Consider the following 57,671-nt stretch of genomic DNA (forward strand, 5'->3'; position numbering starts at 1 on the left):
GCTCGCGGTTCCCTGGAATACATAGGCGAAAGCACTGGAATAGGTGTCGACGGGCAACGTCTTGCGCAGGTTCGGCGGCACCCAGACGTCGAGATACATGGGTTCTGCCGCGATCCCGTCCACCGGACCCTTCTGTCCCCAGAAACTGCCGACGATGACCTTCACCCGGGTCCCGTCGTCATCGACGATTTCGGGAATGTCCGCGCCCTGAATGTCCTGATAGCGCGGCGAGGTCATCTTTAGGGAGGATGGCAGGTTCGCCCAAAGCTGGAAACCGTGCATCCGGCCCCGCGCGCTGCCCCGTGGCATTTCCTGATGCATGATGCCGGAGCCCGCGGTCATCCACTGAACCGATCCTGCACCGAGCAGCCCGCGGTTGCCGAGGCTATCGGAATGCTCAACCTCGCCATCGAGTACATATGTGATCGTCTCGATGCCCCGATGCGGGTGCCAGGGAAATCCAGCCTTGTAATCCGCGGGATCGTCGTTGCGGAAATCATCGAGGAGCAGGAAGGGATCGCTCTCCGATGTGTCTCCGAACCCGAAGGCCCGGTGAAGCTTGACACCCGCGCCCTCGATGGCCGGGGTCGCCCTTATTTCGTTCTTCACGGCCCTGAAAGACATGACGCACCTCCTGATTTGCTTGCCACTAAAGATACGATCGACACCGGAAGGAACAATGCGCTGTTCTGCGAAAACATTGTTTCCATTTCTGCGCCTAAAATCATGCGAGATCTGATATTTGACCAAACCGGATCCGGCGCGTTTGGAATTTGGAAACCCTTTCGGAAGAGATCTGGGGCCTGGAAACGAACTCAGCCTCCGGAACTTGCCCATGTCTGCGAAACCTCAGTCGATCGACCGGACCCTGTCACAGGCGCGGAGCTTCGCGAAGCGGGGCGAGATCATGCAGGCCGAGGCACTCTATCGCGATGTTCTGGAGCGCTTCCCGCAAAACAAGCGGGCGATCACGGGTCTGCGCGACCTGACGAATGATGTGACGGAGCAGAAAAAGAACGCGCTCAAGAAGAAGGCCGTCCCCATATCCGAGAGGGTCGACCCCGCGACGGCCTCGGTCAATCGCGGGCGGCGATACCTGGCCGCCCATCGCCCCGACCGCGCAGAGGCGGCGTTTGCGGAAGCGGTGCAGGCGAACCCGAAATCGGCAGCCGCCCTGAGCGGGCTCAGCGCCTCGCTCCGACTGCTGGGCCGCACCCAGGAAGCCATCGATGCCGCGAGACGCGCGATCGAGATAAACCCCCTCCTCGGGATCGCGCATGAGAACCTCGGTAGCGCACTGGTCCAGATGGAAGACCATCCCGAAGCGCTCTTGTGCTTCGCCGAGGCCATGCGCCTCAATCCGATGTATTCGGCGACCTACGTCAACACCGCCGAGGCGCTGATGTCGCTCGGCAAATACGACGAGGCGCTGAAGAGCTTGGGGATCGCCCTCAAGATCAAGCCGGACTCTCCGCAGATCCACAGCCAGCTCGGAACGTCGCTGAACAAGATGGGTCGTCACGACGAGGCCCTGGAAAGCCTCAACGAAGCGCTTCGGCTCTCTCCGAGACAGTCGGCCGTGCACAACAATATAGGGGCCGTGCTCGGCGCCATGGGCAACCGCTCAGACGCCTGCAACAGCTTTGCGCGTGCGGTCGAATTGCAGAAGGAGCATGCCCAGGCTCACTTCAACCTGGCGAACTACAAGAAATTCAGCGAAGGCGACCCGCAGATCGCGGAAATGCGTGAGTTGCTGGACCGCCCCGGTGTCTCTTCCGAGGATGCACGCTTCTTCAATTTCGCCCTCGGGAAGGCCTACGAGGACCTCGGCGAATTTGCGGAGAGCTTCCCCTATTATCTCGAGGGAAACCGCTTGCGGAAGGAATCCTCGGGCTACGAGTTCGGCATGGACATCCGGCTGTTCAACCGGATCAAGAGCATGTTCCCCGAAGAGAATCCGCCGGCTCTCACCGACGAAGCATGGGACGGACCGCGCCCGGTCTTCGTGGTCGGAATGCCCCGGTCCGGCACCTCGCTCATGGAGCAGATCCTCGCGAGTCACAGCAGCGTCTATGGTGCGGGCGAGCTCGAGCTTCTGGCCCGTGCCGCGCGGCGGGTGTTCTTCTCCGAGGAAGGCATGACCACCGGCCGGATCACGGACGAGCAACTTCGCGAGTGTCGCGACGACTACCGGGACGGCATCGCCAAGCTCGGGATCGAGTCCCCCGTCTTCGTCGACAAGATGCCGCTCAACTTCCGCTTTGCCGGCTGGATTCTCTCTTCCATGCCGGAGGCACGGATCATTCACATGCAGCGCGACCCGGTCGCGACATGCTGGTCCGTTTTCAAACACTGCTTCGCCAGCCGCGGCAACGGTTACGCCTATGACCTCGATGACCTTGGCAGGTATTTCGGCCTCTATCGGGACCTGATGGCCTACTGGCACCGTCTCTACCCCGGCCGCATCCTCGACATGCCTTATGAGGATCTGACGGAACACCAGGAAGAACAGTCCCGCCGGGCCCTCGAGCATGCGGAATTGCCCTGGGAAGACGCTGTTCTGGAATTCCACCGCACCAAGCGCTCGGTGATGACGGCTTCTGCGAACCAGGTTCGCAAGAAGATGTACAAGGGTAGCTCGCAGGCCTGGCACAAGTATGAGCAGTGGCTCGATCCTCTCAAGGCTGCGCTCGGCGAAAACCTGACGTGATCCTTCCCCTGCGGCCTGCCTGCCGCAGCTGGCACGCAAAGCCGATTGACCATCATTTGCCCAATCCCTAAGGAACCCTCCTGCGGATGGCCGGATGGCCGCGGCGTGAAAGCGTCGAGGAAAGTCCGGACTCCAGGGAGACATGGCGGCGGGTAACGCCCGCCCGGGGCAACCCGAGGGAAAGCGCCACAGAGAACAGACCGCCCGCACCTTCGGGTCGCGGGTAAGGGTGAAACGGTGGGGTAAGAGCCCACCGCGCTGGCGGCAACGTCGGCGGCACGGCAAGCCCCGCCAGGAGCAAGGCCAAATAGGGACCGCGCCGGGGCCTCGCGCCCCAGGGTTCTCCCGCCCAGGCGGTCCGGGTTGGCTGCTAGATCCCGCCGGCAACGGTGGGGCCAGAGGAATGGTCATCGGTGTGCGAAAGCACACGACAGAATCCGGCTTACAGGCCATCCGCAGACCTCACGGCATGGGATCTCATGCCACAGTTGGCTGGCGAATCGCGAGGACGCCCATTTTTCCGGCTTTTGTCGCAAAAATGCCCGCACCGCGCCTTCCAGGGGCGAATTTTGCCTGCGAAAAACTACCTCAGATTGAATCTAGATGTTGCGCCATGAACGCCACGCAATCCCAATATGTTCTTGGAACATAGAATTTTTTGGAAAATTGAGGCAAATCTGCATCAGAGATGCGGTGCAAGACCACGATATCCCACAAAAATCCATTGAGTTGTACAAGGTGCCATGCTATCCAAAATTCCACGGACAGCGGCGTATGACGAACAAGGGTCAAAGCACCCCAAAATCAAAAATTCGGCAGGCTTCATACAGGCACGCAGCTTTCCGCAACGAGGCGAAGACCCGACGCGAACGACGATCGAGAGCAGACCATAAAAACGGCGGCGCAGTCGGGCCGTGGACCCAAAATGGGACCGAATGGCGGGTCGTGCACAGAAGATGCACGGCCCGCCATTCGCTTGAAGAGGGCATTGAGCAGGAGACTGGCCGTTGGCACGGCGCTTCAGAGGCGAATCGGTCCACAAGGTAGACCAGAAGGGTCGCGTGTCGGTCCCCGCCTCCTTTCGCCGTGTGATCGAGGAAGGCGACCCCGACTGGTCCCCCGGCAGCCAGCCCACATTCGTTCTCATCTACGGCCTCCCCGGAAAACCGCATCTTCAGGGCTACACGGTCAAGGGCGTGGCCGAGCTTGAAGCGATGGTCGACCGGATGCCCCGCTTCTCCAAGAAGCGCCGCGCGATGGAGCATATCCTGAGCACGAAATCATCCGATGCCCAGGTCGATGACAACGGCCGCATCATCCTTTCCGCGAAACTGCGCGAGATCGCCGGCCTGAACGGTGAAGCGGTCTTTGCCGGCGCAAACAAGAACTTCGAGGTCTGGTCACCCGAGGCCTATGCCGAGCATGAAGCAATGCTCATGGAGACAATCGACGATCTCGGCGGCGCGGACGCACTCGAGAACATCTTCGAGGAACTCGAAGAAGACGGAGGTGGCCTGTGATCCACACACCCGTCACTCCTCATATCCCCGTCCTGCTGGAGTCGCTGATCCAGGCGGTCTCCCCGGTTTCCGGCGTATGGCTCGATGGAACCCTCGGTGCGGGTGGCTATACCCGCGCATTGCTGGAGGCTGGAGCAGCACATGTGATCGGCGTCGATCGCGATCCGGAAGCCCTCCGTCGCGCCGACGACTGGAAACCCGGCTATGGCGACGCGATCACCGTGCGAGAAGGCCGTTTCGGGGAGCTTGATCTGATCGCCCGCGAGGCGGGATTCGAGAAACTTGACGGCGTGGTGCTCGATATCGGCGTCTCCTCCATGCAGATCGACCAGGACGACCGCGGCTTTTCCTTCCAGAAGGAAGGGCCGCTCGACATGCGCATGGAGCAGTCGGGCACCTCCGCCGCCGATCTGGTGAACACCCTGCCCGAGGCCGAACTGGCCGACATCCTCTTCCAGCTCGGCGAAGAGCGTGCGTCTCGCCGGATCGCGAAAGCGATCGTCAAGGAACGGGCCACTACCCCTTTCGAGACGACGCTCCAGCTTGCCGCGATCATCGAGAAATGCCTGCCACGGCCCAAACCAGGCCAGCCTCATCCGGCGACCCGGAGTTTTCAGGCGCTGCGCATCGCGGTGAATAACGAACTGGGCGAACTGGCAAACGGCCTCACAGCGGCCGAAAATGCGCTCGCGCCGGGAGGATGGCTGGCTGTCGTCACCTTCCACTCGCTCGAGGACCGGATCGTCAAACGCTACATTCAGGCGAGCAGCGGCTCGAACCCCCGCGGCAATCGCCATGCCCCGGAAGGCGGCCCGGTGGATGAGCCGCGCTTTGAGCGCACGACGCGCAACGCCATCGCGCCATCTGCGTCCGAAACCGCCGCCAACCCCCGCGCGCGCTCGGCCAAGCTCCGCGTCGCCCGTCGTCTCGACGCACCCGCACTGCCGGTCGAGCCAGCCGAGCTCGGCCTTCCGCCAGTCGTGTTGCACGGAATGCGCCAATGAAACTGGTTCTCTATCTCTCAGCCATCACTTTCGTCGCCGTCTGCGCCACCTGGGCCTACAGGGTGAATTACTCGACCCGTGAGGCGATGGGGCGGGTCGTCGAGCTCCGGCGAGAAATCGCCCGCGAGCACGAAGCGCTCAACGCCCTGCGCGGCGAATGGGCCTATCTCAACCGTCCGGAGCGACTGCGGGCGCTGGTCGCGCAGAACCGAGACGCGCTCGGGCTCGTACCCCTCAACCCGGAGCATTTCGGCACGGTCGCCATCGTCGCCTATCCGCCCGAACCCGACAATCTTCAGGAAACCGCTGTGGAGGCCGAAAAATGATCAGACGCCCGCTTCGCCCTCTCGCGCGCGTGCTTTCCGCCCGCGAGGCTGGCACCAATCCGGATTTCATCGAAGCGCAGGAACGCCAGCGGCGCTTCCTGGCCCGCCAAAGCCAGGAGCGGCGCAAGGCGGAGGCCCGCCTCGTCCTTCTTGGCGCCGTGTTCATTCTCGGTTTCTCCGCAGTCGCGGGGCGCATGGCCCTGGTTGCGGCCGCGATCCCGACCGAACCCGTTCACGGGTTCTCGCAGGACCCGATCACCACCCAGCGCGCCGATATCGTCGACCGCAACGGCATCGTGCTCGCGACGAACACCGCCACGGCTTCGCTCTATGCCCACCCGCACGAGATGGTTGATCCCGTTGCCGCGGCGAAGGGCCTGGCGTCGATCTTCGAGGATCTCGACGAAGACCAACTGCTGGCAAAATTCACGAGTGGCCGCAGGTTCCTCTGGATCAGGCGAACCGTCTCGCCCGAACAGCGCCAGCTCGTGCATGATCTGGGCGAACCGGGGCTGCTGTTCGGCCCCCGCGAGCAGCGCCTCTATCCCAACGGATCGGTCGCCGCCCATGTTCTGGGCAGCACCGGCTTCGGCCGCGAGGGGGTGAGTGCCGCCGAAATCGTTGGCAAGGCCGGCATTGAACGGACCTTCGACGCACGTCTTCGCGATACCGAGCGCACGAGCGAACCGCTTCGCCTGTCGCTCGACCTGCCCGTGCAGTCCGCGCTTCAGGAAGTTCTCGCCCAGGGCATGAAGGACATGAACGCCGTCGGCGCGGCGGGCATCCTGATGGAAGCCAAGACCGGTCGCATCCGCGCCATCACCAGTCTGCCGGAATTCGACGCGAACTTCCGCCCCGCGCTGCCATCGAGCGGCGATCCGGCGGACAGCCCGCTCTTCAATCGCGCAGCCCAGGGTCGCTACGAACTCGGCTCGACCTTCAAGCCGCTCACCGTGGCCCACGCCTTGGAAAACGGCGTCGTGTCGCCGCACACCATGATCGAGACCAAGGGACCGATGAAATGGGGCCGCTACACGATCCGCGATTTCCGGGACTACGGCCCCCGGCTCAGCGTCACCGACGTTCTGGTCAAATCCTCGAACATCGGCACGGCCCGCATCGCCGTCGAAATGGGCACCGAAAGCCAGAAGGCCCTTCTTGAGGAGCTCGGCTTCTTCGAACCGGTGCGTCTCGAGATCCCCGAGGCGACGCAGGCAATGCCGCTTCTGCCAACCCGCTGGTCCGACCTGACGACCATGACCATCTCCTATGGCCACGGCATTGCCATCACCCCGCTCCATCTTGCGTCCGCCTACGCGACCCTCGCCAATGGCGGCTATCGCGTCACGCCGACGCTGATCGAGGATGGCCAGATCACACCGGGCCCGCGTGTTTTCTCGGAGCGGACCTCCCGCGAGGTGCGCGAGATGATGCGCCAGGTCGTGATGCGTGGCACAGCCAAAGAGGCGGATGTGCCCGGCTACGAAATCGCGGGCAAGACCGGCACCGCCGACAAACCCTCGGCAACCGGTGGCTACGAGCGGGACAAGGTCATCTCCACCTTCGCCTCCTTCTTCCCGGCTTCCGATCCGGAATACGTGCTGATCGTGAGCCTCGACGAACCGGAAACCATCATCAACAAGACCCGTTTCCGCACCGCCGGCCTTACGGCCGCACCGGTCGCTGCAGACGTCATCGCGCGGATTGCCCCCGTATTGGGCATGCGCCCCAAGCCGGAGGGTGCGGGCCCCGAACAGGTGCTTTACACGCTTGCCGGAAACGAATAGCCGATGAGGCGTAGAGGGTCACAGTCGGGGCGCGATGACCGGAACAAAGCGGACAGATACCCTGATCGGGTTTGAGGCACTCGGCCTTCTCACCGGAACCCGCCGGGGCGGTGACTGGGCGGGCGTGCTTCCTGAGATCACCGGTCTCTCGGTGGACAGCCGGAAGACCGAGCCGGGCCACCTCTTCGTGGCCCTTCCAGGATCCAATACCCATGGCGCGGAATTCGTTTCCTATGCCCTGCGCATGGGGGCGGTTGCCGTTCTCACCGATCCGCGCGGGCTTGAACTTGCCGAGGCCGAAATCGGCCCCCTGAACATCCCGGTGATCGTCTCCGAAGATCCGCGCTACAGCTTCGCCATAGCAGCCTCGCGCTGGTTCGGCGGTCAGCCCGACGTGATCGTCGCGGTTACGGGCACCAATGGCAAGACATCGGTGGCAAGCTTCACGCGGCAGATCTGGGAAACCATGGGCGAACGGGCCGTAAACTTTGGCACTACGGGTGTCGAAGGTGCGGTTTCCGCGCCGCTGAGCCACACCACACCCGAACCGATCACACTCCACAGCCTGCTCGATGACCTGACCGACCAAGGGGTCAGCCACGCCGCGATGGAGGCATCGAGCCACGGGCTCGACCAGTGCCGCCTCGACGGAGTGCGCCTGAGTGCTGCGGGCTTTACGAACATCACCCGCGACCACCTCGACTATCACCCAGATTTCGAGAGCTATTTCGACGCAAAACTGCGCCTCTTCCGCAAGATCCTGCCGCGCAACGGCACGGCGGTCATCAACCTCGATGATCCTCAGGGCGGAATGGTCCTTTCCGCCGCGCAGGAGCGTGGTCAGAGCGTGCTTACCGTGGGCCGCACGGAGCTTGCCGACCTCCGCCTGCTCGCTCAGCGTTTCGATGCGACGGGCCAGGAGGTTCTCTACTCGTGGAAGGGCAAGAGCCAACGCGCGAGGCTCAACCTGATCGGCGGTTTCCAGGCCAGCAATGCGCTCATGGCCGCGGGTCTCGCGATCGGCTCCGGCAGCGATCCGGAGAGCGTCCTGCCTGCGATCGAGCAGTTGCGGACCGTGCGCGGACGGATGGAACTCGCCGCAACGCGCGCCAACGGTGCCTCGGTTTTCGTTGATTACGCCCATACGCCCGACGCGCTCACCACCGCGATCAACGCCCTTCGCCCTCATTCCATGGGCCGGTTGATCGTCGTCTTCGGCGCCGGCGGTGATCGTGACAGGGGCAAACGCCCGCTCATGGGGGCTGCCGCCGCACGCGCCGCAGACGTGATTTTCGTGACAGACGACAACCCGCGCAATGAGGACCCCGGTGAGATCCGCGCCGAAATTCTCGCCGGCTGTCCCGATGCCACGGAGATCGGCGACCGCGCCGAGGCCATCCTCGCGGCCGTCGATACGCTGCAGCCTGGCGACGCCCTGCTCATCGCGGGCAAGGGCCACGAAACCGGTCAGATCATCGGCTCCGACACTTTGCCCTTCGACGACATCGAACAGGCCAGCGTCGCTGTTGCAGCACTCGACGGGCTCGGCGCATGACACCTCTCTGGACCCGCGATGAAGCGGTGCGCGCGACAGGGGGCACATGCCCTTCAGACTGGACTGCGACAGGCGTTTCCATCGACACCCGCACGCTCCGGCCCGGTGACCTCTTCATCGCGCTGAAGGATGTGCGCGACGGGCACGATTTCGTAGCCCAGGCTTTCGAGAAGGGCGCTGGGGCGGCTCTCGTCTCCCGCCACCCCGAAGGGGTCGCAGCCGATGCGCCCCTGCTGGTGGTCCCAGACGTGCTGGAAGGTCTCCGCGCCCTTGCCACCGCAGCACGTTCGCGCTTCCAAGGCAGGCTCGTCGCCGTGACGGGATCCGTCGGAAAGACCAGTTCCAAGGAAATGCTGCGTCATGTCCTTGGTGCGCAGGCCATCACCCATGCCGCCGAAAAGAGCTACAACAATCACTGGGGGGTGCCGCTCACGCTCGCGCGCATGCCGGCGGATGCGGCCTTTGCCGTGATCGAGATCGGCATGAATGCTCCGGGCGAGATCGCGCCGCTCTCGCGCCTTGCGAGGCCCGATGTGGCCCTGATCACCGCCGTCGAGGCGGTCCACCTGGCGGCCTTCCGCGACATCCGTGGCATTGCCCGCGAAAAGGCCGCGATCATGGAGGGGCTCGAGCCCGGCGGCATCATCGTCCTCAACCGTGACACGCCCACCTACCCGACCCTCTTGCGCGCCGCCCGTCACCGCCGGGCCGCCCCGGTCCGCTTCGGCAGTACCGGGCGCCCCGAACTCCGCCTCGTGGAAGCCGCAATCGGAAAGACCGGCACTTCGGTCTCGGCGCGCAATGGCAGAACCCCCTTCTACTTCCGCATCGGCGCGCGCGGCCGCCATCTCGCAATGAATGCGCTTGGCGTCCTAGCCTGCGTCGAGGCCCTCGGCGCGGATGTTGGCCGTGCTGCGATCAGCCTCGCGAGCTGGGAACCGCCGGATGGGCGTGGCGCGCGCTGGAAGATCGACCTTGGCCCTGCCGGCATGGATGGCAGCATCACGCTGATCGACGAAAGCTACAACGCCAACCCGGCCGCGGTTGCCGCAACGCTCGAGGTGCTCGCCGCCGAAGAGCCGCAGCATGATGTCGGGCGCGTGGCGAAGGGCCGGCGTATCGCGTTCCTGGGCGACATGCTCGAACTGGGCCCCGAGGAGATCCACCTCCACGCGGGCCTCGCCAAGGTTCCTGCGCTGGACGCCATCACGGTCGTGCACTGCGCCGGCGAACGCATGCAGGCGCTTCACGAGGCCCTTCCGCCGGACAGGCGCGGCGAATGGTTCCAGTCCTCTGACCAGATGGCCACACGTGCACGAAAGTTGCTGGATGCCGGCGACATTGCGATGGTAAAGGGGTCATTCGGCTCGAAAATGGGATTGGTCGTCGACGCCATAAAGTCGCTCGGCGAAGCAACTCCGGAACTCCCCGAGGAAGGCTAGCACAGAGAAGATGCTCTATTATCTCGCCGAACTGTCGGACAGTATCAGCTTCCTGAACGTCTTCAGATACATCACCTTCCGTGCGGGCGGCGCGTTCCTCACGGCCCTCATATTCGGCTTTCTCTTCGGCCGTCCCCTGATCGAGACCCTGCGCGTGCGCCAGGGCCGGGGGCAGCCGATCCGCTCCGACGGACCCGAAGGCCACATTCTCTCGAAGGCCGGAACTCCCACCATGGGCGGACTGCTGATCTTATCGGCCCTTCTCTTTTCCACCCTGCTCTGGGCGCGACTGGACAACGGCTTCGTCTGGCTCGTGATGCTCGTGACCTTCGGCTTCGGCCTGATCGGCTTCGCGGATGACTATGCCAAGGTCCGCAAGCAGCACCACGCAGGCGTCTCGGGCCGGGTCCGGCTCGGCGCGGGTTTCGCCATCGCCGCCATTGCGGGCGGGTGGGCGATGTATCTTCACCCCTCGGAACTTTCCGGCGAACTCGCATTTCCGGTCTTCAAGGAATACCTGCTCGGACTGAGCTTCCTCTTCGTGCCCTTCGCCATGCTGGTGATCGTGGGCGCGGCAAACGCCGTGAACCTCACCGACGGTCTCGATGGCCTCGCCATCATGCCGGTGATGATCGCAGCCGGCTCCTTCGGGATCATCGCCTATGTGGTCGGCCGGGTCGATTTCACCAACTACCTCGGGCTCCACTTCGTCCCCGGAACCGGCGAGATCCTGATCTTCGTCGCGGCCCTCATCGGCGGGGGCCTGGGGTTCCTGTGGTATAACGCTCCGCCTGCGGCTGTCTTCATGGGCGATACCGGCTCACTGGCATTGGGCGGCGCACTCGGTGCGATCGCAGTTGCCACGAAGCACGAGATCGTGCTCGCGATCATTGGCGGGCTCTTCGTGGTGGAAGCGCTCTCCGTCATCATTCAGGTCGCCTATTACAAACGGACGAAGAAGCGCGTCTTCCTGATGGCGCCGATCCACCACCATTTCGAGAAACTCGGCTGGGCCGAGCCACAAATCGTCATCCGGTTCTGGATCATTTCGCTCATTCTCGCGATGATCGGGCTCGCGACACTCAAGCTGCGGTAGAATCGCACGCGCAAACTACAATTCGGAGGCTCCGGAAAAATGCTGCACTATCCCGTGCTCGAAGATGAGACCGAAGACGACAAGTCGGACGACAAGGCACCGGCCGGAAAGGCCGAGGCCCTGTTCTTCCAGAGCCGCAACGTGATCATCACCGGCACGATCAACGACAAGCTGGCCCGTGGTGCGGTCACCCAGCTGCTCGCCCTTGCCGAGGCAAGCGACGATCCGATCAACGTGATCATTTCCTCGCCCGGCGGCCACGTCGAGTCGGGCGACATGGTTCACGACATGATCCAGTTCATCAAACCCAAGGTGCGTGTGATCGGGTCCGGCTGGGTCGCGAGCGCGGGCGCCCTGATCTTTGTCGGCGCCGCGAAGGAAAACCGCTACTGCCTGCCCAACACGCGCTTCCTGCTGCACGAACCCCGCGGCGGCATCGGCGGACAGGCGACGGACATGATGATCCAGGCCGAACAGATCCGCATCATGCGCGAGCGGTTCCACAAGCTCTTCGCCGAAGCCACGGGCCACACCCCCGAGAAGATCGCCGAGGACACCCACCGCGATTTCTGGCTCACTGCCTCGGAAGCGATCGATTACGGTCTGAACAACAAGATCATCAGGTCCGTCACGGAACTCGGCTAAGACCGGCACACCTGACAAGAAGCTCATTCGGCATGACATCATGAAGCTTGCACAAGACACCGTGCTCTGCCCGACACGCCGGATGAGCAAACCATGATCCCCGTCCGTGGATATGATGGCCACAAGGTCGCGGTCCTGGGCCTTGGCCGCTCGGGATTTCCGGCCGTTCAGGCCTTGAAGGCCGGCGGTGCGGAAGTCGTTGCATGGGATGACGGAGAAGCGGCGCGCGAAACCGCCGAGGCCAACGGGATTGCCATCGCGGACCTTTCCCGGCCCGGGGCGCTCGAAGGTGTCAAGGCACTGATCGTCAGCCCCGGCATCCCGCATCTCTACCCGGCCCCGCATCCGGCGATAGCCGCCGCCTGGGACGCAGGCGTTGCGGTCGACAACGATGTCGGCCTGTTCTTCCGGTCCTTCGCAACCGAGGAATGGGACGAGTTCGACCGGGTGCCGCAGGTGGTCTGCATCACCGGCTCCAATGGCAAATCGACGACAACCGCACTGCTCACCCATATTCTGTCCGATGCAGGACGGCCGGTGCAGATGGGCGGAAATATCGGCCGCGGCGTCCTGGATCTCGAACCGGCGGATGACGGCATGATCGTGGTGCTGGAGCTCTCTTCGTACCAGACGGATCTCGCCCGCGCGTTGCAACCCGACATCGCGGTGTTTCTCAATCTCTCCCCCGACCATCTCGATCGCCACGGCGGGCGTGGTGGCTATTTCGCCGCCAAGAAACGCCTCTTCACCCAGGGCGGGCCCGGTCGGAGCATCATCGGCGTGGATGAGCACGAAGGCCGCTTTCTGGCCAATGTCATGCGCGAAATGGCAGATAGCGGCGAACCGGTGATCACCATTTCCTCCGGTCGCAAGCTTGCAGGGCCCGGCTGGTCCGTCTTCGCCCGCAAGGGGCACCTGGCCGAATGGCGCCACGGGCGGCAGCTCGCGTCCTTCGACCTGCGTCCCATCGCAACCTTGCCCGGCGCCCACAATCATCAGAATGCCTGCGCCGCCTATGCCGCCGCGCGCAGCCTCGGGCTCGGCCCTCGTCAGATCGAGAAGGCCATGGCCAGCTATCCCGGCCTGCCGCACCGGGCACAGCTCGTGGCGGAAGTCGGTGGCGTCCGCTTCGTCAACGACTCGAAGGCCACGAACGCGGATGCCGCAGGCCGGTCACTGTCGAGTTTCGAGCGCATCCACTGGATCGCCGGGGGCCGTGCCAAGGAAGGCGGCATCGCAAGCCTCGAACCGCTGTTCGAGAGGCTCCGCCACTCCTACCTGATTGGCGAGGCCGCGGAGAGCTTCGCCGCACAACTCGGCCCTTCCCCCTACTCGCTCTGCGGAACGCTGGATGCCGCGGTTGCACTGGCCTTCGAGCGGGCCGAACCGGGTGACACCATCCTTCTCGCACCTGCCTGTGCGAGCTTCGACCAGTTCTCCAGCTTCGAGGCCCGCGGAGATGCCTTCACTCGGATAGTGGAACGGCTGACCGCGCGGAAATAGCCGGCGGGCCTGTCACCTCCGCCGGGCACGCTCCTCGTAGAACGTGTAGAATCCGGCGGCGACAACGATCCCCGCGCCCGTAATCATCCAGATGTCGGGAATGTCGCCGTAGATCAGCCACCCCAGGATCATCGCCCAGATCAGCAGCGCGTAGCGAAACGGCGAAACGAACCCCACGTCACCGGTCCGCATTCCGATGATCGAGAAGTGATACCCCACCATCAGGCAACCGGCCCCCACGAAGAGCGTCAGCACGTTAAGGCCGGTCACCGTTTCCCACCCCCCGAAGAGCGAGACGATCCCGGCGACGCATGTCGTGATGCTCGATGTGATGAAGGCCGCGAGGACCGTCGCCACATCCGGGGAAATCTGCCGCGTGGAGAGATCGCGCAGCGTGAACAGAAAGACAGCCGCCATGGCGAGAAAGCCGTAGCTGTTGAACCCTTCAGCCCCGGGCCGCACGATCACCAGAACACCGAGGAAGCCTACCGCGATGGCCGCATACCGCTTCCAACCGACAGGTTCGTGCAGGAGAAATGCAGCACCGAGCGTGATGGCCAGCGGCATGCTCTGAAGGATCGCGGTCGCATTGGCGATCGGCAGTTGCGTCAGCGCCGTCAGGAAACAGAACGCGCCCAGCGTTTCGCCTGTTGTCCGGCCCAGAAGCGCGCGCCGGTCACGTCGGCTGTGCACCGATTTCAGAACCCCTGTCGCATAGGCGATCAACCCGAATGCGGCCGAGACGATAACGCCGCGCAGGAAGATCGCCTGAAATAGCGGAATGTCCTGCGAGACCAGCTTGATGAGCGCGTCGTTCGAGGAGAACCCCGCCATGGCGAGCACCATGAAGGCCGCACCCCGGGCATTGGGCGACGCATCTGCAAGCGAGGTGCGCGTCATCGTTTCGAAACGGGAAACCCGTAGGGATCCTCGCCCCTGCGACGCGCCGTGCGGATCACGTCGAGGGCGGCAAGAATGCAGCAGACCTCGGAAACCAGCATGATGACAAGCAGTGGCCACGGCCCGGTTCCCGGCCCGAGCAGTGCGCCGGCAAGCGCCGACAGCGCCGCGCCACCGCCGATCATCATCGCCCCGCCGATCCCCGACGCACTGCCTGCCAGGTGAGGCCGCACCGAGACCGTTCCGGCATTGGCGCTCGGCAGCGTCAGGCCGTTGCCGAACCCGATCAGCACCATCGGCCCGAAGAAGGACAAGGGATGCAGGACGGGCATCGACATGAAGACGAAGATGAGCACCACCCCGATGGTGGCCGTCACTGCGCCCGCGACCATCATCCGGTTCATGCCGACCCGTTCGGTCACCCGCGCCGAGACGAAGTTCCCGCCCATGTAGCCCACCGCGATGAGCCCGAAATAGAGGCCAAGTTCGGAGGAGGACATGTCGAGCATGACCGTCGCCACGAAGGGCCCGCCCCCCAGAAACGCGAAGAACGCGCCGGACGCGAAGGCGGCACTCGCCGAATAGCCCCAGAACCGCCGCGAACGCGCAAGCTCTGGCAGCGCCCGGAACTGGGCGGCGAAGTCGGCGGATCGCGAGGTGTTCGTCTCTCCGAGATCGGCCCAGACCATTGCTAGTACCAGACAGCCGAAAGCGAGCGTGAGTCCGAAGACCGCCTGCCAGCCGAACCATTGATCGAGAACCCCGCCGATCATCGGCCCCACCATGGGCGCCACTGCCATGCCCATCGTGACGTAACCCAGCATACTCGCGGCGCGGTCCGGCGGCACCATGTCACGCAGGATTGCCCGGCTCAGCGCGATGCCGGAAGAAACGCTCGTCTGTATCAACCGGCAGAGGAGAAAGATTTCGAAACTTGGGGCGAGAATACATCCTACGGTTGCAAGCAGGAAAACCACGAAAGATGCAAGCAGCACCGGTCGCCGACCATAACGGTCCGAGAGCGGCCCGATGACCAGTTGCAGGACGGCCGTTGTGGCGAGGTAGCCGGAGACGGCAAGCTGAACGAGTGCGTAGTCCTCGCCGTAATACTCCGCGATCCGCGGCAGCGACGGAAGGATAATGTTCATGTTGAGCGCCGCGAGACCGGTCGCCAGGACCAGCGTCAGAAGAACAGGCGGCGTGAAACGGTCGAGCCAGACAGGCGCGTCCAGGGAAGGCGATTGTGTCGTCATGGGTCTCATGTCCCGAGGCCCGAAAATGAGGGCCACAGCCGGTCACTACATGGAAGCCGCCCGCATTGCCATACCGAGCAATCGGGCGTGCGCCCCATGCAAGGGGATCGATTGATCGCAATGGTTGTGAAATATTGATGTGACATATTGAGGCCCGCCGGTACGGAACGGAGCGCGGCAAGATCGGAAGTCATTTTATCCCATGCCTGAAAAGCATTATCTCGAGCGAGAACTCGAAGACCTGATTCGCACAAATTCGGAAGCTTGGTCCTTCGTTCAGAAGAGTTCCCTCGACGGGGTCTGGTATTGGGATCTCGTCGATACCAACCATGAATGGATGAGCCCGGAATTCTGGCAACTCCTGGGTATAGACCCTGACGAGAAGGAGCATCTTTCCAGCGAATGGCAGGATCTGATCCACCCCGAGGATCTCGAACTCTGCGTATCGAACTTCCTCAAGCATTGTGAGGATGAACGGCACCCCTACGATCAGATCGTGCGATACCGGCATGCAGAGGGGCATACCGTCTGGGTGAGGTGCCGGGGTATCGCAATCAGGGACGAAACCGGCAAACCGATCCGCCTGCTTGGTTCGCATCACGATCTCACCGCGCTCAAGACCGTCGAGGAAGACCTGCGACAAGCCAACGCGCGTCTGCGCATCGAGATCGAAGCGGCCGCCAACGGGATCATCGGTCTGACAAGCGGGCACGTGATCGCGAGCGCCAATCCGGCAGCACGCGCGCTCCTCGGGCTTGAGGAAAAACTGCCCCAGCCCTGGCCCGAACGTATCAAATTCAAGCGCAGCGAACGCTGCGAATCCCTGGAGCCCGCCGAAAATCCGATTGGCCGCGCCCTGAGCGGTGAACGCCTCAAGGGCGAAATCTGCATCATGTCCCCCGGTTCGGGCCGGTCGGATCTCTATGTCCGCATTTCGACCGTGCCAATCGACGAGCCTGGCTCCGAAGTTGCCAGTGTTGTCGTGATCGAGGACGTGACCGAGCAGGAACTTGGCCGCCAGCGCATCGAGCGCTCGAACCGGCTCGACGCCCTCGGACAACTGACAGGCGGTATCGCCCATGATTTCAACAACCTGCTGGCAACCATGCGTTATTCCATGGAACTCGCGCAGTCGGCCAGCACACCGGAACTTGCCCGCACCTACCTGAAATCCGCGCTCGACTCTGTCGAACGTGCCACCGTCATGACCCGCCGGTTGCTCGCCTTCGCACGTGAACAACCCGGTAAACCCAAGTCGCTGCGCGTCGGGGAGTTGCTTCAGGGACTGCTCGACCTCGCCCGCCCCGCCATCGAGGAATCGATCGAGATTCGTATCGATTGCCCGGAAAAGGATCTTTGGGTCCATGCCGACCGGGGGCAGTTGGAGGGTGCCCTGCTCAACCTTGTCGTCAACAGCCGGGATGCCATCATCTCCGGCGAACGCGGCGACACCATTATTCTTTCCGCCCGCGCATTGTACGCTGAAGGCGTTGATGACAAACGTCTCGTGGAAATTGCAGTGACGGACAATGGCCCCGGAATGAGCGAAGCCGTGCGCAGCCGCGCGACGGACCCCTTCTTCACGACGAAATCTCCCGCCACCGGGACCGGTCTCGGCCTTGCCATGGTCTACGGCTTTGTCCAGCAGGCGAAAGGAGAGTTCAACGTATCCTCCGAACCGGGGGTCGGCTCACGTATGAGTCTGAACCTTCCGCAGGGCATGCCGGAGAAAATCGAAACCGTCGAACCCGACGATCCCGAAAACGGCCAGGGCGAGCGCATCTTCCTGGTGGAGGACGAAGCCGAGCTCCGAACCGTGATGGAAGTGATGATTGAAATGCTCGGCTATGACGTGGTGAGTGCAGACTCCGGCAAGAAGGCCCTCGAAATGGTCGAATCCGGCCTGAATTTCGACCTTCTGCTTACGGATGTGGTCATGCCGGGCGGGGTCGGCGGCTTCGAGCTCGCCCGGCGGCTGCGCTCGCGGCGCCCCACCCTGCCCGTGATCTACATGTCCGGCTACACCGGATTCGCCGACGACCAGATGGGAGATGCCGCCGGCCCGCTGCTTCACAAGCCGAGCCCGCCCGAGGAACTGGCCGCCCATATCCGGGCCATGCTCCACCCCACGGGCGCACCTCCGATGCAATAGATCGCGGTCGGGAGCGACCGGGCAAGCCCGGCGCCGGCTTGGCGGGGCTAAACGCCTATCGCCCCGGCCCCATCCCACTTAGCGATCCGGCAGTTCCGCCTCCGCGTCGCGAAGACCAAGCACATCGAGCATGTTGTAATGACCGGGCGGCTGGCTCTGGCCCCACATTGCCGCGCGCACCGCACCGCGGGCGAACAGCATGCGGTCCGTGGCGATATGTCCGAGTACCAAACGTTCGCCCGCCCCGGCGAAAATGACCTCGTGTTCACCCACAACGTCGCCCCCACGAAGCGAGGCGAATCCGATCGCGTTTTCCCCCCGCGGCCCGGTGATTCCGTCGCGCCCGCGCTCGGCATGATCGACGAGGTTGATGCGTCGCCCCGCAGCGGCCGCCTCCCCGAGCATCAGCGCGGTGCCGGAGGGCGCATCGACCTTCTTGTTGTGATGCATCTCCACGATCTCGATATCGAACGATGGCCCGAGCACCTCCGCGACCTTGCGTGTGATCACCGAAAGCAGGTTCACGCCCAGGCTCATGTTGCCCGCACGCACGATCACCGCATGGCGGGCTGCCGCCGCGAGCTTCTCAAGGTCGTCGCGCTCCAGCCCCGTGGTCCCGATGATATGGGCGAGCCGTGCCTGTGCGGCCAGTTCGGCATTGGCGATCGTCACCTCCGGCGTGGTGAAATCCAGCACCGCCTGCGACTGCGCGAACACCTCAAGCGCATCGCCCGACACCCTCACGCCCAGGGGCGCACCGCCCATCGCCTCGCCGAGATCCCGCCCGACCCAGTCGTGGCCGGGCCGCACCGTGACGCCACTCAACCGGGCGCCGGGTTCCTCCAGAACGGCTCGGACCAGCATCTGACCCATCCGGCCTGCAGCACCTGCCACGGCTATCCCCACCTGCCCGCTCATTGCAATGACTCCTCACTACCTCTTGACATCTCAGCGGCGCGATAAGATTTCAGGCCGATGGCAAAGACAAGACATCAATCCGCCGCGCGATCCGGCGGCGCCCCGACCCAACGGCAATTGCGCGTGGCCGAACTGATCCGGCGCGCGCTGTCGGATGTGCTCGCCCGCGGCGAGGTGCACGACCCGGAACTCTTGGGCGTCTCCATCACCGTGTCGGAGGTTCGCTGCTCACCCGACCTGCGCCACGCCACCGCTTTCGTCCTGCCCCTCGGCGGCACGAACACCGAAGGGGTGGTCGCGGCTCTCAACCGGTGCAAGGCCGAGATCCGGCATCTGGTCACCGGCCAGATCGAGCTAAAATACTCGCCCCAGTTCACGTTCCAGCCCGATCGCACGTTCGATCAGATGGATCGCACCCGCGAACTGCTCGATTCGCCCCCGGTTCGGCGCGACCTGGAATGACCACCGCTCCGCGGTCCGGCGCCTCGGCATGAGCAGCGACACGCCCACCAATGCGCTGGATCACCGCCTTCTTGCCAGTTTCGCCAAGGATGCCGAAGCTAGGGACCCCATCGACTGGTCCGGCCTCGACATCGACCGCGACGCTGCCTACGAGCTGATGGCCTCCCAGATTGCCGAGATGTTCCGCGATTACGAACTGCGCGGGATCGGCCGCGACCCGCAGCTTGCCATAGCCCTGAGCACAATCGTCAAACTCAGCGTCGAGAACTTCGTGCTGAATCAGCGCCTGCTCTCGAACGGCCTCCTGCCGCGCACGCCCCCCGAGACACCAGACGCGCCCTCCGACTAGCGAGAGGACGAGACCCCGGTCACATCCCCCCGACCGGGTGAAGCTCGAGACCGGCGACCCAGAAACTGATGGTGAAGAACGACAGACACACCATCACGAGCATCGCAAGCGCCGCGCTGTCTTCCTCCCCGTATCGCTGCGCAATGATCGGATAGACACCCGCCGTCGGCACCGCGGCATTCAGCACCGCCGCCTGCATCATGCCCACGCTGCCGGGCGCGAATCCCCCGAGCCCGTAAAACTTGATCGCGAGCCACACCATGCAGGGAAAGATCGCCAGCTTGCCGATGACCACGAGCAGCACGCGCGCATCGATCTTCTTCAGCGGCAATCCCACAAGCGTGCCACCGATCACCATCAGCGAAATGGCCGCACTTGAGGAGGCGATGATCGCGATTGGTTCGAAGATGATCCGCGGCAGTTCGATCCCGAGCATCGCGATGACGAGACCCAGGATCAGCGCGATCACGATGGGATTGCGCAACAGCAGCCGCCGAAACACGTCGCGAAGCACCGCACGGCGGCTCGTACCCCGCCCCGTCGCCATCTCGGCCAGAACGAGCACGATCGGAATCATCACGAGGTTCTCGACGACCATGCTGAGCGCCAGCACGCCGGGCGCCAAGGACGGCAGGGTCATGAGCATGAGCGGATACCCCACGAACCCGCTGTTCGAGCAGGACGTCCCCATTCCCTGGAAGGTCGAGGCGGCGGGCGTCATGCCAAGGAGCCGGCGGCTCACGAAATAGCCGATGGCGAACGCCGCGAGCGACCCGGTCAGATAGGCCGCCAGATAGCCAAGATCTATGACCTCGCTGAGCTCGGCCGTCACCAGCGTCCGGAAGATGAGGGCGGGCAGTGCGAAATTCACCACGAACCGCCCGAACACCCTCAGGTCGTCCTTGCTGAAAACCCCCTTGAGGACGGACACGTATCCAAGTGCGATCAACAGGAAGAGCACACCGGTCGTCGAGAAAACACCAAGCAAGGACCAGATACTCCAGAAGCAAAACCACCGCTTTCTTGTGCACAGCCCCCGCCTGCAAACACAAGGGTGGGGCCGCGCATTCGGATTCGGCTTCAATCCGGCCCGGAATTGATCTAACCGGAAGCTGGTTCAAGAGAGGACGCCCATGACCCGGATTGCGGAAACCTTCGCTCGCCTGAAGTCCCAAGATCGCAAGGCCTTCGTGGCCTTCGTAATGGCCGGTGACCCCGGCCCGGAGGTTTCGCTCGAACTGATCTGCGGATTGCCCGATGCCGGCGTGGACGTCATCGAGATGGGCATGCCCTTCACCGACCCCATGGCGGACGGCCCCGCGATCCAGCTCGCGGGACAGCGCGCGCTCGAAGCGGGCCAGACGATGGACCGCACGCTCGATATGGTGCGCAGCTTCCGCGAGAAGAACACGACCACGCCCATCGTCCTCATGGGGTACTACAACCCGATCTATTCCCGCGGTGTTTCCACCTTCCTGCAGGAAGCCCAGTCCGCCGGCGTCGACGGGCTGATCGTCGTGGATCTGCCCCCCGAGGAGGACGAGGAGCTCTGCCTGCCCGCGCTCGAGGTCGGTGTCGATTTCATCCGCCTCGCAACCCCCACCTCGGACGCCAAACGCCTGCCTGCCGTCCTCACCAACACCTCGGGCTTCGTCTATTACGTCTCGATCACCGGGATCACCGGATCGGCAGAGGCTAACGCGGAGGCCATCGCCCCCGAGATCACCCGCATCAAGTCCTCCACCGACCTGCCCGTCTGCGTCGGCTTCGGCATCAAGTCGCCGGAAACCGCGACCGCGATCGCGAAGATCGCCGATGGCGCCGTGGTGGGCTCGGCCATCGTGGAGCGCATCGGGCGCGGCGAGAAGGTCGATGACGTGCTGGCCTTCGTCAAGACCCTGGCGGATGCCGTCCATGAGGCCTGAGAGGCAAACTCACCTGCACGGCCCCGGCGCATCGACCGGGTAGCATGGCCACCATCGAGGGAGTGATCGGCAATGAAGCTTGACCGTCTGGATCTCACCTGGGTTCAGCTTCTGCTTTTCGTCCTCGCTGCGGCCGCCATACTCTACGCGGTCTATCAGCGCGCCCTCGACCTCCTGCCCCCCGATTCCGTGACGTTCGCAGCCGGCAGCGAAGGCAGCGCCTACTACGATCTCGCCCAGCGCTATCGCAGCATTCTCGCCGAGAGCGATATCACGGTGGAAATCATCGAGACGGCAGGTTCGCTCGAGAATGCCGAGCGGGTCGGCGGCCCGGAGGCCGATGCGGATGTCGCCCTCCTCCAGGGCGGTGTGCCGGTTCCCGAAGGACGCCCGGTGGAGGCCCTTGCCGCAGTCTTTCTCGAACCGCTCTGGATCATGAACGAAGGGGCCCTGTCCGAGGAGGCCGACCCGACCAGATGGCAGGGGCTGCGCATCGCAGGCGGCGGCGAAGGCAGCGGCACCCGCTTCGTGATCGACGCACTTTCCAACGTCATCGGCTCAGAGATGCCGGATAACACCTTTCTGCCCCTGGGCGGATCCGCGGCAACCGAAGCCCTCCTCGCGGGAGAGATCGACGCCGCGATCTATGTCGCCCCGGTCTCCGCCCCCTATCTCCAACCGCTTTTCGTGGATGATGATGTTACGGCCGTCGCGATCAGGGATGGTGCCGCAATCGCGCGCCAGCTTTCCTTCGTTCGCCAAGTCACAATTCCCCGCTCGGGCTTCGACTACGCCTCGGAACGCCCTCCGGAAGACATCGCCATGATCGCGATGATCGGTGCGCTCGTGGCCTCCGCCGATCTCCACCCGGCGCTGGTTGATCGGTTGATCGATGCCGCGCGCCAGATCCATTCGGGCCGCGATCTCATCACCGACGAGAACGAGTTTCCCTCGACCACCGGCCTTTCCATGCCCGTCAACGCCCAGGCGGAAGACCTGATGGAGAAACCGCCCAGTCCGCTCTATCGCTATCTGCCCTTCTGGGCGGTGGCGCAGATCAACAGCGTGGCCCTGCTCCTCGTTCCGCTTCTGGTGATCATCGTCCCGCTCATGCGCATTCTTCCCGGCCTCTATGAATGGCAGATGCGCGCACGGGTTTATCGGCGATACCCCGAACTGCGCGAGATCGAGCACGAAGCCGCGCAGGCCGAAAGCCCCGAGCAGATCCGCGATCTCGAAGAGCGCCTCGCGCTCGTCGAACAGGAGGTTGCCCGCCTCGCCTTGCCGATGAAGTATCGCGAATACGCCTACACCATGCGCATCCATATTGATCTGGTGCGCCGGGAACTGGCCCGCCGCAAGGAAGCGAGCCGGACGGCGTGACGCGGGAAACGGCAGAGGGAAGCCCGCTCCCCCGGATCGTCTGGACGTTCAGGTCCAACTGGGACAATGCCCCTGCGCTCGCCCAACAAGGTCTGAAATCCTGGCACATGCATTCGGGATGGGATCTCCGCGCACTTGACCGGCGCAGCGTTGCGGACGCGCTTGACCCGGAAACAGTTGCCTGGGCGCTGGCTCCCGCGCATTCGCCCGCGCTGCAAAGCGGTCTGCTGCGCCTGGCGCTCCTGCGCCAGTATGGCGGCGTCTGGGCCAACCCGAACGTTTTTTGCGCCCGCCCGCTCGATGACTGGTTGCCGAATGCCCTTACGGAAGGCTTTTTTGCCTTCCGGCGCCCAGACCCGGCACGCCCCATTGCAACCTGGTTCCTTGCCTCGGTGCCGGGCGGAACGATGATATCGCGCCTCGCCGAGAACGCACGTTCCATGCCCACCATGCAAAAGGCGCCCCAGAACCTGGTCTGGATGCAGGAACTCTTTGCCGACATGCTGCGCCGCGATCCCGAGCTCGCTGCCGCGTGGGATGGCGGGCCGCGTTTGAAAGCGAAACACCGTTTCCAGTTCGCCCCGAATGCCTCACGGCCAGATGAACCGCCAGTTCTCCAGGATCTTCGGGTTCTGTCGGAAGCATCGATTCCCGTCATGGACCTGTCCGCGCTAGTCCGTCATTCGCCGCCAAGTGGCTCGTTGCAGGACGTGCTCATCCGGCGTCTGGGTGGCGCCACGCCAAGCCGCAAGCGCATCGTTCTCCATGTCGGCCTCCCGAAAACCGCGACCACCACGATCCAGAACTGGGCGGAGACGGCGCGCGCGGCCCTGGCGGAACGTGGGATCGTCTATCCTCCCACCAAGCCTGGTCGCGACCACCCCAAGCACCAGGAGCTGGTGAATTTCCTGATGGGCAAGACACCGCACCGGCAGGAGCGAAAACCGTCCGAATCGAGCCGGTCCGATCCCGGCAATGCTTCAGCTGGACCGGGGTCCGCGCTGGATCTCGTTCTCTATGACCACGGCGCGCCGATCACCTTGATCTCCGCGGAAGGGTTGACGTTTCACCTGCTCGACTTCCAGCCCGAACGCCTGGAGGCGCTGCGCGCACGGTTGAAGCATCATGACGTGACCCTGTTCGTCAATTCCCGCGATCCAGATGGGTGGCTACGCTCGATCCACCAGCAATTCATCGTCAATCCTCCCGTGCCGGAGCAGCACTACGGCACGGACATGACCGTGGAGCAGATGCGCGAACTGCCCCGGGTCCAACTGATGCTGGACCACGGTGCCCTCGAGCGCCGCCTCCGAGAAGCCTACGGGACGGACAGGATCGTCTGGGCGGACCTCGCCGGTGATTGGGCAGAACGGCTTTGCGCGCTGCTGGATGCGCCCGATCTGGCGCAGGATATTCGCGCCACTCCGAGCGCCAACCGCGGGCTCTCGCCGCAGGCCACGGAGCTGATGCGGCGCGTCAACAGCCTTCACCTGGATCGGGAAAGCCGCGTGGCCGTCATCTCCGCTCTCAGGCAGTTGGAACGAGAACCCGAAACCGGGCGCACGGGCCTGCCCCCGAAGATTGCAGCCGAACTCGCGTGCCTGCCCGAAGATACCCCCTTGCTGCACGCCCTGCTCGCCCCCGATCACATGTGAAAGCCCACTGGTCCGGATCCATCGATCGCTGCGTTCAAATTTGAGAGCGAAGCCGCGGAGCGCCATCCAGAAGGCTGGCGACGCGCCGGGCCGAAACCAGAACCCGACCGTTCTTTATCGGCTCTCGCTGGTGCAACGTTCCAGTGCGAGATGCGAAATTTGCACTACGAAATGCATATTAAAAGCATATCAAATATGCATCCGGATTCCCGCTCAGCCCGGGGGTCTTGCGCCGTCATCTGGCGGCTCGCGGGTCACCAGTGCCATACCCTTGATCTGCGTGTAGATCTTCTGCCCCGGCTCAAGCCCGAGCGTGTCCCACGACCTCCGGCTGATCCGGGCCAGCACCCTTGCCCCCGATCCGTCCTCGCCCAGCGCCACCACGACCACAACGAGGTAAGAATCCTGCGATTCCATGGTGATAATACGCGAGGCAAGGACATTCAGGATCGTGCTTGCAAGTGGAGGATCGCGCGTCAGGCTCACGTCGGAGGCGGCGATACGGACCCTGTGCGAGGTTCCGTCCGGTCCCAGATTGCCCGGAACGATAAGTGTTCCACCAGGCACGTCGACCCGGCTCAGGCAGTAATCTGGATCATGCCCCACGACCCGCGCGCGCAATGTGACACCCGCATCGGGCAGCCGCGCAATCGGCAACCGCGGATCGGCCTGCAGCTTGTCCAGCGCCCCCGACGCCACCGCCCTTCCATCCCGCATCAGGATCAGATGGTCCGCGAGACGCTCCACCTCGGCAATGTCATGACTCACGTAAAGCACTGGAACCGAAAGAGAATCCCGGAGTGTCTCGATATAGGGCAGGATGTCTTCCTTGCTGAACCGATCAAGAGCAGCCAGCGGCTCGTCCATGAGAAGAAGCCGTGGCTGAGAGAGCAGTGCCCGACCGATCGCCACCCGCTGCCGCTCACCACCAGAAAGTTTCGCGACCGAACGGTCCAGCAGCCGCCCGAGACCAAGCAATTCCACGACTTCGTCCAGACGGATCGCCTCGGTTGCCCCGGCGCGCAAGGCTCGCTTCTGACCGAACGCGAGGTTCCCCTTCACCCGGAGATGAGTGAAGAGGCTGGCCTCCTGAAAGACATAGCCAACATCCCTACAATGGGGCGGCAGATACTTCGCCCCATCCTGCCAGACTTCGCCCCGAATGGTGACCCTTGCCTGCGGAAGCCGCTCCAGCCCGGCAATACAGCGCAAGACCGTGGTCTTGCCACACCCTGAAGGCCCGAAAAGAGCCGTTACTCCGCGGCCTGGCGCGTCGAAGTCCGTACTGATTTCGAAACCGCCGATCCGACCGCGAAGCGTGGCGCTTATGCCCTGAGGTTCCAGGCTCACTTCGCCCGCTCCCGTGCCCGCCGGTCCAGAAGCATCATGGCCAGAATCACCACGAAGGAAAACGCGACCATGCCGCCTGCAAGCATGTGCGCCGCAGGCCAGTTCAGCGTCTCTACGTGATCGTAGATCGCAATCGAGAGCACTTGTGTCTCACCCGGAATATTGCCGCCTATCATCAGGACGACGCCGAATTCCCCGACCGTGTGCGCAAATCCAAGTATTCCGCCTGTCAGGAATCCGGGCCGCGCCAATGGCAGAGCGACGGTCAGAAACCGATCGAGAGGCGAGGCCCGCAAGGTCGCTGCCGCTTCCATCGGACGATCACCAATAGCCTCGAAAGCATTGCGGATCGGCTGCACCACAAATGGCATGGAATAGATCACCGAGCCGATAACCAACCCCTCGAAAGTGAAAGCCAACGAGCGAGCGCCCCAGAGCCCTGCCAAGGCACCTCCCGGCCCACTGGGCCCGAGTGCGATCAGCAGATAGAATCCCAGAACCGTGGGCGGCAACACAAGCGGCATGGCCACCAGGGCCGCCACGGCCTCCTTCCACCAGGCGCCGGAGCGCGCAAGCCACCAAGCCAGAGGCGTGCCGACCACCAGCAGGATCAATGTGGTTAACGCTGCAAGTTGTAGCGTCAGGATGACCGGCGGCCAGATCATTTCACCGCCGCGCCCGTGCCGTTCCCATAGCCGAAACGCTCGATGATCGCGGCCGCCTCTGCCCCTTGCAGAAAGGTCAGGAATTTCCTGGCCGCTTCGGTTTCGTCGCCTTCTAACAGAAGGACTGCATCCTGCCGAATGGGGTCGTAGAGCGCCGGATCGATCACCCAGCCCGAACTGGCCTGTCGGCCCGCGAGTTGCGACGCGGCGACGAATCCCAGTTCCGCATTGCCCGTCTCGACGAACTGGAAAGTCTGGGCGATGTTGTTGCCTCGCACGAGTTTGGGTTCGAGTTCTTCTACGAGACCCAATGCATCAAGAACCTGCATTGCAGCCGTCCCGTAAGGCGCAGTCACCGGATTGGCGATGGCAAGCCGATGAAAATCACCCGCCTCCAGCGCCGCGGCATCGCTCGCCCGACTTCCGTCCGCACTCCACAAAACCAGCGCGCCCAGCGCATAGGTGAAGTTGGTCCCCTTGACGGCATAGCCTTCCGCGATTGCCCGTCGGGGCCTTTCCTGATCCGCGGCCAAGAACACATCGAATGGTGCGCCCTGACTGATCTGGGCGTAAAGTTGCCCTGTCGAACCGAAACTCAGGATCGTCTCGTGTCCGGTCAACTCCTCGAAGGCCGAGGCTATTTCTCGGGCAGGCTCGGTGAAATTCGCAGCCACGGCGACATGCACTTCGCCGGCGCCGGCCCGGCCACCCCAGATCGCCAGCAACGCGGCAAGAACCAAACCTGAGAAACGCACGAAATCCTCCGCCTCCCGCCCGGAACAGGGCGTCCGCCAACCTTCCCCAACTCCCATGAGAAGTAAATGGCGGCCCACACTCGGAAATGTCGGGTGCATGCCAGTTCTGCATGTTCTTCGTCTCGGGCCTTTCATTTCGGCCATGCGCCGTCCTAAGCTTGGACGGGCCGGACAGACCTGGCCGCTTGCAACAAAATAGGGGGACACGCGATCATGCCCAATCTCAGACACGCGCTTTCAATGGCCGGAACGATTGCCGCAGCGGCATTTCTTCTCTCCGCCTGCTCCAGCGAACCGGAGGTCGAAACCGTGCCGCTCACGACGGCCGAAGCCGCCTGCCTTGAGGCCGTAAGCGCAACCACGGGCGGCGCACCGGCTTCGGTCATCAGTTCTGTGCCGACGAAGACCGGAACAAACGTGAATGTGGCGGTCGAAGGCGCCGAGGCTCCATGGGCCTGCGAGGTCGGGACCGATGGCGCCACCGTGCTCAATGTCGAGTACACCGGATCGGAAGGGTACCTCTGATCTGAGGAGCCGCCCCAGGAAGGGCCCGGGCCACCCGAGTCCGGGCCTAGATCGCAAATCAGGAGGTCTGATCAAGCCAGTCTTCCAGAAAGGCTGACATTTCGGGATCTCCGGCCGCACGCGCCACATGCGGAGTCAGTGGCGCACCCGCAGCCAGCAGAAGCCGCGCGCAGCCCACATGGTCAAACTCCGGCCTTTTCGGCGCATTCTCGGAACCATGGATACAGGTCTCGAGGGCGTCGCCGCCAAAGGCATTTCGATGGTGCAGATCAGCTCCAAGCCCGATCAACCATTCCGCGTGCCGTACCAACCCGGTCCAGACCGCAATATGAAGTGGGGTTAGATCCATCTCTTCAGTGGTTTCCGGGTCGATGCCGGCGGCAACCAGTGCCTTTGCGTGCGCAAGCCGCCCCGGAAAGGTAATGACGCGCGTCAGTATCGAGCGGTCTTCCGGACGCATCGTGGCAGCCGTCAGCTTTCCCGTTACCCGCCCTTCCGCACAATCGGCCAGGACCTGCTCCACCGGGTCAAGGCCAGAGGCATGGCCGGCACCTTCAAGCGTCTGGGCAAAATCCGCGTTGCCATAGATTCGTGCCAGCGCATAGGCCGTATGACCCTGCCAGATCGTTCCAGGATCAGCGCCATGGTCGAGCAGAAGCGTTACGAAGCGCCCATTCCGCATACGGCGAGCGGCCTGGTGCAAGGCAGGAATGCGCGGGACTGGTTCGCCGCTCGGATGGTCGGGCACGACTTCGTTCGGGTCGGCCCCGTATTCGAGCAAGAGCCGGACCCCTTCCGGATCGTCAAAATCCAGCATGCGCGCCAGTGCATTCGTGCCCTGCACGCGAACGCCGTGCCGCATCAGAAGCTTAAGCCCATCGTGATGGCCCAATTCAGTCGAATGGTAGAGCGACTCCTCGTCATCGGGATCGGCACCATGCTCGAGCAGCCATTCGGCCAGCACCAGATTGTTTGCATGACCAAGCGCACCATAGAGCGCCGAAAGCCGGTGCGGGCTACCCGGTTCAGGCGAGTAGCTGTCGTTCACATCTGCACCATTGGCGATGAGCAACATGGCGATGGCCAGCATGTCAGAGCGCTTCTGCGGCGCCGCATGTATATGGCGCGAGAACGCTAGATGCAGGATGGGAGCCCGCGGCCCGAGTTGACGTGTAGCCGCCGCCGGATCGCGGCCAATTGCCCGCTCCACGGCTTGCCGGTCATAAAGCGCGACCTCAAGCCCCAGAAGCCCGGCCGCAAGGTCTGGCGTTTCCGCGAGAAGCCGCTCAACCGCCCAGTTCTGGCCATGGAAGAGCGCAACCTTCAACCGTTGCTGACGCGCAGCCCGGTCAAGCCCGTGGGTCTCGGCGGCGAACTTCAGCCGTGGCCAGCTCTCGAAGCCGTTTTCGCGCGCTACGACATGCAGGAAATCGGCATGCTTCAGAGGGTCATCGAAGGATCGCGGCGGATGAGCCGCCAAGCGGCCGAGAGCCGCACGATCACCCCTGGCGTGTGCCTTGCGCAACCGCTTTGCCTCGCGGCGCAGATCGTCGAGGGTAGGAAACATCGGTTTCTCCTGGCTCGCCCGTCGATCCGCTGATCCGGGCACAGAAAAAACCGCAAAAGATCGTCGGTCTGCAACAGGATGCTTGCGCTTTCCGCGGATCTGGCAGCCCTCCCGTGAGGCCCCATCAGGTTACCCCGCAACGACCGCCCGATCAAGGTTCACCCCTCGCGCCTCGCACGGACCATATCCGCCAGCGCGGTCAGATCGGCATCATGGAGGCCCAGCGCCGCCAGACCTTCGACCGTATTGAACAGGTAATCCGCATTCGGCCCCCGCGGACCCTCGGCCCGTGCGATCACTTCCGCCTGGCGTTCGAGATCGAGATCTCCACGATACTGCGTGTGGTTGCGGTTCATGATGTAGGTCACCGACCGGACCGACCGGCCATCCTCCAGCCGGATGGAAAGCCAGGCTTCCAGATAGGCATAGGAAACGAGTTCGCGCTCCCGCAGATACTCGAGCGTCGCTTCCGCATTCGTCTCGGGCACCCGGTAGGCCACACCTTCGCAGAAATTCGCTGCATCCTCATCGAGAGCAAGAACCAGTCCGGGTTGCTCTGGCGTGCCGCGATAGTGGACCGATGTCATGCAGAAGGACCGAACGAACCCGTCGAGCGTTGCCAGGCATTTCTCGGCGTAGTCGAAACCCGGATGCCAGATAAGTGAACCGTATCCGAAGACCCACAGATCGCCCTTGTGTTCAGCCATCTTACTCACGTCCCGCTATGCGCCTTTCCGAAACGCCTCAAGGCAGAACGCCGCTGATGAGGGAATTCGGTCGACACGCTCCCGTCTTTTGAGCGAAACCCCAAACATGGGCTATACGAGTCCGAGTGTTTTGAGCCCAAAGGCGGATGCCTTGTTGTTCCGAAATGGGGTAGGCCATGAAGAAACTGTTGGCAATCGTGATCCTCGCAAGTCTTGCTTATAGCGGCTACTGGTTCTTTATGGCGCAAATGCGCGAGAACCTGCTTGAGGAGTGGCTGGCTGAACGCCGCACCGAAGGGTGGGTCGCAGATGTGGGCGCGCTAGACGTATCGGGTTTCCCCAACAGGATCGACACCTTCGTGAAGGATCTTGCCCTCGCCGATCCCGATCAGGGCTGGCGCTGGGACGCGGAGGAATTCCAAATCCTGTCGATGTCCTGGAAACCCCAGCATCTCATTGCAGTCTGGCCGGGAGAGCAGGTTATCGGTTCGCCCTACGAGACGATCCGGGTCGGAAGCCAGACCTTGCGAGGCTCGGTGATTTTCCGCCCCACACCCCGGCTGGAACTTGACAGATCGACCATCGAGATCGAAGCCCTCACACTCACCGGAGATCTCGGATGGCAAGCACAGATCGCAAGCGCACTACTGGCCACCCGACAGGCCCCGGACACCGATCCCAACGCTCATGAGATCAGCTTCGAGGCGAAGGGTGTGGTTCCTCCCAATGCCTGGACCGATGAGATCCCCGGCTCTCGTGCATTGCCTCGCCAGATGGAGCGCCTCAACCTCGACGCCGTGATTACATTTGACCGCCCGCTTGACCGGATCGCCGTCGAGACAGAGAACCCCGCAATCCTCGCTATTGGGCTCGAAGACGCAAGTGCTGTGTGGGGTGACCTGGGTCTCAGGGCGAAGGGGGAAGTCATCCAGGATTCCGAGGGCTTTGCCGAAGGCGAAATTTCACTGCGAGCACGAAACTGGCGCAAGATGCTCGATCTGGCCGAAGAAGGGGAGGCTATTACCCCGGACCTCGCCGCAGCCATGCGCAGCGGCCTCGATTTCATCGCACTCCTGTCTGGTGATCGCGAGTCGATCGAGGTGCCGCTCACTTTCCGCAACGGCAGCACATATCTCGGCCCGATCCCCATTGGGGCAGCACCCCGGCTCTCCCGCAGCCAAGCGCTCCCTTAGCGGCAGTAAAGCGCCTGACGTGGGCTGGTATCGTAGTGCAGAACATCCGACGCCCCAACGCCATCCCAAGGTCCGAGTGTTCCGCCAAACGGTCCGCAGGCACGCTGGTGAAGCGATTGCAACAGGGCACCCCGTTCCGTGTCCTGCCAATCCTGCGCCACGATGAGAGCGTCCTCACCTGCAAGTCGGAACCCGGAAATGTCGATGGACTCTCCCTGGTCATGACCAGGTGCGTCGGCGGCCACGCACACGAGATCATCCGAAACCTCGATAGCCTCCAGCCTCAGTTCCCTTCGACGCAGTTCAGGCTTTACTCCCTCCGAAATCCAGTCGTTCAGTGCGCGAGCCGTCTCACAGGTCATTCGCGCTGGTGGAGAAAGCGCAACACCGGCGACGGAACTGACTTGCACTGGATCCGCCATGCCGCAGCCGGCCCCCTCCTCGACGACTGGAATAACCGTACCCTGTATGGAACGGTTTCCGCAGATGCGCCCCACCGGCGCGCCACCTTCCTCGGATGAGCTGCCCGCAAGAGACAGGCTCCCGACTCCAGACCCTTGGGACCCCGACGTGCCTTCCCCGGATCCGGGTATACCGCATCCCGACGGTGCCACCAGAAGAAGGCAAAACCCCAGCAGAAACAAACACCTCAAGCGCGTCTCCCGTCAGTTCCTGGTGACGATACGCCCGAAGTCCGGTTGGGCGGTATCCTGTCCCGCCTCGATGATACCACGTCTGATTGCACGGGTATGCGTGAAATAATCGAAAAGCTGATCACCATCCCCAGTGCGAATTGCCCGTTGAAGCGCGAACAGTTCTTCGGTGAACCGCCCGAGGATCTCCAGCGTCGCCGTCTTGTTGTTCAGAAACACATCGCGCCACATTGTCGGGTCAGAGGCTGCAATACGGGTAAAGTCGCGGAAGCCCGCCGCGGAGTAGTTCACAACCTCCGTTTCCGTCACCCGGCTCAGGTCGTCTGCCACGCCAACCATCGTGTATGCGATCAGGTGCGGCACATGGCTCGTTACGGCCAGAACAAGATCGTGATGCTCGGCCTCCATCTTGTCGACCTTCGCGCCGAGCGCGAGGAGAAATTCTTCGAGGTTCGACAGTGCAGCTGGGTCCGTCTGCCTGTCAGGGGTCAACAGCCACCAACGGTTATCGAACAGCGAGGCAAAGCCGGATGCCGGCCCGGAATGCTCGGTGCCTGCAATGGGATGGCCGGGAATGAAATGCACATGCCCGGGCATGTAGGGAGCAACAGCGCCCACAACGGCTTTCTTGACGGAGCCCACGTCCGTGATCGTCGCACCGGGCTTCAGATGGGCTGCAATTTCCTTTGCCACGCCCTCCATTGCGCCTACCGGAACACAGAGGATGACAAGGTCCGCGCCCGCGACTGCCTCGGCTGCCGTGTCGAAAATGTCGCCCAGCCCGAGGCGTCGTGCTTCTTCACGACTCTTCTGAGTCCTCGCATGCCCGGAGACACGGATCGGCAGACCCGCGCGCCGGATCGCGTGGCTGACCGAGGAGGCAATCAACCCAAGTCCGATCAACGCTACCTGCTTGTAGGCCATCAGACGCGCGCCTTCATGAAGTGCCCCACGGCGTCGATCACCCGAGCGCAGGCCTCAGAGTCGCCCACCGTGATGCGCAGCGCAGCCGGAAGCTTGTATCCAGCCACCCGGCGGACGATGATCCCCGCGTCGCGCAGATGGGCGTCGCAGGCCTCTGCCGTTTCGGCGCTCTTAAACCGCGCGAGCACGAAGTTCGCGGACGACGGGTCGGAGGGCACTCCCATGCCCGCGAGATCTGCCTGCAACCGGGCGCGGTTGAGGCTGTTCTGTTCGCGGCAGTATTCCGTATACCCCACGTCCTCGACGGCCGCGCGCGCCGCCGCGATGGCGGCATTCGACAGGTTGAACGGGCCGCGGACCCGATTGAGCACCTCGATGATCCGCGCCGGTCCATAGCCGAACCCTACCCTCAGACCGCCGAGACCATAGATCTTGGAAAATGTCCGCGTCATCAGGATGTTCTCGCGCTCCTCGACAAGCCCGCACGATCCGTTGAAGCCGGGTACGAACTCTGCATAAGCCCCATCGAGCACAAGAAGCGCCTGCGGCGGCAAACCGTCTGCCAGCCGTTCGACCTCCGCATCGGGTATCATCGTGCCGGTCGGATTGTTCGGATTGGCTATGAACACGATGCGGGTACGTTCGGTGCAGGCCGCAAGAATGGCATCAACATCCGTGCGCCGCTCGCGCTCGGGCACCTCAACAGGCGTCGCACCTGCTGCAAGCGCCGAAATGCGATACATGCCGAACCCATGCTCTGTATGGATGACCTCGTCACCCGGACCCGCGTAGCACTGGCACACGAACGCGATGATCTCGTCGGAACCCGCCCCGCAGATGATACGCGCGGGATCCAGCGCATGCACACGCCCTATCGCCTCCCGCAGTCCGAGATGCGAGGAATCGGGGTAGAGATGAAGCGCACCAGCCTCAGCGAGGTAAGCCTCACGCGCTGCCGGGCTGGGCCCAAACGGATTTTCGTTGGAACTGAGCTTGAGAACATCCGCGCGGCCCGCGATCCGCGATTCGCCCCCGACATAGAGTGCGATATCCATGATCCCGGGTTGCGGACGAAGCTTCGACTGGTCCTGCGTCATTTTCGTCACCCCGTTTCGGTCCGGAAGTCTCTAGAGGCTTCGGATGCCAAGCGCCAGTGCGTTTGCAGTTCGGATGGTTCAGTAAAAGGTTGTCAGTCTGGGGTAGTATTCGCCACTCAGACGTGACGAACCCTGCGCGAGAATAAAGAGTTTGGGACGTTCATGACGTTCATGACGTTCATGACGTTCATGACGTTCATGACGTTCATGACGTTCATGACGTTCATGACGTTCATGACGTTCATTCGACATCTGCTCAGATGTGTTTGCAAGCCCTCGCGCAGCCCCACCAAACATAAGACAACTCAAGCTTGCGGACCCAACATACGTCAAACGCAGTTCCTCCTGGTGGTCCTGCTATGAAGTGCCGTGGCCACCCCGGGCCTCACGGGAGACTGGAGCCTGCCCTGGATTGACCTGGTATCTAAAGCCACCCATGCAAACCCCTCACCTGTTTTGCGCAGTCGCGTCGGTATCTGGTTTTCCGCCACCAATCGAAGTGCCGCGAACGCAGCATTCACGGCACGGTGTCAGATGGAGTTCTGAAGTTCATCAGCTACATCTTTCGCGGAGCCGTCTCCTTGCGGCACCGATGACAAGGGCACCTCGAACCAGAAACGCGATCCCGCGCCGGGTTCGCTCTCGACCCCGATCCGGCCTTTCATCCTGGAAACAATCTCCTTGCAGATCGCAAGTCCAAGCCCAGTGCCACCATACCTGCGCGTGACGGCGCTGCCGCCCTGTTCGAAGGGCCGAAAGATTTTATGTGTCATGTTGGCAGGGATGCCCGGCCCGGTGTCGCACACCTCCACCCTGATCAGATTCCGCTCAATCTCGCTTATTCTGACCTTGACCGTGCCTTCGTCCGTGAACTTGATCGCATTTCCGACAAGGTTCGTGAGGACTTGCCGCACTCCCTGCCGATATCCCAGCCTGCGCCTTTCAACGCCCGGCTCGACGTTTCCGCGAATGTCGAGCCCCGCCGCCTCCGGCGCAAACCGTGCCTCATTTACCACCTCTGTCATGAGGTCCTCGATGTCGAAGATCGTATCGGCATCCTTCGGAATCCCCTCTCCGAGCCGGGAAAAATCCAGAATGCGGTTGATGATGCTCAGCAGGTGCAGGCCCGACCCATGGATCATGTTCACGTTCTGGCGTGTTTCCGGGTCGAGGCGATTGCTGGCCAAAACCACCGAGGCCATGCCGATGACACCGTTCAGCGGCGTCCTCAATTCATGGGAGATCGTCGCGATGAATTTGCTCTTTGCTTCATCCGCCGCCACCGCGTGTTCGGTCATCGCAAGCAGCCGTGCTGTCCGCTCTTCCACGCGTTTTTCAAGTTCGCTTTTGTGCGCCTTGTTCTCAACCAGCGCCGCCAACCTGTCGAGATTCACCGAATGAACGAATTGGCAGGCCATGGTCAGTACATTCAGAAACAGGATCGTCACGATGAAATCCGAACCGACGACGGGTTCGGAGTGGGCAACGAGAAGAAAAAGCGCGGCATGCATGACGAGGAATGTGACCGCAGCACCGTCCAGGCTGCGGGGTAGCATGGCGATCCACAATGCAAGCGGTATGGACAGCAGGATGGCCAGATGGCTCGGGCTGATCGTCGTGGGCGGAAGATGCAGCAGGAATTCAAGGGCACAGAGCAAAGCGATACCAAGAACCGAGATGCCCAACGTCGGGCGCAGATTGTCCCGAACTTTTGGGAACTCGCGATAGTTTAGCAGGACCGCCGAAACGGTTAGAACACCAAGCAATTCACTGAGAAACACGAACCCTGCCAACGGCAGCGAATGAAAGTCTGTCGCAATCAGGCCGATTGCCTGGGCAGCGACACTCCCAGCCGCGACCAACAACGCAAAAAACCATGCGCCGCATACGAATACCTGCCATTCTCCCGTCTTGGTGCCTGGGCGGCGACGACGCGCGGCTTTCCTCATGACATTCGCGCCGCCATATGCCGCTAGCCCGTGCAGGGCCGTGTTTGTCATCGTCGCCCCAAGAGAAAGACCCCCAAGTATATCGCCAAGAGCGTAGCCCAGAATGATCGCAGGAACCGCTGCCCCGCGCATCAGCAGCACCGCGCACAGCGCTACGCCGGAGGCTGGCGCAACGCCAATTAATACGCCGTGACCGAAGGCAAGTTCGCGGGAAACGGCAAGCATGAGCGAGATGGAGATCGCTACAAGCGCGAGGCGGCCGAATGTATTTCTTTCAAGCATCGCTTCCCACCCCTTCCCATGAATGGGTCGGTTGACCTCAGGCAAGCGATACAGCAAGCAACGAAAAACCTAATGCCACCCAAAATGCAGGTTACCACAGTCCATCGAACCAACAGAAAGCATTATTTCAAACACTGACACATTAAAGCCGCAAAGAGAAAATTAGAAAAAGCTCTGCGGATCTATATCTACGACTAAATTCATGTTCGAAGGTAGCGGGACTGTTGCCAGCCAATTTGCGATAGAATCCTGAAGCGGCATTCCCTTTGGCGCCTTGACGAGAAACCGAATGCGATGCCGTCCCTTCACCCGCGCCACCGGGGCGGGTGCGGGCCCGAAAAGGTCGACACCGGCATCGCGTAGCAACTCGCCCGTCCTGCCGAGTTCGCGCGCGATGCCCCAGGTCCGTGCCTCGTCATTCCCGGTCAGGATAATGCCCGCCAGCCGGCCATAGGGCGGCATTCCCGCCTGCCTGCGTCCTTCCGCTTCTGCCCGCCAAAACGCTTCGTCATCCCCCGCCAGGATGGCCTTCAGCGCGGGATGCTCTGGCATGTAGGTCTGCACAAGCGCGACACCCGGCTTCTCGGCCCGTCCCGCCCTGCCCGCCACCTGCCGGATAAGCTGAAATGTCTTCTCGGCTGCCCTCAGATCCCCCCCCTGAAGCCCGAGATCCGCGTCGATGACGCCCACCAAACTCAGAAGCGGAAAGTTGTGCCCCTTTGAGACGATCTGCGTTCCTATCACGAGGTCAGCAGCACCTGCGGCAATCGCGTCGATCCGCGCCTTCAAGGCACGCGGACTGTCGGCCAAGTCCGAAGAAAGGATCGCGGTGCGTGCGTCGGGCCAAAGCGATGCCGCCTCTTCCGCCAACCGCTCGACCCCCGGACCGATGGCGTGCATGCGCCCCTCGGTACCACAGGCGGGGCATTCCGTTGGAACGGGCTTGGTCGCGCCGCACTGATGGCAGACAAGGCGCTTGCGAAACCGGTGCTCGACCATGCGTGCGTCGCAGTTCTCGCATCCCACCTGGTGGCCACAGGCACGACAGATCGTTAGCGGTGCATAGCCACGTCGGTTGAGGAACAGAAGCGCCTGCTCCCCGGCCGCGATCCGCTCCGTCACCGCCGTTTCGAGCGGGGCGGAAATCCAGCGGCCCTGCTCCGGCGGATCTGCACGAAGGTCCACGGCCTCCATGTCCGGTAGCCGCGCCGTGCCGAACCGTTCGGCGAGATCGATCCGCGCGTATTTGCCCGCATCGGAATTGGCCCAGCTCTCGAGGCTCGGCGTCGCGGTCGCAAGTACCACGGCTGCCTGCTCGATGGACGCCCGCAGGACCGCCATGTCGCGCGCGTGATAGCGCGCGCCGTCCTCCTGCTTGTAGGAGCCGTCATGCTCCTCATCGACAACGATCAGCCCCAACTCCCTGAACGGCAGAAAGAGTGCCGAACGCGCGCCCACCACAAGGCGCGCATCCCCCGAGGCGACCGCATGCCAAGCCCGCCGACGCGCCGCCTGCGTCACACCCGAATGCCACTCGGCGGGGCGTGCACCGAACCGCGCCTCGACACGGTCGAGAAACTCAACGGACAATGCGATTTCGGGCAATAGCACGAGCGCCTGCCGTCCGGCGCGCAGTGCCTCCGCCACAGCTTCGAGATAGACCTCCGTCTTGCCCGACCCGGTCACGCCCTTGAGCAGTGTGGTCTCGTAGGTCCCGGAAGCAACGCTCGCACAGAGCCGCTCCGCCGCCCGGCGCTGGTCGTCGGAAAGTGAGCGGCCCCGACCATCCGGGTCAAGCCGATCGAAGGGCCTGTCGCGCGGTGCGTCACTGCGAACGAGCACACCTTGCGCCTCCAGCCCCTTGACGACACTCGAGGAAACCCCCGCGAGATGACAGAGCTCCATTGGCGCGAACCCCAGATTGCCGAACTCGACAAAGGTCGCGAGCACCCTCTCACGGGCATCTGTTCTCCGGTCAGGCACCTGCCCAGACCAAGTAAGCACCGCACGCGCACCGGGAGGATCGGAAAGCGCTGGCACTCGTGTCGCGAGTCGCAGCATATGTGTCAGGGGCGTCATCGTGTAAGCGGCTGCGCGTTCGAGAAACTCACGCATCGCAGGCTGCATCGGAGCGAGATCGAGTTTGCGCGACACCGCCCTCAGCTTCTCGGACGGAAAATCACCTTGCCCCGGGCCCCAGACACACCCCAACACCTGCCGAGGCCCCAAGGGGGCTTCCACGAAGTCGCCGGTCGCAAGACCGCCCTCCGGTGCCTTGTAATCAAGCATCCGGTCGAGACCTTCGGCCGTAAGCACGCAAACCGTTGCACCGGTCGCGAATTCGGCCTGTCCCGCATCGCCTGAGACGCTGTCGTTCACCCTGGCTGCCCTTCCGGTCTCTTGCTCGCCCGCTCTGGAAATCTCATCGCTGAAATCTCCGCCAAGGTCGAGGGCCAGCGCGGCCACCCATCCCTTGACGGATCGCGACCTTGCGGGTTTCTTGGAGAGAGGAGCGGCCACTGGCCGGAAGATCTGACAACAGGATCCAGCGCGTGCAGATGACCGAAGACGCGGCAGCAGCCGACCTCAAGGAACGCATTCTCGACCACCCCGGCGTAATTCTCGACGACCCCAACCTGATGCGTGCGCTCCTTGCGGCGGAGCGAACGGCAGCGGGGCGCAATGTCGTAGATCTTCGCGGCGTGCTCGTGGAGCGCTTGGAGGAACGCATCGAGCAGCTGGAAGACACTCACCGCGAAGTTCTTGCAGCGGCATATGAAAATGTCGCGGGCACCAACCAGATCCACCGCGCATGCCTCGAACTGCTCGACGCGCCCGATTTTGCCGTGTTTCTCGATACCATGGTTGAAGGTCTACCGAGAATGCTTTCGATTGATATCGTGCGGCTCGGCCTCGAGGCGCCGGGCGTGGAAGCTGGCTCCGGGCTTGGACCCGAAGGCAAGCTCAAGGGTGCCGTGATCGCGCTTCCTGAAGGCGGGGTCGACACATACATCACCCATGGTCGCGGACTCGGCCCGCGTCAGGTCACGCTGCGCCAACTCGCCAAGGCATCACCCGATATCTACGGGGCCGAAGCGAGCGAGATCCGCAGCGAGACTGTTCTCCGACTGGATCTGGGTGAAGCTCGGCGTCGGGGGCTGCTGGTCTTCGGATCGAGATCCGAAGGGCGCTTTCATCCCGAACAGGGCACAGATCTGCTGGCATTCTTTTCCGGCGTGTTCGAACGCGCCCTCCGTCGCTGGATCTCGTGACACCCGGCCTCCTCTCAGAAGGTGCGGACGCACTGCTTTGCGAATGGCTGACGCAACTCGGCGCAGTGAGAGGACTGAGCCCGAAGACGGTCGAGGCCTACCGCCGAGATGTGGCGGGCTACATCGGCTTCCTTGCGTTGCATTGGGGCGAAGGCGCGGGGGCTGCCCGCATCGCTCAGGTCAGCACGAGCGACGTGCGCGCCTGGATGGCCCATGAGCGAAGCCGGGGGCTGTCCTCGCGGTCGATTGCAAGGTCGCTCTCGGCGGTCAAAAGCTTCCACGCCTGGCTTGCGGAGGCGAGAGGCCACACCGCCCCGGCAATCACCGCAACGCGCGGTCCACGCGTCAAACAGCGCCTGCCACGCCCGGTTACGGCCGATGCCGCACGGAACCTCATCAGCACCGTCGAACTCCAGAGCAGCGAACCCTGGATTGCTGCGCGCGATCTGGCCGTCGTCACCCTGCTCTATGGCTGCGGATTGCGCATATCGGAAGCGCTGAGCCTCAAGCAATCGGACGCCCCGCTGCCCGACACCCTCAAGATCCGCGGCAAGGGCGGCGTCGAGCGCATGGTCCCGGTTCTGCCGGTCGCCCGGCGCGCCGTTGAAGACTACCGCGCCCTTTGCCCGCACGACCCCGGATCCGCCGGCCCGCTCTTTCTCGGCGCGCGCGGCCGAACCCTCAATCCAAGGCTCGTGCAGAAGGCCATGCAGGCGGCTCGCCTCCAACTCGGTTTGCCCGCCACCGCGACCCCCCATGCACTGCGACACTCCTTCGCCACCCACCTTCTCGAAGCAGGTGGCGATCTTCGTTCGATTCAGGAGCTTCTGGGACATGCATCGCTCGCCACGACCCAGGTCTATACCGGGGTCGATCAGGTCCGACTCATGGAAGCCTACGCCGCAGCTCATCCGCAAGCCCGGGACAAGGGTCAGGGATAGCGGAAGCCATAACAGCATGCGGAAGGCTGCTTGAGGCCACCCGCAGACATCGCTATGAAGTCTTGGAAAATGACCGTCCGAAACCCCGCGTGGTGGAATCGGTAGACACGGCAGATTCAAAATCTGCTTCCCTTACGGGAGTGCCCGTTCAAGTCGGGCCGCGGGGACGGTCCATTTCCCTTAAGTGGCACCCATGACACCAATTGGTGTGGGATTTCACACTCACTGTTCCGTGAAGATTGCCTAATCTCTTGCGAAATTCGACTTTGCTGGAGGTACGCAAATTGACTCGACTTGTGTTGAAGACTGTCTTAGCTTCTCACTCTATTAAGGCATTGTTTAAAATTTCCGGCTCGAATTCGCTCGCCGTTCGTCTTCTCAAGTAGCGGGTATTTGTATGCATTACGCAGATGAAGTGCGTACGGCTGTCCAACAACGCAGCGCCGAGGCGGCAGGTTACCTTCCGGCCATCGACGGTCTACGCGCGGTCAGCATTCTTCTTGTCCTGATCTACCATATCGACAAGGATCTCATACCCGGCGGTTTCATCGGGGTAGACGTGTTCTTTGTCGTATCCGGATTTGTGGTTTCGAAATCCGTGGATGGTTTGCAGTTCAAGGGCATCACGGGTTTCCTCGCTTACTTCTACCGCAGGCGGATTGTCCGGATTGTACCAGCACTTCTGTTCTTTCTGCTTTTGTTCACAGTCCTGAGCGTTCTCTTCACGCCGATCGCAGGCGGAAGCCGAGCCACCGACATCATTGGCTTGTCGGCGTTTTTCGGCCTGAGCAATTTCACGCTCTGGCACTTCTCTGGTGACTATTTCGCCAATGGCCCCGCGTTGAACCCGTTCACCCATACCTGGTCGCTCGGGGTCGAGGAGCAATTCTACCTGCTGTTTCCCACGCTCGCCTTCTTTCTCTTTGCGGTGTCCCGTCCGTCGGTCCGGACAGCGAACCGCGCCTTCAGCGTACTCGTCGCTGTGGTGCTGATCTCGCTTCTGCTCGCAGTCATATTGACCCGTCGCGATCCTTCGCTCGCATTTTTCCTTTTGCCTACCCGGCTCTGGGAATTGGGATGCGGCGTGCTGCTCTACGTAATTCTTTCCCGGAAAGCCGAGGCACCGGGCCCCCCGGGAATCAGCCTGACAGGCATTCTGGCGTTGCTGCTCGCGCTCGGTCTCGTCACGCTTGCGGCCTACGGCGCAGATCCAGGTTACTTCCCTTTCCCCTGGGCCCTGCCTGCCGTCGCATTCGCGCTTCTTGTGCTCACTGCGGTCGTTCTTTGGCCTGAAAGCCCGCTTGTCCGCCTGCTGGCCCTGCCGCCCCTGGTTTATCTCGGGCGTATTTCCTACTCGCTCTATCTCGCGCATTTTGGCATCGTGGTTCTCTTCCGGTGGACCTATGGCCTGGAGAGCGTCGAAAACCAGATCATGGCAGGCATTCTGAGCCTGCTACTGGGAATGCTCAGCTATTACCTGATTGAGACGCCTATCCGCCGCAGCCCACGTGTGCGGCGGGTGTCAGATCCGAAAGTCCTGATGCTCGGCGCGTGCCTGATCGTCGCCTCGACCGCAATTGCAGCCGGAATTTTCCAGTTCCGCCCGCAACTCACTCTGAGCACGACAGGAGATCGCGAGATCTGGGGTCCGGCGGCCGAAAGCGACAAGTCCTTTGGTGACTGCTTGGTGCGCTATTCCGAAACAGGTTTTCCGGGCGGACAATCCGTCCGCTATACGCCCGAAAGCTGCGCCGCCCCCGCGAGAACGCACCACATTGCCGTTATTGGCGACAGCCACGCTTGGGCCTACAGCCGCATGCTCCAAGCCGCAGCCGGTGAACTCGGCGCCGAGGTTCAGGCCTACCGGATGCCGGGTTGCCCCCTCTACAAATTCTGGTGGGACAAGCCCAATCCGGTAACCGGTCGCTGCGCTGCCCAGCGCGAAAGCGTTCTCATGGATTTCGCGCGCGGGTTCGAGCCTGGCGACATACTCTTCCTGCCCGCGCTCCGCACACCGCGCTACGAGGGCGGCCCGGTCGAACAGGCGCCTGAAACCTCTGCCATGGATCTCGAGTTTGGCGACGCGGACCGCGCGGAAGCCGAAGCGATCTTCAATGAATTCGCGCCCCTTCTGGATGCCGGCATGCGAATTGTCGTCGAAGGCCCCAAGCCCGTCTTCAAGACCCAGGCCTTCCGCTGCGCGGACAGTTTCACCCATACCAACCCAGAATGCGTTCATGGTTTCGAGATTCCCCGCAGCGAACTCGAGGCACGCCGGAGCCGAACATTGAAGACGATCGAGTATTTCGCTTCGCTCTCGCCAAACATCTCTATCTGGGATCCTTTCACCCTTCTGTGTCCCGGTGAGAACTGTTCGCTCTTTGACGATAACGGCATGCCGCTTTTCTACGACAACGATCACCTGAGCGGATATGCGAACGACCTGCTGCTGGAACCGTTCGTCGCCCATGTTCGCGAACTTGACACGAGCTGATCGGGCAAGCACGTCCGGAGCCGCACCTTGAGGCTCGAGGAAATCACATCCGGGACGGTCTGAGTGTCAGACCGGTTCGGCCTCCGCATCGTCTGGCTGAGCCAGCCCCGAGACCGTGCTGCAAAGGGCCGCAAGCTGTTCGTTGGAAGCTTCAAACCTTGCGTCGATGGCATCGGAAATCTCGTCACGCAGCACCAGCGTCGCACCTTGGCCCTGCAATTCCCAAGTCGTTTCGTCATCCAAGAGGGCGTTGGTTCGCCGGCCTTTGTGCCGCCTGCGCATCCGGCGATGAATGCGCGCCAGATCAAGCCCGCCCAGCCCCCTGCCGATCTGCGTCAGCGTCCGCCCAGGCCGATCCTCAAGTTCCTCCTGTTCGAACAGAATGACGAAATCGGCGCCAAAACGCTCTGCAAAGGCCCGGAAGACGCGCGCATGATCAAGCCACGCAAGCGGCCCGGTGAGCCGATCGGTCTGAGCAATTCGTGTCAACCGACGGTCGAAATCCTCTTGCGAAAATCCGGGCATATGCCGCGCGGTTTCCGCGTATTGCGCAGCGAGCCACGTGTCCTGCGCGCGGATCCCGATCAAGACCTTAACCGGGCCAAGGTGCGGCGGCATGGGAGCCGCGAGCGCATGTAACCTCTGGGCAACCTTCTCCGGTTCGGGACCCTCACCGCGCCAGATACCGCCTGACTGCACGGAGAGGTTCTCGTCGCTTATGACAACCCCGGCCGGCAACTCGCCTTCCTCCATCGCGTCAAGCCGCGAAAAGGCTCGCGAGGTGATGGCCTGGCGCATGATGCCTGCTGTCAGGCTCGAAGCGCCGACATACTTGCGCAAGGCCGCGCAGACTTTCTCCTCCTTCGGCCCCATCGTCCGATGGATCAACCGCAGATCGGGAACCTTGCGCAGGATCTTGTGCTGCAAATACGTCGTCCCGGTCTTGGGCAGTCCGATGTGGAATGTCAGCATGGGAGGGTCCTTCGCGCAACTCAGGGAGCCGGGCCAGAATCGCCTGTCGCGCGAGCGGTGTCGAGATGCTTTTGTCGCAATTCCTGTCTGAGCGCATGATTGCCTGCCGAAAACCTAGCGTCGATGGCATCCGCCAGTTCCGGCGAAAGGGTCAGACGACTACGCTGCCCGCTTTTGAGCTTCCAGACGTTTTCTCCCCGGGCGGATACATTGCGCCGGTCATGCCGGTATTGCCGCCCCAGGCTGCGAAATCGCTCCCCCAGCACTTCGCCCCCGATGAACCGCCCGATCTGTTCGAGAATCCAGCCCGGCTTGGCCTCCAGCCGCTCGAGAAAATAGACATGAATGTTGTCCCGCCCGAAATGACGGGCAAAGCGTGCATGGACATGGCTGAAATCCAACCAGGACAGCGCGTCACCCAGTTGGGGACGAGAAAGAATTTCCCGCACGCGGAGATCGAAATCGGCCTGGCAGAAATCCGGACAATCCTTGCCCGATTCGGCATAGCGCGACGCCAGCCATTGCCCTTGGTCGCGAAATCCCAGAATGATCCGGAACGGCCCAAGCCCGGCGTTTTCTTCATGCCACAGTTCTGCCAAACGTCGGGCAACTTGTTCCGGCGCAGGGTCGCGCCCCTGCCAGAACAGCACCGAATGCACCGATATGTTTTCAGCACTGACCACGAGCACCCGCCCGGTCGCGCGCGCCTCGTGGGCATAGGAAACTAGCGCGGCACGAAGTTTGCGCCGCAGCCAGATCGCGGTGAGCGGATCGGTCCGGACATACCGGCGAACTCCCATGCAGAAGGCTTCTGCCCGCGCGTTCTGAGAGCGGTGGACGAAAAGCACCTCGGGCGCCTTGGAGAGAATATTCTTCTGAAGGAAGGTCGTGCCCGTCTTGGGCAGGCCGATATGAAAGATGACCATCCGCCTGCCCCGGTTGCTCCCCGCGTCGTCAGTCCAGCGCCTCGTCGCAGCGCGCGCAGGTCTGTGGATGCGAATGCGTGCCGACATCCGGAAGGATTTTCCAGCAACGCGCGCATTTTTCGCCTTCCGCGAGCGCAGGAACAACCGCAATGCCCGGCACATCTTCGAGAGTGAAGGCGCTATCGGGCGCAGGCGCGTCCGTGAGCGTAACAGCAGAGGTGATGCAGAGATCCTCGAACGGCGTGCTCTTTAGGAGTTCGAGCGCGGCTGGATCCGCGACATGCACGACTGGCGCGGCCTCAAGGCTTGCCCCGATCCGTTTTTCGCGCCGTTCCACCTCCAGCGCACCGGTGACCACGCGCCGTGCGGCACGGAACGTATCCCACCGCGCGGCGTTGTCCGTGTCGAGCCACGCGGATGGCGTGTCAGGAAAATCGGTCAGATGGACCGAGCTTTCTTCGCCGGGGAACCGCTGAAGCCAGACATCCTCCATGGTGAAACAGAGGATCGGCGCAAACCATGCCGTCAGGCGATAGAACAGAAGATCGAGCACGGTCCGCGCAGCGCGGCGTCGCAGACTGTCTGCGGCATCGCAATAGAGGGCATCCTTGCGGATATCGAAATAGACCGAGGAAAGCTCGACGGTGCAAAACTGGAACAGCTGCTGGAACACCCGCTGGAAGTCGTATTTGCCGTATCCCTCCCGGACAATCACGTCGAGTTCGGCCAACCGATGCAGCACGAAGCGCTCCAAATCAGGCATATCGGCAGGTTCCACGCGCTCAGCGTCGGTGAACCCATCGAGCGCGCCAAGCATGAAGCGCATCGTGTTGCGCAGGCGGCGATAGCTATCCGCCGTGCCCTTCAGGATCTCCGGGCCGATGCGCAGGTCGGCGGTATAGTCGGACTGTGCGACCCAGAGCCGCAGGATATCCGCGCCGTACTGCTTGATGACATCCTCGGGCGCCACCGTATTGCCGAGCGATTTGGACATTTTCATGCCCTTTTCGTCCAGCGTGAAGCCGTGGGTCAGAACTCCCTTGTAGGGTGCGCGCCCCATGGTGCCGCAGGCCTGCAGAAGCGAGGAATGGAACCAACCGCGATGCTGATCCGTGCCTTCGAGATAGAGGTCGGCCGGGCGGACGCCATCTTCGCGGTCGCGCAGCACGAAGGCATGGGTGGAGCCGGAATCAAACCAGACGTCGAGGATGTCGGTGACCTTCTCCCACTCGTCGTGATCGTAATCGTTGCCGAGGAACCGGGCCTTCGCATCCTCCTCGAACCAGGCATCCGCCCCTTCCGCCTCGAAAGCCTCCTTGATCCGGGCGTTGACGGCCGGATCGCGCAGGATCTCGACCTTGCCCGCACCCAGAGGCTTCACGAAGCAGGTGAGCGGCACGCCCCAGGCGCGCTGACGTGACAGAACCCAGTCGGGCCGCGCCTCGATCATCGAGTGTAGGCGATTGCGCCCGGTCTGCGGCGTCCAAGTCACCAGTTGGTCGATCGACGCCAGTGCCCGTTCCCGGATCGTTTGGCCGAACTCGTCCATGCCATCGTCCAGCGTGCGGTCGATGGCGGCAAACCATTGCGGCGTGTTGCGGTAGATCACCGGTGCTTTCGAGCGCCAGGAATGCGGATAGGAGTGCTTGAGACGCCCCCGCGCGATCAGCGCCCCGACTTCCACGAGCTTTTCGATCACTCGCTTGTTGGCATCCTTCTCCTTGCCCTTGTGGTCGAACACACGCGCTCCACCGAACAGGGGCAGATCGGGCCGGAAGGAGCTGTCTTCGAGCACGTTGTGGGTCATCGGAAGCCCATGCTTCACGCCGAGGATGTAATCGTCCGCCCCGTGCGAGGGGGCGGTATGGACGAACCCGGTGCCGGCGTCATCCGTCACGTGATCGCCCGGCAACATTGGAACGTCGTAATCCCATTCACCTTCGGCCCCTTCCGCCCCACGGAAAGGGTGCGCGCAGACGAGCAGATCGAGCTGGCTTCCTTTCACATCGCGCAGGCGGTTGTACATACCCGGTTCGAGGCGCGCCTGTTTGAAGACGCTCTCGGCCAGCGCATCGGCCAGTAGGTAGCGCTCACCCACCTTCGCCCAGCATTCCTCCGGTGTGTCCATGACCTCGTAGAGGCCGTAGGAGATGTCGGGATTGAAGGCCACCGCCCGGTTCGAAGGGATCGTCCAGGGAGTGGTTGTCCAGATCACGACGTTGACGCCCAAAAGCTCGGAACGCGAACCGGTCGGTTCAACGGCGCGGATCACGGGAAACTTCACCCAGATGGTATGGCTCTGGTGATCCTTGTATTCGACCTCTGCCTCGGCAAGTGCGGTTTTCTCGACCGGGCTCCACATCACCGGCTTCGAGCCGAGATAGAGCGCGCCGTTCATGACGAATTTCATGAACTCGTCCGCGATCACCGCCTCGGCGTGGTAATCCATCGTGAGATAGGGATCATCCCACTTGCCGGTGACACCCAAGCGCTTGAACTCTTCGCGCTGGATGTCGATCCAGCCCTCGGCGAACTTGCGGCACTCGGCGCGCAGCTCGTTCACCGGCACCTCGTCCTTGTTCTTGCCTTTCGCGCGATACTGCTCCTCGATCTTCCATTCGATCGGCAGGCCGTGGCAATCCCAGCCCGGCACGTAGCGGCTGTCCTTGCCCATCATCTGCTGCGAGCGGACGATGAAATCCTTCAGCACCTTGTTGAGCGCATGCCCGATGTGAAGGTTGCCATTGGCATAGGGCGGGCCATCGTGAAGCACGAAGGGCTCACGTCCGTTGGCACTCGCGCGCAAACGGTCGTAGACACCGAGCTTCTCCCAGCGGGCGAGCCACTCGGGCTCGCGCTTGGGCAGGCCCGCGCGCATCGGGAAATCGGTCTTCGGCAGAAACAGGGTATCTTTATAGTCGGGGGTGTCGGCAGACATGGGAACTTTCCCTGGCGGTAAACTGGAGAGAAGGGGCGCTCGCACGCAAAGACCCGGCCGCCCTGAACCTTCAGAGCGCCGGGACCGTAATTCGTATGCCGAGACCGCGGACCGTGAACATGGAGCGCGGTATAGCGCCCGGCCGCGCGGCGTTCAATCCGCGATTCACACGGGCTCGACCCGCAGATCGACACCGGGTTCGGGCCGCACTGTCATGTGCATGATCGGCTCAGGCAACGGTCCGCCGGGCAGAAAGCGGAAGCGCGCGAGCAGCGTAGAAAGAATGATCATGGCCTGCATCACCGCGAAGTTGCCGCCCACGCAGACACGGGGGCCTGCCCCGAACGGAATATAGGTGTATCGGTCCCGGCGGGCCTTCGCATCCGGCAGGAACCGGGAGGGATCGAAACACTCGGGTCGTTCCCAGTAAAGGCTGTGCCTGTGAAGCGCGTAAATATTGAGGAAGACCGTCTCACCTGGTAGAATTTCCCGATCATACATCTCGTCGTGATCGAGGACGTTCCGCGCAAGCAGCCCCACGGGCGGATAAAGCCGCATCGCTTCATCGAGGACGGCCTCAACCCGCGGCATACGCCCAACATCTTCCGCACCCGCGGGCCGCCCTCCTATAACGCCGCGTGCCTCCTCCCGCGCCGCATCCTGCACCGACTGGTCATGCGCGAGCAGCATCAGGGCCCAGGAAATCGCCAGCGCGGTCGTCTCGTGCCCGGCAACAATGAAGAACTGCATGTTGTGCAGAAGATCCTGTTCCGACATCGTCTTGCCCGTCTCGGGATCTTCGGCTGCCAGCATGTAATCGAGCAGATCCTCCCCCTGTAAGCCCTCGGCCCTTCGACGCACTTCTATTGCGCGCGCCACCATGCGGTGCATCGTCTTCACCGAACGCCTTCCCAGTACCTCGCTCGGGCGCGGGATCCAGGGCGGAAGCTCGAGGAAATCCAGAAGCGAGACCCGGCCGATGGTCTCGAAATAGCGGGTGATCGCCGCACCGTAGACCTCCGCATTGAACTGATCGCGCCCCGAGAGCGCGACCTCGCAAATCACGTCGAAGGTTGCTGAGAGCATCTCGCGCACCATTTCCGCGCGCCCCGGCGCTTCTCCCAAACGTGCCGAAGCCCGCTCCGCCGTCTGCGTCATGAGAGGAGCCAGGCCCGCCACATTTCGCGCGGAAAAGACCGGAGCAATCGCACGCCGCTGCCACCGCCAGGAAGCCCCTTCAGATGTGAAGAGACTGTCGCCCACAGCCGGGCGCAGCATGCGGATCATGACTTCGGATTTCGGGTAATTGCCGACATTGTCGAGAAAGATCCGCTTCATGCCCTCCGGTCCCTGCACCATGTGCCAGCGCGCGGGACCGGTGTTTCCGGTCACGATAGGTTGGGTGTAGGAAATTGCGGGCAGGATGTTGAGAACGTTGCGCCTCGTTTCCCGCGCACTCGCAAAGAACCCCAGCGGCTTCGTGGGGGGGTTGACCGTTGGCGGCACGAACTCGTTCATTTCCTGCTCCGGGCAATTCATTCCTCCGACTACAAGATGCAGCATGCGACCGCCAATTCCAGCGCCGAGACCGCCTCTCAGCCTCCGGTTTCGCTCGACGTGTCGATTCCCACGATGCTCGGAATTCAACGAGAGTTCGTCTTGCACGGTGAACCGAATTGCGGATAGAAGTGGCAATAATATCCGGGCATCGGGCCGGGAGCAGTAGCAGAGGTGTTTTTTACCCATGGACACGATGGAAATCACCAAGTTCGTCGGAGGTTTTTGCGGGGCTCTGCTGATCTTCCTCCTGCTCAACTTCTTTTCCAACGCGATCTACGACACGCATAGCGAGATGACCGCCTACACGATCGAGGTCGCGGACGATGGGGCCGAAGACGCGGCGCCGGCAGAAGAAGTCGATGTCGAGGCGCTCGTCGCTTCGGCCGACCCGGCGGATGGTGAGGGTGTCTTCCGCAAATGCGCGGCCTGCCACAAGCTCGACGGCACTGATGGCGTCGGCCCGCACCTCAATGGCATTGTTGGTCGCGAAGCCGGTGCCGTGGATGGTTTCGCCTATTCGGATGGCATGGCAGCACATGGCCCCTGGACACCCGAAGCTCTTTTTGCCTTCCTGGAGGATCCCAAGGGTGTGATCCCGGGAACGAAAATGTCCTTTGCGGGCCTCAAGAAAGAGCAGGATCGCGCCGATATCATCGCCTACCTTCAGGCGACCGAGTAATCGGCATGCTCATGGGCGGCTGATTGGCCGCCCTCAAAGCACCCAATCACACGGAAAGTTTTTCCCGTTCTGCGTGAAGTGGCGCTTTACGCCACCGCGTAGACGTCTAAAGTCGGCCACGTCTCCCGTGATCGACCCGAAGGCACCATGGCACCACAAACCCTTTCCCGCCCGCACAGAAGTTACCATTGGAGCGGTTTGAAAGGGTTCGGCACGACAGCCAAAGCAACTTCCCTCGCTATTGCTCTCACTTTCCCCGGCATGGCGTTCGCGGAAGTTCTTGTCAGTCATGGGGTCTCCACGTTCGGAGAACTCAAATATCCCCCCGACTTCCGGCATTTCGACTACGTGAACCCGGATGCCCCGCGCGGCGGAACGATGAGCTTTCGCGGCACTGGTGCCAGCCAGACCTTCGACAGCCTTAACCCGTTCATCCTAAAGGGCGAACCGGCTCAGGGCCTCACGCTGCTGTACGACAGCCTGCTCTCCGGTTCGGCTGACGAACCTGACAGTGCCTACGGACTGCTGGCAGAAACAATCGAATATCCGGCTGACCGCTCTTGGGTGATCTTCAACATGCGCTCCGACGCCACCTTCTCGGATGGCGAACCGGTAACGGCGGATGATGTCGTCTTCACCTACGAGGTCCTGCTGGAAAAAGGCGCGCCCTCCTACAAGATCATCCTGCGCGACATCGAGAGCGTCGAGGCTCTCGGAGAGCATCGCGTCCGCTTCACCTTCCGCGAAGAGGCACCCAAGAAGGATCTTCCGGCACTGGCGGGCGGCCTTTCGATCCTGCCCGAACACTACTACGAGAGTTTTCCCTTCGAGGAGTCGACACTCGAGCCACCCGTCGGCTCCGGACCCTATGTCGTGGACCGGGTCGATCCCGGCAAGTCGATCCGCTATTGCCGCCGGCCGGACTACTGGGGTGACGACCTTCCGGTCAATGTCGGGGTGAACAACTTCGACTGCTACGTCTACGAGTATTTCGCCGACAACAATGCCTCTTTCGAGGCGCTCAAGGTCGGGCAATACCTGTTCCATCAGGAATTCTACTCCGCGCTCTGGGCCACGGCCTACAACTTTCCCGCCATCGACAACGGCTGGGTAGTGCGCGACGAGATCCCGGATGCCCGCCCCTCCGGCACCCAGGGGTTCTGGTTCAACCTTCGCCGGCAGAAATTTCAGGACCCCCGATTACGGGAAGCCATCGGCCTGATGTTCAACTTCGAATGGACCAACGAGACGCTGTTCTATGGTGCCTACGAGCGCACCGACAGCTTCTGGGAGAACACTGCCGATCTACAAGCCGAAGGTGTTCCGGAAGGCGACGAACTTGCGATCCTCGAGGAGTTTCGCGACGAACTCCCACCAGAGATATTTACCGAACCGGCATGGTCACCGCCGGTGATGACTTCGCGTCAACTCGATCGTGGTGCCCTGCGCCAGGCCACCGCCCTGCTGGACGAAGCAGGCTGGACGGTGGGTGAGAACGGGATGCGTCAGAATGCCGAAGGCGTCACGCTCAAGATCGATTTCGTTGACGACAACAGTTCCTTTGAGCGGGTCATGAACCCGTATGTGCAGAACCTGCGCAGGCTGGGTATCGACGCATCCTACCGGCAGATCGACCCTGCCCAGATGCAGCAACGGCTCGAGGATTTCGACTTCGACCTCGTGCCGGGCCGCTTTTCCATGTCGCTCTCGCCCTCGCTTGAACTGCGCCAGCTTTTCTCCAGCGAAGCAGCCGAAACGCCAGGCTCCGCAAACTATACCGGCCTCGCGGACCCGGTGGTCGATGCCCTGATCGAAGAGGTGATTTCCGCCGACAGCCGCGACGAGCTCGTCCCCCGCGTGCGTGCGCTCGACCGAGTGCTGCGGATCAAGCAGATCTGGGTTCCGAACTGGTATTCCGGGGTCTACCGGGTCGCATATTGGGATGTGTTCGGGCGCCCAGATGTCCAGCCGCCCTATGCCCGCGGCGATGCCTTCTGGTGGTTCGACCAGGAGAAATTCGACGCGCTGAAGGCCCAGGGCGCGCTCCGCTGAGATGCCCGGCTGACATGGTGAACTGACATGGGCGCGTATATCCTCCGCAGGCTGATCCTGATCATTCCGACCCTGTTCGGGATTCTTCTGGTGAACTTCGTGCTTGTCCAGTTCATGCCAGGCGGGCCGATCGAACAGATCATCGCCCAGATCAACAGCGAGGACGCAGGCGCGCTCAGCCGCATTGGCGGGGGCGGCGCGGATGCCGGTGGTTCAAGTGACTATCGCGGCGCAGAGGGCCTCCCCCCCGAGTTCATCGAGGATCTCGAGCGTCAGTTCGGTTTCGACAAGCCGCCTGTCGAGCGCTTCTTCATAATGCTCGGCAACTATCTGACCTTCGATTTTGGAGAGAGCTACTTCCGCTCGATCTCGGTGGTGGACCTCGTGCTTGAAAAGATGCCGGTCTCGATCTCGCTCGGCCTCTGGTCCACGGTGATCGCCTACCTGATCTCAATCCCGTTGGGCATCCGCAAGGCTATCAAGGACGGCTCATCCTTCGATACCTGGACCTCCGGGCTCATCATCGTGGCCTATGCGATTCCTAGTTTCCTCTTCGCGATCATGCTTCTAGTGCTCTTCGCCGGAGGCTCATATTTCCGGATCTTTCCGCTGCGCGGCCTCGTCTCGGAGAATTTTGCGGATCTCAGCCTTATGGGTCAGATCGCGGACTATTTCTGGCACATCACCCTGCCTGTTGCCGCCTCCACCATCGGCGCCTTTGCCACCCTGACGCTGCTGACGAAGAACTCCTTCCTCGACGAAATCCGCAAGCAATACGTGATCACCGCCCGCGCCAAGGGCCTGCGTGAAACCCGCGTGCTCTATGGCCATGTCTTCCGCAACGCGATGCTGATCGTGATCGCGGGATTCCCCGCTCTCTTCATCTCGGTGTTCTTCGGGGGCAGTCTGATCATCGAGACGATCTTCTCGCTCGACGGATTGGGACGGCTCGCCTACGAGGCCGCGATCCAGCGCGACTATCCGGTGGTCTTCGGCACGCTTTATGTCTTCGGACTCATGGGGCTCATCGTCGGGCTTCTGTCCGATCTAACCTATGTCTGGGTCGACCCCCGCATCGATTTCGAGAGCCGCGAAACGTGATGCGCCTCAATCCCCTCCAGCGCCGCCGCATCGCGAACTTCAAGGCCAATCGTCGGGCCTTCTGGTCGCTCTGGATTTTCCTGGCGCTCTTCTTCGTCACCCTGTTCGCCGAGTTCGTTGCTAACGACAAACCGCTTGTGGTGCGCTACCAGGGCGAACTGCGCTTCCCGATCTTCACGTTCTACTCGGAAGCCGATTTTGGCGGCGAGTTCCAGACGCAGGCCGAATACAACGCGCCGGAAGTGACCTGCCTTATCCGGACCGGAGGCAACGAGGAATGCCTCTATGATCCCGAAGCGGTGCTCGAAGAGGCCGAAACCGACAACACCGTGCTGGGCGAACCGATCGAACAGCCGGGATGGGCAATCTGGCCACCCATTCCCTACAGCTACAATACCATCAACTACGGCGTCGCAACTGCCCCCTCGCCGCCCGATGCCGACCATTGGCTCGGCACCGACGACCAGACCCGAGATGTCGTGGCACGCGTGATCTATGGTTTCCGTATCTCGGTCCTTTTTGCCCTGGTGGTCGCTGCCATCTCTTCCTTCATCGGTATCGCGGCGGGTGCAATACAGGGCTATTTCGGCGGTTGGGTGGATCTCACCTTCCAGCGCATCGTCGAAATCTGGACGAATCTACCGAGCCTTTATGTCATCATCATCCTTTCGGCGATCTTCCAGATGAACTTCTGGTTGCTCACGCTCCTCATCGCCTTCTTCTCCTGGACGCAGCTCGTCGGCGTGGTACGAGCCGAGTTCCTGCGCGCGCGCAACTTCGAATACGTACGCGCCGCCAAGGCGCTTGGCGTCGGCGACTGGACGATCATGTTTCGGCACCTGCTCCCCAATGCCATGGTGGCGACACTGACCCTCCTGCCTTTCCTCATCACAGGCGCGATCGGCGGGTTGGCCGCGCTCGACTTCCTCGGGCTGGGCCTGCCCCCCTCCTACCCTTCGCTGGGCGAACTGGCTTTGCAGGGAAAGAACCGGCTGAACGCACCCTGGCTCGGCTTCACCGCCTTCTTCACCTTCGCCATCATGCTCTCGCTGCTCGTTTTCATCTTCGAGGGCGTGCGCGATGCCTTCGACCCGAGAAAGACCTTTCGATGAGAGAGCGACGCGAAACACCGCACCGCGCGTTTGAAAATCGGGTTTGCACGAACCTCTCCGTACAGATCCGCGGAGGTGCCTCATGACCGCACCAATCCTCTCCGTCGACAATCTTACCGTCACCTTCCACCAAGGCGGCACGACGACGCAGGCCGTCAGGGGCGTGAGCTTCGCGCTCGCCCCCGGCGAAACCCTCGCGCTCGTGGGTGAGAGCGGCTCGGGCAAGTCCGTCACGGCCATGTCCACCGTCCGACTGCTTCCCGACAACGCCGAGGTCACGGGGACAGTCCGCTTCCGCGACAGGGATCTCTCGCGCGCGTCCGAACGCGACCTGCGCGCGACGCGCGGCAATGACATCAGCTTCATTTTCCAGGAGCCGATGACCTCGCTCAACCCCCTCCACACCATCCAGAAGCAGCTTGGCGAAAGCCTGTCTCTGCACCAGGGGCTAACGGGCGAAAAAGCGCGCGCCCGCATTCTGGAACTCCTGACTCAAGTGGGCATCCGCGAGCCCGAAAGCCGCCTGAACGCCTATCCGCACCAGTTGTCAGGCGGCCAGCGCCAACGCGTCATGATCGCCATGGCCCTTGCCAACAATCCGACGATCCTCGTGGCCGATGAACCGACCACCGCGCTCGACGTGACAATCCAGGCCCAGGTGCTTTCCCTTCTGGCCGAGATCCAGTCCCGTGCGAAGATGGCCATGCTCTTCATCACCCACGATCTCAACATCGTGCGCAAGATCGCCACCCGGGTAGCGGTAATGAAGGATGGCGAGATCGTCGAGACTGGCCGCACTGCGGACATCTTTGCAGCCCCCAGCCACCCTTACACCCGAAAACTTCTCGCGGCCGAACCGGCAGGCCAGCCAGATCCCGTTGTGCCGGACAGTACGGAAATTGTCGGCACGACGGACCTAAAGGTCTGGTTCCCGATCAAGCGCGGACTGCTCCGTCGCACCGTGAGCCATGTCAAGGCTGTCGATGGGGCGTCCCTTTCCGTACGCGCAGGCGAAACGCTGGGCATCGTTGGCGAAAGCGGCTCGGGCAAGACCACCCTTGCACTCGCGTTGATGAGGCTGATCTCCTCAAATGGCCCGGTCATCTTCATGGGTCAGGATATCCAGGACCGGAAGCACCGGGACATGCGCGCGCTTCGCCGCGACATGCAGATCGTGTTCCAGGATCCCTACGGTTCGCTCAGCCCCCGCATGTCCATCGAACAGATCATCGCCGAGGGACTGCGCATTCACGCCCCGGGGGGCGACATGCGCGCGAAAGTGGCGGATATCCTGCAAGAAGTGGGCCTCGATCCGGATCTGATGGATCGATACCCGCACGAGTTCTCCGGTGGTCAGCGCCAGCGCATTGCCGTGGCCCGCGCAATGATCCTGCAACCGAAACTGGTTGTGCTAGATGAACCGACCTCGGCGCTGGACATGACGGTGCAGGTACAGATCGTCGATCTTCTGCGCAACCTCCAGAGCAAATACGGGCTGGCCTACATCTTCATCAGCCATGATCTGCGTGTGGTGCGTGCGCTCGCGCACAAGGTGATGGTGATGCAGAATGGCAACGTGGTTGAGGCCGGCCCGGCGGATGAGATCTTCTCGAGCCCGAGGACGGAATACACCCGAACCCTGATGGCCGCGGCATTCGATCTCAGGGCCGAAGCAAGCTAAGCGGAACCACCGAAAGAACAGTCGTTTGGAAGGGTACGCCAATAGCGAATACCCTATGTCGTTGGAGGCAATTGTGCCGATACAAGTTTCGTCCTATAGACGTTGGCACGATGGCGAACATTCGGTTAGATTGTATTTGACTCGAATTATCCCAAGACGCTCGACCTGCCCCGCGCACGTTAGGCGATTGTTAGGCGCACCCAGAACGGACGGTCGATATGACAACTGACCCGAGATTCATCATCGGCATTGCTTCCTCCGCCGGGGGCCTCGAGGCGCTGACTCAACTTGTCCAGAACCTTCCCGCGGATTCGGGTGCGAGTTATGTCATCGCACAGCACATGTCGCCAACCCACAAGAGCCTGATGTCGACGCTCATCGGGCGCGAGGCGAACATGGACGTGATCGAAATGAGCGATCCGGTCAAACCAGCATCCAACACCATCTATGTCACGCCGCCGAACTGGGATGTCGTGCTGCAAGACAGCCTGCTCACCCTCGTTCCGCCACATGGCGAAGCGCGCACTCCCAAACCCTCTGGAGATCGGCTGTTCATGAGCCTCGCGCGAGAGCGCGGCGAGACATGCATGGGAATCGTGCTTTCGGGCACCGGCAGCGATGGCAGCTACGGCGTTCAGGCGATCCGCGAGGCCGGCGGCATCACCATCGCCCAGGATCTCGGCACGGCGAAATACGACGGGATGCCCGCCTCGGCCGCGGAAACCGGCTGCATCGACCTTGTGCTCTCCCCCACCCAGATCGGCCAGCACCTTGGCAAGATCCTGTCCAGCCCTCGGGATTTCGAGGGCCTGCGCACCATCACCGAAAGCCACAACAAGATGTCGGACCTGCTCCACATCCTGCTGGCGCGCACCAGGGTCGATTTCCGCGAGTACAAGGAAAGCACGGTGCATCGGCGGATCCAGCGCCGCATGATGGCCCTCGGCATCGACGCCTACGAGGACTACGTCGCCCATTGTCGGTCGGACGTGAACGAGGTCGATGCCCTCTTCAAGGATCTGCTGATCTCCGTCACCCGCTTCTTCCGTGACGAGAAACAGTTCGACTGTCTCCGAGACGCCATTGCCGACGTCGTCGAGCAGAACACCGAGGGGCCCATCCGCATGTGGGTCGCAGGCTGCGCCACCGGCGAGGAAGCCTACACCATCGCCATTCTCGTCGCCGAGGCCATGGGCGGCATCGAGAACATCTCCAAAGAGCGGCTGCAGGTCTTTGCCACGGACATCGACCTCGGCGCGCTCGAACTCGCGCGTATCGGCTCCTACCCCCAGTCCGCCGCAAACGACATCCCGCGAGAATATCTCGAGCAGTATTTCGACATCGCCGACGGCAAGATCCATGTAAAGCCGCGGCTCAAGAACGTCATCCGCTTCACCACGCACAACGTTTTTCAGGATCCGCCCTTCATCAACATCGATCTGGTGAGCCTACGGAATCTGCTGATCTACTTCAAGCCACGCCTCCAGGAGCGTGTGCTCAACCGCATCCATTACGCCTTGAAGCAGCACGGGCTACTCTTCCTTGGCACCTCCGAGAGCATCGGCGCGCTCAACGTCGATTTCGAGGCGGTCTCGGAACCCAACAAGCTCTTCAGCAAGCGCCGGATCGCGCGCAACACCGTCCGGTCGAGCTTCGGCGATCGTCCGTCCGAGATCATCCCCTGGAAACCG

The 57,671-nt window shown here is 62.5% G+C and carries 47 protein-coding genes, 1 tRNA gene and 1 other RNA gene (2 of these 49 running past the window's edge); 29 read left to right on the plus strand and 20 right to left on the minus strand.

All coding sequences use genetic code 11. The features are described from left to right. Positions 1-624 carry the 5' portion of a pirin family protein gene (locus ACP15W_RS11695; RefSeq protein WP_424933076.1) on the minus strand. It extends 297 nt beyond the left edge of the window, so the window shows 624 of its 921 coding nt (coding positions 1-624); the start codon lies at positions 622-624; the stop codon falls past the left edge of the window. 211 nt (positions 625-835) lie between these two features. Here ACP15W_RS11695 and ACP15W_RS11700 point away from each other — a divergent pair, with 211 nt between their 5' ends. From ACP15W_RS11700 to murD, 11 genes are all read left to right on the plus strand, one after another. Then, a complete protein-coding gene (locus ACP15W_RS11700; RefSeq protein ID WP_424933077.1) occupies positions 836-2,710 on the plus strand; it encodes a tetratricopeptide repeat-containing sulfotransferase family protein in 1,875 nt (624 codons plus the stop codon). 82 nt (positions 2,711-2,792) lie between these two features. Then, an RNA gene (gene rnpB / locus ACP15W_RS11705) (RNase P RNA component class A) lies at positions 2,793-3,171 on the plus strand. A gap of 600 nt (positions 3,172-3,771) precedes the next feature. After that, entirely contained in the window at positions 3,772-4,230 is a 459-nt protein-coding gene (locus ACP15W_RS11710; protein ID WP_424933078.1) for a division/cell wall cluster transcriptional repressor MraZ, read from the plus strand. Then, entirely contained in the window at positions 4,230-5,234 is a 1,005-nt protein-coding gene (gene rsmH, locus ACP15W_RS11715) for a 16S rRNA (cytosine(1402)-N(4))-methyltransferase RsmH (RefSeq protein WP_424933401.1), read from the plus strand. Before ACP15W_RS11710 ends, rsmH begins: the two co-directional genes overlap by 1 nt. Then, positions 5,231-5,560, plus strand: a complete 330-nt coding sequence (ftsL, locus tag ACP15W_RS11720) for a cell division protein FtsL (RefSeq protein WP_424933079.1) — start codon at positions 5,231-5,233, stop codon at positions 5,558-5,560. The genes rsmH and ftsL overlap by 4 nt, the downstream gene beginning before the upstream one ends. Beyond that, complete coding sequence (locus ACP15W_RS11725; RefSeq protein WP_424933080.1) at positions 5,557-7,347, plus strand: peptidoglycan D,D-transpeptidase FtsI family protein; 1,791 nt, start codon at positions 5,557-5,559, stop codon at positions 7,345-7,347. Before ftsL ends, ACP15W_RS11725 begins: the two co-directional genes overlap by 4 nt. 34 nt (positions 7,348-7,381) lie before the next feature. Further along, positions 7,382-8,902 carry a UDP-N-acetylmuramoyl-L-alanyl-D-glutamate--2,6-diaminopimelate ligase gene (locus tag ACP15W_RS11730; RefSeq protein ID WP_424933081.1) on the plus strand — a complete coding sequence of 507 codons (1,521 nt, stop codon included), beginning with the start codon at positions 7,382-7,384 and terminating at the stop codon, positions 8,900-8,902. Continuing rightward, positions 8,899-10,344 (plus strand): UDP-N-acetylmuramoyl-tripeptide--D-alanyl-D-alanine ligase, encoded by a 1,446-nt coding sequence (locus tag ACP15W_RS11735; protein ID WP_424933082.1) that lies wholly within the window; start codon positions 8,899-8,901, stop codon positions 10,342-10,344. Before ACP15W_RS11730 ends, ACP15W_RS11735 begins: the two co-directional genes overlap by 4 nt. Before the next feature lie 10 nt (positions 10,345-10,354). Beyond that, positions 10,355-11,440, plus strand: coding sequence for a phospho-N-acetylmuramoyl-pentapeptide-transferase (gene mraY, locus ACP15W_RS11740; protein WP_424933083.1), 1,086 nt, complete (start codon positions 10,355-10,357; stop codon positions 11,438-11,440). A 39-nt stretch (positions 11,441-11,479) separates the two neighbouring features. After that, positions 11,480-12,085: an ATP-dependent Clp protease proteolytic subunit gene (locus ACP15W_RS11745; protein WP_424933084.1), complete on the plus strand. Its 606-nt coding sequence runs from the start codon at positions 11,480-11,482 to the stop codon at positions 12,083-12,085. Positions 12,086-12,178: 93 nt separating this feature from the next. Then, positions 12,179-13,588 carry a UDP-N-acetylmuramoyl-L-alanine--D-glutamate ligase gene (murD, locus tag ACP15W_RS11750; RefSeq protein ID WP_424933085.1) on the plus strand — a complete coding sequence of 470 codons (1,410 nt, stop codon included), beginning with the start codon at positions 12,179-12,181 and terminating at the stop codon, positions 13,586-13,588. A 12-nt stretch (positions 13,589-13,600) separates the two neighbouring features. Here murD and ACP15W_RS11755 read toward each other — a convergent pair whose 3' ends face one another. Then, entirely contained in the window at positions 13,601-14,488 is an 888-nt protein-coding gene (locus tag ACP15W_RS11755) for a DMT family transporter (RefSeq protein ID WP_424933086.1), read from the minus strand. Continuing rightward, on the minus strand, positions 14,485-15,741 hold the full coding sequence (locus ACP15W_RS11760) for a multidrug effflux MFS transporter (RefSeq protein WP_424933088.1): 1,257 nt from the start codon (positions 15,739-15,741) through the stop codon (positions 14,485-14,487). The genes ACP15W_RS11755 and ACP15W_RS11760 overlap by 4 nt, the downstream gene beginning before the upstream one ends. Positions 15,742-15,943: 202 nt before the next feature. On the opposite strand from ACP15W_RS11760, the gene ACP15W_RS11765 reads away from it, so the two are divergent. Next, positions 15,944-17,893 (plus strand): PAS domain-containing protein, encoded by a 1,950-nt coding sequence (locus ACP15W_RS11765; protein WP_424933089.1) that lies wholly within the window; start codon positions 15,944-15,946, stop codon positions 17,891-17,893. A 78-nt stretch (positions 17,894-17,971) separates the two neighbouring features. Here ACP15W_RS11765 and dapB read toward each other — a convergent pair whose 3' ends face one another. Beyond that, complete coding sequence (gene dapB / locus ACP15W_RS11770) at positions 17,972-18,811, minus strand: 4-hydroxy-tetrahydrodipicolinate reductase (protein ID WP_424933090.1); 840 nt, start codon at positions 18,809-18,811, stop codon at positions 17,972-17,974. A 57-nt stretch (positions 18,812-18,868) separates the two neighbouring features. Here dapB and rbfA point away from each other — a divergent pair, with 57 nt between their 5' ends. Both rbfA and ACP15W_RS11780 read left to right on the plus strand, forming a co-directional pair. Next, positions 18,869-19,273, plus strand: a complete 405-nt coding sequence (gene rbfA, locus ACP15W_RS11775) for a 30S ribosome-binding factor RbfA (RefSeq protein WP_424933092.1) — start codon at positions 18,869-18,871, stop codon at positions 19,271-19,273. A gap of 28 nt (positions 19,274-19,301) precedes the next feature. Then, positions 19,302-19,622, plus strand: coding sequence for a hypothetical protein (locus tag ACP15W_RS11780; protein ID WP_424933093.1), 321 nt, complete (start codon positions 19,302-19,304; stop codon positions 19,620-19,622). Between the two features lie 19 nt (positions 19,623-19,641). Here the strand turns inward: ACP15W_RS11780 and ACP15W_RS11785 are convergent, their stop codons facing one another. After that, entirely contained in the window at positions 19,642-20,610 is a 969-nt protein-coding gene (locus tag ACP15W_RS11785; protein WP_424933094.1) for an AEC family transporter, read from the minus strand. A 145-nt stretch (positions 20,611-20,755) separates the two neighbouring features. Here ACP15W_RS11785 and trpA point away from each other — a divergent pair, with 145 nt between their 5' ends. The 3 genes from trpA to ACP15W_RS11800 all read left to right on the plus strand — a co-directional run bounded on the left by trpA (position 20,756) and on the right by ACP15W_RS11800 (position 24,585). After that, positions 20,756-21,547: a tryptophan synthase subunit alpha gene (gene trpA, locus ACP15W_RS11790; RefSeq protein WP_424933095.1), complete on the plus strand. Its 792-nt coding sequence runs from the start codon at positions 20,756-20,758 to the stop codon at positions 21,545-21,547. Positions 21,548-21,619: 72 nt separating this feature from the next. After that, positions 21,620-22,930, plus strand: a complete 1,311-nt coding sequence (locus ACP15W_RS11795; protein ID WP_424933096.1) for a TAXI family TRAP transporter solute-binding subunit — start codon at positions 21,620-21,622, stop codon at positions 22,928-22,930. Continuing rightward, positions 22,927-24,585: a capsular polysaccharide synthesis protein gene (locus ACP15W_RS11800; RefSeq protein ID WP_424933097.1), complete on the plus strand. Its 1,659-nt coding sequence runs from the start codon at positions 22,927-22,929 to the stop codon at positions 24,583-24,585. The genes ACP15W_RS11795 and ACP15W_RS11800 overlap by 4 nt, the downstream gene beginning before the upstream one ends. A 213-nt stretch (positions 24,586-24,798) precedes the next feature. Here the strand turns inward: ACP15W_RS11800 and modC are convergent, their stop codons facing one another. Genes modC through modA form a run of 3 tightly spaced genes read right to left on the minus strand, consistent with a single transcriptional unit; the run spans position 24,799 to position 27,355 of the window. Then, positions 24,799-25,935 carry a molybdenum ABC transporter ATP-binding protein gene (gene modC / locus ACP15W_RS11805; RefSeq protein ID WP_424933098.1) on the minus strand — a complete coding sequence of 379 codons (1,137 nt, stop codon included), beginning with the start codon at positions 25,933-25,935 and terminating at the stop codon, positions 24,799-24,801. Then, positions 25,932-26,600: a molybdate ABC transporter permease subunit gene (modB, locus tag ACP15W_RS11810; RefSeq protein WP_424933099.1), complete on the minus strand. Its 669-nt coding sequence runs from the start codon at positions 26,598-26,600 to the stop codon at positions 25,932-25,934. The genes modC and modB overlap by 4 nt, the downstream gene beginning before the upstream one ends. Then, complete coding sequence (modA, locus tag ACP15W_RS11815) at positions 26,597-27,355, minus strand: molybdate ABC transporter substrate-binding protein (RefSeq protein ID WP_424933101.1); 759 nt, start codon at positions 27,353-27,355, stop codon at positions 26,597-26,599. Before modA ends, modB begins: the two co-directional genes overlap by 4 nt. A 213-nt stretch (positions 27,356-27,568) precedes the next feature. Between modA and ACP15W_RS11820 the strand changes: the two genes are divergently transcribed. Beyond that, positions 27,569-27,880, plus strand: coding sequence for a hypothetical protein (locus tag ACP15W_RS11820; RefSeq protein ID WP_424933102.1), 312 nt, complete (start codon positions 27,569-27,571; stop codon positions 27,878-27,880). 58 nt (positions 27,881-27,938) lie between these two features. On the opposite strand, the gene ACP15W_RS11825 is transcribed toward ACP15W_RS11820, so the two are convergent. Continuing rightward, a complete protein-coding gene (locus ACP15W_RS11825; protein ID WP_424933103.1) occupies positions 27,939-29,447 on the minus strand; it encodes an ankyrin repeat domain-containing protein in 1,509 nt (502 codons plus the stop codon). 158 nt (positions 29,448-29,605) lie between these two features. Beyond that, the gene (locus ACP15W_RS11830) at positions 29,606-30,154 is read right to left on the minus strand and encodes a gamma-glutamylcyclotransferase (RefSeq protein WP_424933104.1); all 549 of its coding nucleotides are present in this window, start codon (positions 30,152-30,154) and stop codon (positions 29,606-29,608) included. Positions 30,155-30,330: 176 nt separating this feature from the next. On the opposite strand from ACP15W_RS11830, the gene ACP15W_RS11835 reads away from it, so the two are divergent. Next, positions 30,331-31,347 carry a DUF2125 domain-containing protein gene (locus tag ACP15W_RS11835; RefSeq protein WP_424933105.1) on the plus strand — a complete coding sequence of 339 codons (1,017 nt, stop codon included), beginning with the start codon at positions 30,331-30,333 and terminating at the stop codon, positions 31,345-31,347. Here the strand turns inward: ACP15W_RS11835 and ACP15W_RS11840 are convergent. From ACP15W_RS11840 to ACP15W_RS11865, 6 genes are all read right to left on the minus strand, one after another. Next, complete coding sequence (locus tag ACP15W_RS11840) at positions 31,344-31,961, minus strand: extensin family protein (RefSeq protein WP_424933402.1); 618 nt, start codon at positions 31,959-31,961, stop codon at positions 31,344-31,346. The genes ACP15W_RS11835 and ACP15W_RS11840 overlap by 4 nt on opposite strands. A gap of 51 nt (positions 31,962-32,012) precedes the next feature. Then, on the minus strand, positions 32,013-32,927 hold the full coding sequence (locus ACP15W_RS11845) for a prephenate/arogenate dehydrogenase family protein (RefSeq protein ID WP_424933403.1): 915 nt from the start codon (positions 32,925-32,927) through the stop codon (positions 32,013-32,015). Continuing rightward, positions 32,924-34,021 (minus strand): histidinol-phosphate transaminase, encoded by a 1,098-nt coding sequence (gene hisC, locus ACP15W_RS11850; protein ID WP_424933106.1) that lies wholly within the window; start codon positions 34,019-34,021, stop codon positions 32,924-32,926. Before hisC ends, ACP15W_RS11845 begins: the two co-directional genes overlap by 4 nt. A 116-nt stretch (positions 34,022-34,137) precedes the next feature. Then, entirely contained in the window at positions 34,138-34,266 is a 129-nt protein-coding gene (locus ACP15W_RS11855; RefSeq protein WP_424933107.1) for a hypothetical protein, read from the minus strand. Between the two features lie 285 nt (positions 34,267-34,551). After that, complete coding sequence (locus tag ACP15W_RS11860) at positions 34,552-36,252, minus strand: ATP-binding protein (RefSeq protein WP_424933108.1); 1,701 nt, start codon at positions 36,250-36,252, stop codon at positions 34,552-34,554. Between the two features lie 162 nt (positions 36,253-36,414). Then, positions 36,415-38,631: a primosomal protein N' gene (locus ACP15W_RS11865; RefSeq protein ID WP_424933404.1), complete on the minus strand. Its 2,217-nt coding sequence runs from the start codon at positions 38,629-38,631 to the stop codon at positions 36,415-36,417. Positions 38,632-38,810: 179 nt separating this feature from the next. Here ACP15W_RS11865 and ACP15W_RS11870 point away from each other — a divergent pair, with 179 nt between their 5' ends. From ACP15W_RS11870 to ACP15W_RS11885, 4 genes are all read left to right on the plus strand, one after another. Next, positions 38,811-39,524, plus strand: coding sequence for a DUF484 family protein (locus ACP15W_RS11870; RefSeq protein ID WP_424933405.1), 714 nt, complete (start codon positions 38,811-38,813; stop codon positions 39,522-39,524). Continuing rightward, positions 39,521-40,465, plus strand: coding sequence for a tyrosine recombinase XerC (locus tag ACP15W_RS11875; protein WP_424933109.1), 945 nt, complete (start codon positions 39,521-39,523; stop codon positions 40,463-40,465). Before ACP15W_RS11870 ends, ACP15W_RS11875 begins: the two co-directional genes overlap by 4 nt. A gap of 83 nt (positions 40,466-40,548) precedes the next feature. Further along, positions 40,549-40,632 (plus strand) — tRNA-Leu (locus ACP15W_RS11880). A gap of 230 nt (positions 40,633-40,862) precedes the next feature. Then, entirely contained in the window at positions 40,863-42,959 is a 2,097-nt protein-coding gene (locus ACP15W_RS11885) for an acyltransferase family protein (protein ID WP_424933110.1), read from the plus strand. A gap of 66 nt (positions 42,960-43,025) precedes the next feature. On the opposite strand, the gene ACP15W_RS11890 is transcribed toward ACP15W_RS11885, so the two are convergent. The 4 genes from ACP15W_RS11890 to ACP15W_RS11905 form a co-directional block, all read right to left on the minus strand. Beyond that, positions 43,026-43,931 (minus strand): hypothetical protein, encoded by a 906-nt coding sequence (locus ACP15W_RS11890; RefSeq protein WP_424933111.1) that lies wholly within the window; start codon positions 43,929-43,931, stop codon positions 43,026-43,028. A gap of 20 nt (positions 43,932-43,951) precedes the next feature. Continuing rightward, positions 43,952-44,614: a hypothetical protein gene (locus ACP15W_RS11895; RefSeq protein ID WP_424933112.1), complete on the minus strand. Its 663-nt coding sequence runs from the start codon at positions 44,612-44,614 to the stop codon at positions 43,952-43,954. Positions 44,615-44,885: 271 nt separating this feature from the next. Then, positions 44,886-47,795 carry an isoleucine--tRNA ligase gene (gene ileS, locus ACP15W_RS11900; protein ID WP_424933113.1) on the minus strand — a complete coding sequence of 970 codons (2,910 nt, stop codon included), beginning with the start codon at positions 47,793-47,795 and terminating at the stop codon, positions 44,886-44,888. Between the two features lie 165 nt (positions 47,796-47,960). Then, positions 47,961-49,358: a cytochrome P450 gene (locus ACP15W_RS11905; protein WP_424933114.1), complete on the minus strand. Its 1,398-nt coding sequence runs from the start codon at positions 49,356-49,358 to the stop codon at positions 47,961-47,963. 181 nt (positions 49,359-49,539) lie between these two features. On the opposite strand from ACP15W_RS11905, the gene ACP15W_RS11910 reads away from it, so the two are divergent. The 6 genes from ACP15W_RS11910 to ACP15W_RS11935 form a co-directional block, all read left to right on the plus strand. Then, complete coding sequence (locus tag ACP15W_RS11910) at positions 49,540-50,034, plus strand: c-type cytochrome (RefSeq protein WP_424933115.1); 495 nt, start codon at positions 49,540-49,542, stop codon at positions 50,032-50,034. A 147-nt stretch (positions 50,035-50,181) separates the two neighbouring features. Continuing rightward, on the plus strand, positions 50,182-52,086 hold the full coding sequence (locus ACP15W_RS11915) for an extracellular solute-binding protein (protein WP_424933116.1): 1,905 nt from the start codon (positions 50,182-50,184) through the stop codon (positions 52,084-52,086). A 27-nt stretch (positions 52,087-52,113) separates the two neighbouring features. Continuing rightward, on the plus strand, positions 52,114-53,187 hold the full coding sequence (locus tag ACP15W_RS11920; RefSeq protein WP_424933117.1) for a microcin C ABC transporter permease YejB: 1,074 nt from the start codon (positions 52,114-52,116) through the stop codon (positions 53,185-53,187). After that, positions 53,187-54,299, plus strand: a complete 1,113-nt coding sequence (locus tag ACP15W_RS11925) for an ABC transporter permease (protein WP_424933118.1) — start codon at positions 53,187-53,189, stop codon at positions 54,297-54,299. The genes ACP15W_RS11920 and ACP15W_RS11925 overlap by 1 nt, the downstream gene beginning before the upstream one ends. A gap of 82 nt (positions 54,300-54,381) precedes the next feature. Next, positions 54,382-55,980, plus strand: coding sequence for an ABC transporter ATP-binding protein (locus ACP15W_RS11930; protein WP_424933119.1), 1,599 nt, complete (start codon positions 54,382-54,384; stop codon positions 55,978-55,980). Between the two features lie 218 nt (positions 55,981-56,198). Beyond that, on the plus strand, positions 56,199-57,671 hold the 5' portion of the coding sequence (locus tag ACP15W_RS11935) for a CheR family methyltransferase (protein WP_424933120.1). The gene runs 1,446 nt beyond the window's last position; only the first 1,473 of its 2,919 coding nucleotides appear in the window; it begins with the start codon at positions 56,199-56,201; its stop codon lies off the right edge, out of view.

Origin of the sequence: Amaricoccus macauensis (assembly GCF_049800915.1) — a bacterium.
Taxonomy (GTDB): domain Bacteria; phylum Pseudomonadota; class Alphaproteobacteria; order Rhodobacterales; family Rhodobacteraceae; genus Amaricoccus; species Amaricoccus macauensis_A.

Bases quoted from the DNA above. Each gene is read 5' to 3' on its own strand.
- ACP15W_RS11700 (WP_424933077.1), top strand. From the start codon at position 836: ATGTCTGCGAAACCTCAGTCGATCGACCGGACCCTGTCACAGGCGCGG.
- ftsL (WP_424933079.1), top strand. From the start codon at position 5,231: ATGAAACTGGTTCTCTATCTCTCAGCCATCACTTTCGTCGCCGTCTGC.
- ACP15W_RS11725 (WP_424933080.1), top strand. From the start codon at position 5,557: ATGATCAGACGCCCGCTTCGCCCTCTCGCGCGCGTGCTTTCCGCCCGC.
- ACP15W_RS11730 (WP_424933081.1), top strand. From the start codon at position 7,382: ATGACCGGAACAAAGCGGACAGATACCCTGATCGGGTTTGAGGCACTC.
- ACP15W_RS11735 (WP_424933082.1), top strand. From the start codon at position 8,899: ATGACACCTCTCTGGACCCGCGATGAAGCGGTGCGCGCGACAGGGGGC.
- mraY (WP_424933083.1), top strand. From the start codon at position 10,355: ATGCTCTATTATCTCGCCGAACTGTCGGACAGTATCAGCTTCCTGAAC.
- ACP15W_RS11745 (WP_424933084.1), top strand. From the start codon at position 11,480: ATGCTGCACTATCCCGTGCTCGAAGATGAGACCGAAGACGACAAGTCG.
- murD (WP_424933085.1), top strand. From the start codon at position 12,179: ATGATCCCCGTCCGTGGATATGATGGCCACAAGGTCGCGGTCCTGGGC.
- ACP15W_RS11755 (WP_424933086.1), bottom strand. From the start codon at position 14,488: ATGACGCGCACCTCGCTTGCAGATGCGTCGCCCAATGCCCGGGGTGCG.
- ACP15W_RS11760 (WP_424933088.1), bottom strand. From the start codon at position 15,741: ATGACGACACAATCGCCTTCCCTGGACGCGCCTGTCTGGCTCGACCGT.
- ACP15W_RS11765 (WP_424933089.1), top strand. From the start codon at position 15,944: ATGCCTGAAAAGCATTATCTCGAGCGAGAACTCGAAGACCTGATTCGC.
- dapB (WP_424933090.1), bottom strand. From the start codon at position 18,811: ATGAGCGGGCAGGTGGGGATAGCCGTGGCAGGTGCTGCAGGCCGGATG.
- rbfA (WP_424933092.1), top strand. From the start codon at position 18,869: ATGGCAAAGACAAGACATCAATCCGCCGCGCGATCCGGCGGCGCCCCG.
- ACP15W_RS11780 (WP_424933093.1), top strand. From the start codon at position 19,302: ATGAGCAGCGACACGCCCACCAATGCGCTGGATCACCGCCTTCTTGCC.
- trpA (WP_424933095.1), top strand. From the start codon at position 20,756: ATGACCCGGATTGCGGAAACCTTCGCTCGCCTGAAGTCCCAAGATCGC.
- ACP15W_RS11795 (WP_424933096.1), top strand. From the start codon at position 21,620: ATGAAGCTTGACCGTCTGGATCTCACCTGGGTTCAGCTTCTGCTTTTC.
- modB (WP_424933099.1), bottom strand. From the start codon at position 26,600: ATGATCTGGCCGCCGGTCATCCTGACGCTACAACTTGCAGCGTTAACC.
- ACP15W_RS11820 (WP_424933102.1), top strand. From the start codon at position 27,569: ATGCCCAATCTCAGACACGCGCTTTCAATGGCCGGAACGATTGCCGCA.
- ACP15W_RS11825 (WP_424933103.1), bottom strand. From the start codon at position 29,447: ATGTTTCCTACCCTCGACGATCTGCGCCGCGAGGCAAAGCGGTTGCGC.
- ACP15W_RS11830 (WP_424933104.1), bottom strand. From the start codon at position 30,154: ATGGCTGAACACAAGGGCGATCTGTGGGTCTTCGGATACGGTTCACTT.
- ACP15W_RS11835 (WP_424933105.1), top strand. From the start codon at position 30,331: ATGAAGAAACTGTTGGCAATCGTGATCCTCGCAAGTCTTGCTTATAGC.
- hisC (WP_424933106.1), bottom strand. From the start codon at position 34,021: ATGACGCAGGACCAGTCGAAGCTTCGTCCGCAACCCGGGATCATGGAT.
- ACP15W_RS11855 (WP_424933107.1), bottom strand. From the start codon at position 34,266: ATGAACGTCATGAACGTCATGAACGTCATGAACGTCATGAACGTCATG.
- ACP15W_RS11860 (WP_424933108.1), bottom strand. From the start codon at position 36,252: ATGCTTGAAAGAAATACATTCGGCCGCCTCGCGCTTGTAGCGATCTCC.
- ACP15W_RS11870 (WP_424933405.1), top strand. From the start codon at position 38,811: ATGACCGAAGACGCGGCAGCAGCCGACCTCAAGGAACGCATTCTCGAC.
- ACP15W_RS11885 (WP_424933110.1), top strand. From the start codon at position 40,863: ATGCATTACGCAGATGAAGTGCGTACGGCTGTCCAACAACGCAGCGCC.
- ACP15W_RS11890 (WP_424933111.1), bottom strand. From the start codon at position 43,931: ATGCTGACATTCCACATCGGACTGCCCAAGACCGGGACGACGTATTTG.
- ileS (WP_424933113.1), bottom strand. From the start codon at position 47,795: ATGTCTGCCGACACCCCCGACTATAAAGATACCCTGTTTCTGCCGAAG.
- ACP15W_RS11905 (WP_424933114.1), bottom strand. From the start codon at position 49,358: ATGCTGCATCTTGTAGTCGGAGGAATGAATTGCCCGGAGCAGGAAATG.
- ACP15W_RS11910 (WP_424933115.1), top strand. From the start codon at position 49,540: ATGGACACGATGGAAATCACCAAGTTCGTCGGAGGTTTTTGCGGGGCT.
- ACP15W_RS11915 (WP_424933116.1), top strand. From the start codon at position 50,182: ATGGCACCACAAACCCTTTCCCGCCCGCACAGAAGTTACCATTGGAGC.
- ACP15W_RS11920 (WP_424933117.1), top strand. From the start codon at position 52,114: ATGGGCGCGTATATCCTCCGCAGGCTGATCCTGATCATTCCGACCCTG.
- ACP15W_RS11925 (WP_424933118.1), top strand. From the start codon at position 53,187: ATGCGCCTCAATCCCCTCCAGCGCCGCCGCATCGCGAACTTCAAGGCC.
- ACP15W_RS11930 (WP_424933119.1), top strand. From the start codon at position 54,382: ATGACCGCACCAATCCTCTCCGTCGACAATCTTACCGTCACCTTCCAC.